The organism is Gaetbulibacter sp. M235 (assembly GCF_043876835.1).
Lineage (GTDB): Bacteria > Bacteroidota > Bacteroidia > Flavobacteriales > Flavobacteriaceae > Yeosuana.
In genome coordinates this window covers 173,015-230,685 of the sequence record NZ_JBAWJZ010000003.1, presented here as the reverse complement: position 1 = coordinate 230,685, position 57,671 = coordinate 173,015, and the positions used below count along the sequence as shown (strand labels likewise).

The following is a 57,671-nucleotide window of genomic DNA, read 5'->3' as shown; positions in this document are numbered from 1 at the left end:
ATTTTGATATTGTAGATACAGAATATGATGTTCCAAACACCTTTATACTTGCCGAATCACCAGATGTAATTGTAAATAAAGCTAAAGAAACCCGTTATAATATTAAAATCGCTGAAAATAATACCAAGATTGCAGATTACAATTTAAAAATTGCGAAGGGAGCTTTGCAACCTAGCTTATCGGGTTCTTATAGTTTTGGATCTAATTATTTTACATCTGAGTTATATCCTTCAGAAGATTTTGAAACTCAAATATCTGATAATAAAAGTCATAACTTTTCAATACGCCTTAATATTCCTATCTTTAATGGGTTTTCCGGAAGAAATAATGTAAAAAGAAGTCAAGTGGCTTTAGATCGCTCAAAATATCAGTTAGAACAAGCAAATTTAGATTTGGAAACTAATGTGTATCAAGCTTATAATGATACAAGAGGTGCTTTAAAAGCGTATGAAGCAGCCCAAAAAACCCTTTCAGCAAGAGAAGAAGCTTTTAACTATTCTAAAGAGCGTTATAATGTTGGGTTATTAAATGCTTTTGATTACAACCAATCTCAAAGCAGATTTGAACAAGCGCAAAGTGATGTAGTGCGTACCAAATACGATTATATATTTAAACTTAAGGTTTTAGAATTCTATTTTGGAATTCCTATTCTAGACATAAATTAATTAAAATGAGTAAAAAATCACTTATTGTTGTTATATCAATTATCATAGTTCTACTGGCCGTTTTAATTGGTGGAAAAAAAGCTGGTTGGTTTGGTAAAAGTGGTAATTTTAAAGAAATTGAAACTAAAAAAATTGCAAGATTAGATATTGTTGAAACGGTTTCTGCAACTGGGAAAATTCAACCGGAAGTAGAAGTTAAAATATCTAGTGAAGTTTCAGGGGAAATTATTGAGTTACCCATTATTGAAGGACAGCAAGTAAAAAAAGGTGATTTATTGGTACGTATTAATCCAGATATATATCAATCTAGTTTAAATCGTTCACAGGCAACATTACAAAATGTCAAGGCTAATTTAAATCAGGCTGAAGCATCTTTAAAAGAAGCCAAAGCTAGTTATGAAAGAAATAAGCAGCTTTTCGAAAAAGGTATTATTTCTAAATCAGATTGGGACAAAGCAGTTTCTAGTTACGAAATTGCATTAGCCAATAGAGAATCTGTTTATTATAGTGTAAAAAGTGCTGGTGCAACCGTTAATGAAGCCGTTGATAACTTAAATAGAACCACCATTTATGCACCAATGGATGGAACTATTTCTAAATTAGATGTTGAATTAGGTGAGCGTGTTGTTGGAACACAACAAATGGCCGGAACAGAAATTATGCGTGTTGCCAATTTAGGTAACATGGAAGTTGAAGTTGATGTTAATGAAAATGACATTGTAAAAGTTAATATTGGTGATTCAACCATTGTTGAGGTAGATGCCTATTTAAAAAAACAATTCAAAGGAGTTGTAACCGAGATATCAAATTCTGCTGATGGTGTTTTAACTGCAGATCAGGTAACAAATTTTAAAGTTAAAGTTAAAATTCTTGAAGATTCTTATAAAGATTTGGTTGAAGGAAAGCCTGCTTACTTCTCACCATTTAGACCAGGCATGACAGCTACGGTTGATATCATAACAGATAAAAGAGACAATGCCATTAATGTGCCAATAAGCGCTATTACAATTAAAACGGATACTACTTTAGCTAAAAAACCTAAAAATGAAACTGAAGAAGTGATAGATAAAGATCAAAAATTTGAATGCGTCTTTATTAAAAAAGGTGATACTGCAGAATTACGTGTTGTGAAAACTGGTATACAAGACGATTCTAATATTGAAATTGTTTCTGGACTAGAAGAAGGAGAAGAAGTTATTGTTGGGCCTTATAATGTTGTGACAAAAACTCTTAAAGACGGAGATAAAGTTGTAATAAAGTCAAATCCTGAAGGTGACAATCCAAATAAAGACTAATTGAATTTATTTTGAGCATAATACTTAATATTGAAACGGCAACAACCAATTGCTCAGTATCAATTTCCAAAGATGGAAACACCATAGTTTTAAAAGAAGATTACGATAAAAATTACTCTCACGCAGAAAGACTTCATGTGTATATTGATGAGGTTTTAAAAGAAGCCAATATTGAATCTAATCAGTTAGATGCAATTGCTGTGAGTAAAGGACCAGGTTCATACACAGGATTACGTATTGGAGTATCAGCCGCAAAAGGACTATGTTTTGCTTTAAATAAACCATTGATTTCAATTCCTACTTTAGAAGCTTTGGCACATCAGGTTGTTAGCAATGATGGTATTATTGTGGCAATGTTAGATGCTAGACGTATGGAAGTTTATGCCGCTATTTTTGATTCAAATTATAATCAAATCAAAGAAACTCAAGCAGAAATTTTAGATGAATCTTCATTTAAAGAATACTTAAATAAAGGGAAAGTGTACTTTATAGGAAACGGTGTTGAAAAAACTAAAGCTTTAATTTCGCACCCTAATGCCATTTTCATTGAAAACAAATTGCCTTCAGCAAATGAAATGGGTTCTTTGGCCACTTTTAAGTACAAAAAAATCGACTTTGAAGATGTCGCTTATTTTGAACCTTATTATTTAAAAGATTTTGTGGTGTTAAAGCCGAAAGCTTAAGGCAATTTATTTCTTATAGTGCAGAGAGAATTAAAGCTAAAATTGCTGGAACAGCCTGTACATAAAACAAACGTATTTTTTTAGTTGAATAGGCTCCGTAAATACCTGCTACTATCACGCAAATAAGAAAGAAAATTGTAGTATTATTTTCTTTTACAATGATAGAATAAATCAACCCGGCTGACAAGAAACCATTATATAATCCTTGATTGGCAGCCAAAACCTTGGTGTCATTAGCAAACTCCTTTGACTTTAGACCAAATGTTTTGATGCCTTTAGGAGTGGTCCATAAAAACATTTCCAAGATCAGGAAATACAGATGTTCAAAAGCGACTAAGGCTACAAAAAAAGTTTTTAAGAATATCATGGTGTTATCAATTTAATGGCGTCATCAACTTTTGATACGGGAAGTTTACACGCGTTATCTATACATACATATATTAAAGTTTGGTCAGGTAAATACCTGTTAGCTAATAAAGGTAAGTTATTTTCTGATATGCTCCCTGCAATGATTTTGTTGGGAATATAGTTTTTGTTTAATTCTGAAATTTTTCCTGAAGCCTCATTTCCTACTATTGCCACTTCATAAAACGGATTGGTATAATTAAGCATAAGGTCTAACCAATTAGAATATCCCGAAGCATAATCTTGAATTTCGGGAATAACGTTATTAAGCATAGTCACGGCTGTTTTTCTGAAGTGATCATTATCGAAATAATGTGATAATTTGAATAGATTTTTTGCCATAATGGAATTACTTGCAGGAATCACATTATCGCGATATTCCATATTTCTTGACACTAAAGCATCATCTTGATTGGAAGTAAAGTAAAACATATGATGGGTTTCATCAAAAAAATGATCAAAGGTGTAATTGGCTAAATTTCTTGCGGTTACAAGCCACGTTTCATTTAAAGTGTTTTCATAAAGAGTTATGAATGCATCTATGACTGTTGCATAATCTTCAAGATATCCATTAATTGTGCTTTTACCATTTTTATAATTATGATTTAATCCACCATCTTCTCTTAACTGATTGTTTATTATAAAATTAGTATTCTTTTCAGCTGCATCTAAATAGTTTTTATTACCAAATACTCTATATGCATCTATATATCCTTTTAGCATGAGAGCATTCCATGAAGTTAGTGTTTTATCATCAAGTCTGGGTTTTTCTCTTTTATTGCGTTCCTTTAAAAGTAAGTTTTTCCAATCATTTAATTTTTGGTTTAATTGCTCTTTGCTTATCTCATATTTTTTAATAATTTCACTATCATCATCTTTTCTTATAAGCACATAATTATTGTGTTCCCAAAACCCGTAATCATTTATGTTATAGTATTCTGAAAATAGTTGATAATCTTCCTTTAAAATATTTTTAAGTGCTTCTTTTTGCCAAACATAATAGGAACCTTCTTCAAGTTTTCCTTCTATATTATTACTGTCGGCATCCAATGAAGAATAAAACGCACCATTTGGGATGGTCATGTCACGCTTAATATATTCTAAAGTTTGTGTTACAATATCTTTATAGATGTCATTTTTGGTAATGAGGTACGCATCGGAGTATAGGCTTACTAATTGACCGTTGTCGTAAAGCATTTTTTCAAAATGTGGCACATGCCATTTAGTATCAACAGAATATCTTGAAAAACCACCACCAATTTGATCAAACACACCACCATAAGCCATTTTTGTAAGCGTGAGGTTTACATAGTTTTGTAATTCTTTGTCGTTGTTTTGATAGGCATATCTTAGCAAAAAATGATAGTTATTAGGCATCATAAGTTTTGGGGCTCGGTTCATACCACCGTCTTTGTAATCAAATTGGGTGGTCCATTTTTTTACCGCTTCCTCAATAAATTTAGTTTCAAAAACAGGTTTATTTGTATTAAGAATTATCATATCCATGGACTTAATACCTTGTTCTAATTTATCGGTAAATTCATAAATTTTATTTGGGTTTTCTTCAAATAGTTTTGCAATCTGGTTTAAAGCATCCATCCATTGTTCTTTCCTAAAATAGGTGCCTCCCCAAAAAGGTCTGCCATCTGGTAATGCAATAACATTCATGGGCCAACCACCACTACCTGTCATGAGTTGAACCGCATTCATGTAAACTTGATCTATATCGGGTCTTTCTTCTCTATCAACTTTTACATTAATAAAGTGTTCATTCATAATTTTTGCTACTAATGTATCCTCAAAACTTTCATGTTCCATAACATGACACCAATGGCAGGCTGCATAACCAACACTTATCAATAATAATTTATTATTAGACTTAGCAAGCTCTAAAGTTTTAGAGTTCCAAGGATTCCAGTTTACAGGGTTATGGGCATGTTGTAATAAATAAGGACTGGTTTCATTGATAAGGTCGTTGGTGTATTGGTGTTCCATAGTTTTTGAGTTCTGACCTTTGCAGTTTATTAAAAGAAATGAAAATAGAAACACAAATAGCTTCATCTATCAAAGTTAGAAAAAAAATTAGGCATAAAAAAAGCGTTCTATGTTAGAACGCTTATATTTTAATAATGAGTACAATTATTCTACTTCAAAAGTGATTTTTACGTTTACTCTAAATTCAGTCACTTCGTTATTTGTAACACTAGCACTTTGGTCTTGAACATATACAGACCGAATATTCTTAATACTTTTGGCTGCGTGTTTTACAGCTTTTTTAGTTGCATCTTCCCAACTTTTGTCTGAGTTTGCTAAAACTTCAATTACTTTTAATACTGCCATGTTGTATAATTTTTAAGTTAATAAATATATTACTATCTTATAAAGATAGCCATTTTTTATATTCCTTTTATAAACACACAATGCAACTAAAAACTTAGAAATCGTGAGATGTGTCAATTAAATTAATGACTATTTTTTAGTTGAATTATCCATTGATGGCTTCAACCATAGCTACTTTTCCTGGAAGCATTTCTTTTAGCATATTTTCAATTCCACTTTTTAAAGTATAAGTTGAAGAAGGACATCCACTGCATGCTCCTTGTAACATCACACTCACCTTTTTACTTTCAGTATCATAAAAGATAAACTGAATGTTACCACCATCACTTGCTACTGCCGGTTTTACATATTCATCAAGTATATTTACAATCTCTTTGGATGTATCATCAAGAGACTCAAAGTGAGAGGCTTTTTGGGCTTCAGGATGTTTTGAAGTTTGTGTTGCTCCAGTTGTGACGATATCTTTTCCATTTTCAATGTAACCTCTAATGAACTCACGAAGTTCCATGGTAATTTCTTGCCAATCTGCAACATCATATTTTGTGATAGAAACATAGTTTTCATCAATAAAAACACTTTTTACAAATGGAAAATGAAACAGTTCAGTTGCCATTGGAGATATTTTTGCTTCATCAATAGATGTAAATTCAAATAAAGAAGTTACTAATTTCTTATTGGCAACAAATTTAATAACAGCAGGATTTGGTGTGCTTTCAGCATAAACCGTTACTGGTGTTTTCTTTGTTATTTCAGATTCTTCTACAACTAGTCCTCCATCATTCAGATAAGCTTCAATTTGTTCAGCTACTTCATCTTGAACATCTTTCCATTCAACAATATCATAACGTTCTAAAGCAATGAAATTCCATGAAATATATACCTTCTTAACAAAAGGTAAATAAAATAATTGCTGACCTAAAGGAGAAGCTTTTGCTTCATCAATATTATTAAATTCAAAACTTTGATGCTTGGTAATAATTTGATTAATTTCAAATTTAACAATGGCATTATTTGATGTTTCCTGTACAGAAACCTTAAAAACATTCATTTTAGCTAATTTTTTGTAAAAATACAAAAGATAATTTTACTTATCCATATATTTGAATTTTGTTCATGATTATTATATAAATAAGATATAGCGTATCTTTACTATTTTATGTAATTTTTTAATAATCAAGGCGTTTAAATGTTATCAAATCTACCTTGAAGTAAAATATATGAAGTTTAAAAATATCTTTTTATTATTATTTGGAGTTTTATTTTCTCAACTTACTATTTCACAAGAAGGGCTTCCAATATATACCGATTATCTTACTGATAATTATTATTTAATCCATCCATCAATGGCTGGTATTGCAAATTGCTCAAAAGTTAGACTTACAGCTCGTCAACAATGGTTTGGACATGAAGATGCTCCAAAGCTTATGACATTAAGTATTAATGGAAGAATAGGAGACACACCTTCAGCCTTAGGTGCAATATTATACACCGATAAAAATGGTTACCATTCACAAACTGGAGCTTATGTAACATACGCACATCATTTGATGTTTTCTAGGAGTGAAGTAGATTTAAATATGTTGTCATTTGGTTTAAGTGCTGGATTTATTCAATATAAATTAGATGAAACAACATTTTTGTTTGATGGCCCTGATAAAATAATAGGTGGTATTGTACAAAGTGAAACCAACTTTAATATTGATCTTGGCTTTTCGTACCATTATTTAGATTATTATGCCCATGCTACAGTTAAAAATGTACTGAAGAACTCTGGTATTAATAATGATATTGAAATCACCAGTAATTTAAGACGTTATTTGTTATCAGTTGGTGGTATTTTTGGAAGATTAGGAAGTGAATGGAGTTACGAGCCTTCTATTATGTTTCAATATAAAGATGGAACCCAAGAATCTTCAATTGATATAAATGGTAAAGTTTATAAAGAGGTGGATTTTGGTAAGATTTGGGGAGGAATTTCGTATAGAAACAGTTTTGATGGCGCTCAATATTTGGACGGTTCTGGAGTTAGTAGCCAAAAATTGAGACAAATAACACCAATTTTAGGTGTTGATTATAACCAGTTTATGTTTGCATATACCTATACCTATCAAATGAATTCGCTAGTTTTCACAAACGGCGGATTTCATCAATTAACACTAGGATACAATTTTAATTGTAGAAAAGAAAAGTATGATTGTAAGTGTCCTGCAGTAAATTAAAATCATGCCAATTATAAAAGCCCTTAATGGAATGGTTCCACAAATTCCAAACGATTGTTATATTGCTGAAAACGCTACCATTGTAGGTGATGTCTCTATGGGAAACCAATGCAGCATATGGTTTAATGCTGTTATCCGAGGTGATGTACATTATATAAAAATGGGCAATAAAGTAAATGTTCAGGATGGTGCCGTAATTCACGCAACTTATAAAACTTCACCAACAACTATTGGTAATAATGTATCTATTGGCCATAACGCAATTGTACACGGTTGTACTATTCATGACAATGTATTAATTGGTATGGGAAGTATTGTTATGGATGATTGCGTGGTAGAAAGCAACAGTATTATTGCAGCGGGTGCTGTTGTAACTAAAAACACCAAGGTAGAGTCTGGTAGTATTTATGCCGGAATTCCAGCTAAAAAAGTTAAAGATATAAGTCAAGAATTAATTTCTGGAGAAATAAACCGAATAGCAGACAACTATATAAAGTACTCTAGTTGGTATGAATAATTTCTTTTTCAGAATTTCCCTTATCTTAATTTTATTATCCATTTTTGGTTGCAAAAGTGCTGAAATAACCAGTAATGAAAATTTAAAGGTTACCTTTTTAAGTGAGTATATTTTGCCAGATGATATATTTGTTAACAACACTCAAGTTGGAGGATTATCTGGTATTGATTTTTATGACGGAACGTATTATTTAGTCTGTGATGATTCTAATAATCCAAGAATTTATGAGGCGTCAATTACTTTAGATAACAATCAAATTTCTAAAGTTAATGTTGACAAAGTTCTTCTTATAAATGATACTTCTGACTTTCTGGATTTAGAATCGATAAGATTTGATAGTCAGTCAAATAAAATACTATTAACTAGTGAAGGTCACATCAATAAAAAAAAGGATCCTTTGTTTTTTGATATCAATGAAACTGGAGATATAAAGGACAGATTTGAAATACCCGAATCATTTAAAGCAAACAGTTTACAAAAGCCAAGACATAATGGCACGTTAGAGGGCTTATGTATTGAATTCAAAAAAAAAGGGTATTGGTTGGGAATGGAATTACCTTTAGAGGTTGATGGACCGGAGCCTCAATTAGAAATAACAAAGTCACCTGTTAGAATTACCTTTATAAATTCTGAAACTAAAAAGCCTGAAAAACAATTCGGATATTACTTAGATCCGATTGCTAAAAAACCACTTTCAAATTTTTCAGTCAATGGACTTACTGATTTATTGGAATATGCCGAAAATAAATTTCTGGTTTTAGAACGTAGTTATTCAAGTGGGTTGGGAAACCAAGGAAACACAATTAAATTATTTAAAGTTGACGCTTCTAAAGCTACAAATACTTTAAAGATAAATAGTTTAGCTAACACAGATTTCACTTCAGCTAAAAAAGAATTGCTTTTAAATTTTGAAAGTATAAGAGATAAATTAAAAGATAGCTCTATTGATAATATAGAAGGGATTACTTTTGGGCCTAAATTGCCAAATGGACATAAGTCTTTAATAGTAATTTCTGATAATAATTTTAATACACAAGGAAAGCAATTAAATCAATTTATATTGCTGGAACTTACAGAGGATTAATTTTTAAAAATCTAAATAGTTTACCTCAAATCCGTTTTCTAAAATAGCTTTTAAAATTTCTGGATTCCCATTTGTAAAAAATTGATTTTTAGGATTAGAAATGGAACTATTTAACAGATCATTTTTTTCTAAAACAGCTTTTGTTTGTCTTGCCACTGCTTCACCAGAATCAATTATTTTAACATGTTTTGGTAGTAACTCTAATAATAAAGGCATGAGATAAGGGTAATGGGTACAGCCTAAAACCAGATAATCAATGTTAGCATCAAGCATTGGTTTTAAGTACATCTTTAAAAGAGTTTTCGTCTCTTCAGAATCTATTTTTCCCATTTCAATCAATTCCACCAATCCTTCTCCAACTTGCTCTACTACGGTTAAGCCATGAGCGTATAAGCTTGTAGTTGTATTGAATAATTCACTAGAAAGTGTTCCTTTAGTGGCTAAAATACCAACAGCTTTTGTTTTTGAATTTAATGCAGCTGGTTTAATAGCTGGTTCAATTCCAATAAAAGGAATTTGATAGTTTTTTCTTAATAAACTAATGGCATTGGTTGTGGCAGTGTTACAGGCAACCACAATGAGTTTGCAACCTTTATTAATTAAATATTCTGTATTTTTTATGCTTAAATTAATAATGGCCTCTTTACCTTTTGGACCATAGGGAGCATTGGCACTATCTGCCAAGTAAATGGTGTTTTCGTGGGGTAAAAGCATGTTAATTTCTTTCCATATGGAAGTGCCACCAATGCCAGAATCAAAAACACCTATAGGATTTGCATTCATATGTAACAAAAATAAAAAAGCTGCTTTGTAAAAAGCAGCTTTATATGAAATAATTTAACTGAAAAAATTAGATACCTAATTCTTTTTTAACGTCGTCAAGTAAATTTTTACCATCTGTTAATATAACTACACCTTGTGAAGCATCTAAAACATAATTAAAGCCTTGAGCTCTTGATACTTTTAAAATTGCAGCCTTTGCTTTTTCTGTAATTGGTTTTAAAAGATCCATTTCTTTAGTTTGCATGTCTTGTTGAGCTTGACTTTGATATTGTCTGATATTATCTTGCATTCCTTGAATTTCTTGACCTCTTTTTGCGTTCTCCTCATCTGTTTTTGTAGGAGCTTCAGCTTCATATTGTTTTACTTTATTTTGAAATTCAGTAGCCATATTTTGAATTTCAGCTTGATATGATTTTGTTAAAGTTTCAAGTTGTGTTTGTGCTGCTTTATATTCTGGCATTGCAGTTATTAAATCTTGGGTATTTATATGAGCAACTTTACTTTGTGCTTGTGTAAAACTTACAGTCCCTATACATAGTGCTGTTGCTAATAAAAGTGTTTTTAATTGTTTCATTTTTAAAAAGTGTTAACTGTTATGATTTATTAATTGTTATTGTTTATACTATCTTTTGCTTTTTGCCTGTCTTCTAAAATTTTCTTTTTTTTGTCTTCAAGTTCTTTTATTCTAGCTTCTCTTTCTGCTAATTTTTTAAGTCTGTTTTCTTCTATAAGTTGTTCTCTAGTTTTAGTTTCAGAAACTTTAGCTTCTGTTGATTTTTCTGAAGTTGTTGTCGAATCTTTTTTAGTTTCTGACTCTAAAGTTTCAGAGGTTTTATTTCTAGCATCCAATTTTTCTTGCTTAGCTTTTTCTCTATCTTCTAATATTTTTTGACGCCTTGCTTCTGCTTCTAATTTTTTAGCTTCGCGAGCTGCTAAAATTTCTTGTCTTCTTTTTTCAACTGCACTTTCTCTTTCTATCTTTTTTTCTTGTAAAGCCTTCTCACGCTCTTCAAGTTCTTCATTTATTTCTGGTATTAACTCTTCGTCTTGTGCGGCTTGTTTTTCTGCTTTTGTTTGCGCTTGTTCACGTTTTGATGATCTGGTAATACTTCTTAATATTTGCTCACTTAAATCAAATTGCTTTGCCGAGTAGAGCATGGTTGCATCAGAAGATTTATCAAAAACAAAATCATATTTTTTTTGTCCAGCTAAATCTTGTACTGCAGCAAAAATTTGATCTTGAATAGGCTGCATTAATTGTTGTTTTTGAATCATTAAATCACCGTTTGGGCCAAATCTTTTTTGTTGGTAATCTAATATTTCTTTTTCTTCAAATGCTATATCTTCTTCACGTTCTTCAATAAGTTCTTTGGTTAAAAGTGCTTTTTCGTTGCTTAAATCTTTTCTTTTTTGTTCAATTCCAGCTAATTTTTCGTCTATTTCATTTTTCCATTTAATAACTTTATCATTTAATTGAGCTGTTGCTTCTTGATATTCTGGAACCTTTTCTAAGATATATTCGGTGTCTATATATGCTATTCTAACTCCCCTTTGAGCATGAGTTGAAAAGTTAATAATAAACACAAATGTCAGTAAAAAAAGAACGTTAGTTTTCATGTGCCTGTTTTTATAATTTTTATAATTTTTTGGTTATAAATTCTAAAAACGACAGATAATCACTATTGAATTCTGTCACCTTTTGAATTGACTTTTCAAAATTAACGAAATTTAATCTTAAAAATTTCAATTCTTGCTCCAAATCCTCAAAGTATTATTAGAAAATATCGTGCCAAAATTAAAATTGTTGACCAATTATGAAATGAGTTTCCCAACCATGTTTGCCAGTTTCACCAGGAAGAGGATCGAATCCATGACCAAAATCGATACCTAATAAACCAAATGCAGGCATGAAAATTCGAATACCTAATCCAGCCGAACGATAAACATTAAATGGATTATAATCTTTAAAACTATTGTAAGATGACCCACCTTCTAAAAATCCTAGAGCATAAATTTTAGCTGAAGCCTTTAAAGTAATAGGATAACGAAGTTCTAAAGAAAATTTATTATAAATAGTACCACCGTCTTGATCTGATAACGATTGATTTGGATAGCCACGTAAAGCTATAGTTTCTCTACCATCTAAGCTATAACTTCCTAAGCCATCGCCTCCAACAAAAAATCTTTCGAAAGGTATAACGCCTCTATCATTATTATATGCACCTAAAAATCCAAACTCAACACTAGGTCTTAAAACCAAGTCTTTTGCTAATTGGGTGTACCAATCTACTTTAAAGTTAATTTTATAAAATTCTAACCACTTATAACGCTCTTGATCAATTTCACCAATTCTAGTAGATGCGTTTGTTCTATCATTAGTATTTTGAGAAGCATCGTCCCTAATAACAATTAAACCATCGCGTTCATCTTTCAATGATGTATAATCTACTCCGTCAAATAAAGAATAAGGTATTGACATCTTAGCTGTAACGTTGAAATTTGAACCACCTGTTGGATAGATAGGGTCATTGTAGGTGTTGTTTCTGTTTAAACCTATAGTGTACGATAAGTTGTTAGCATAACCATCACCAAAAGTAAATAGACCAGTATTGTAGTTATTTAAATCGTAACGTTGAAAACTAATAGCCTGAGATAAAGTGAAATAATCATCAGGTACTGTTAAACGTTTTGCTAAACCAAAGGTTATACCAGTAATGTTGAAACTTTTACTTTTATCAGCATTTCTTGTTTGATAATTGTATAAGAATTGCTTTGTATGAGATATTGATGTTGAAAATTGCATTGGTTTTTTGCCGCCTAACCAAGGTTCAGAAAAAGAGAAACTATAAGTTTGGTAAAAACGACTTGCTTGTAAACGCAACGCTAATTTTTGTCCATCACCCATTGGGATAGGTTTATAAGCATCTTTTTTAAAGATGTCTTTAATAGAAAAGTTATTAAAAGATAACCCAAGCGTACCAATAAAACCGCCACCACCATAACCTCCTTGGAGTTCTATTTGGCTTGACCCTGTTTCTTTAACAGAATATTCCATATCAATGGTGCCTTCTTGAGGGTTTGGATTGTTGAAATTTGGAGATATTTCCTGTGCATCAAAAAAGCCTAACTGGCCCAATTCCCTTACGGTTCTAACTACATTGGCTTTGCTGTATAATTGACCTGGACGAGTTCGTAATTCACGATAAATAACATGGTCATTAGTTTTGTCGTTTCCAACAACGCTTACATTATTGAAATAAGCAGGCTTGCCTTCAATAATTCTTATTTCCATATCAATAACATTGTTTTCGGCACCAACTTCAACAGGGTTTATTGAAGAAAACAAATAACCATAATTCTGATATTGGTTTGTGATGTCTAAAGCATCAGGTTTTGAATTGTCTGCAATTCGTTTTTGCAATTCAACACCATTATAGGTATCTCCTTTTTTTATGCGTAACATTCTACTTAATTGCTCGTTAGAATAAACGGTATTTCCTATAAATGAGATGTCGCCAAAGGTGTATTTTTCTCCTTCAACAACCTTAATAAGTAATGATATGGTTTTATCATTATTAGTAATTAAGCTATCAGATATAATACGTGCATCTCTATATCCATTCTCTTTGTATTTGTCAACAATACTTGATAAATCTTTTTGGTAAGCAGAATCAATAAATTTTGAACGTTTTAAGATTCGAAGGCGATTAATTTTTTTTGTGTTTTTCATGCTTTTTCTAAGTTTTTTATCACTTAGAATATCATTGCCTTCAAATACTATATCTTTTACTTTTACTTTTTCACCTTTATCTATATTCAAAACCATATTCACTCTGGCTTTTTGTATAGAATCTTTAACTTCAATAGTATTAATGTTAACTTTTGAGTTTAAATAACCTTCTTTTTTATATTTTGTGTTTAGGAAATTTTTAGTAGTTGTAATAAGGTTTTCAGTTACTTTAACACCTTTATTAAGTTTGTTGTCTTTTATGATGCCTTCTACTTTTCCTTTTTTAACGCCCTTAACTTTAATTTCATTAAGTTCTGGTAAATCAGAAAGTTTGATTTCTAAATAGGCAACATTACCCTCTATTTTAGTAATATATATTTCTATATCACTGAAAAGTTTAGAATTCCAAAGTTTTTTTATGGCATTACTAATGTCTTCACCAGGAATAGTCATTTCTTTTCCTTCGCTTAAACCAGAGTATGTAACAATGGTTTGCTCGCTAAAACTTGAATTGCCTGAAACAGAAACACCTCCTAGAACGTATTTTTTACCTGCATTATAAGTAATCTCTTGTGATTGAATATTAATACTGCATATAAAAATTAAAATTGTGATGCAGTGTTTGAAGTATGTTTTCAATAGTAATATATTAGCTAATTTGTTCACTTGTTTTCCCAAATCGTCGTTCTCTTTTTTGATATTCAATAATAGCTTTATACAAATCTTCCTTTGTAAAATCTGGCCAAAGTGTATCGGTAAAATACAATTCGGCATATGCAATTTGCCAAAGTAAAAAATTACTTATTCGTTGTTCCCCACTTGTTCTAATAAGTAAATCTACATCTGGTAAATTTCGCGTGTAAAGATGCTCATTAATAATTGATTCATCAATTTTTTCGGGCGAAATTATATTATTTTTAACTTTAATGCTTATTTCTTTAATGGTGTTTATTAATTCCTCTCTAGAACCGTAGCTTAAAGCCACTGTTAAAGTCATTCGAGTGTTTAGCTTTGTTTTTTCAATTACCTCAGTCAGTTCTTTATAAACTTTTGTTGGTAAAGAGTCTAAATTACCTATTGTACAAAGTTTAATATTGTTGTTATGAAGTGTTTTAATTTCTTTTTTTAAAGAAGAAATTAACAGTCTCATTAATGTTTGGACTTCTAATTTTGGTCTTTTCCAGTTTTCTGTTGAAAAAGCATAAAGTGTTAAGTTCTCAACGCCGAGCTCGGCACATCCTTCAACAACTTGTCTTACAGCTTTAGCTCCATTTTCGTGGCCAAAAGTACGAGCCATTCCTAATTTTTTTGCCCACCTACCATTACCATCCATTATGATGGCTATGTGTTTTGGTAATCTGTTTTCGTTTATGTTTTCTTTTAAACTCATTGATTAATTTGGACAATAGCAAGGATTCTCGCCAAAAGTATATGTTAGTGTAAAACCAGTAAAGGTATACCAATCATTATTATTTTGATTTCCAAACCTGTATGGTTGTAGTGTTTGGTCATCAGGATAGCTTCCGTCAATATTATCAGAAAAAGTAAAGCGCGTCCCAATTTCAAACCCTAGAATGAAATTTTCCAAAAAATTTGTTTTAAAACCTATTGCCATAGGAATTCCAAACGCCAAACTAGAACCACCACCTACAGCTGTTTGTAATCCATTTAAAAAATAATAATCACGATGCCTTGCTACACTTACACCTGAATACAGATATGGCGTTGCTACTTTTCTGCCGGCATGTAAATTAAAATCTAAAAACGTAAATTCCATTCCAGCTGCAATTTCTAATAAATTTGCGTCGAATGAATAATCTCTTTGAATACGTCTGGGATCGTCTGATTTATCATCGTAAGCTTTTAAATCTGAATATATTAAAGAAATTCTCCAAGAATGTCGAGCACTTTTATTCCATTTATATAAAATTCCAAGCGATGGAGCATTTGGTGAAATATAATTGGTAGCTCCAACATCTCCAATAAGGTTACTTCCTCCAACAAAAACCCCAAGTTCGTTGATTTGGGATTGACTGAAATTTACACTTAAAAGACTTAATATAATTACGGCTATGTACCTCATAAATATTCAAAAGTTTGCAAATATAATAAATAAGATTTGGTGAATACAATTAGTATCTAATTGAATTAGTTTTAAAACATTAAAACTTGAAAAATATTGCCTAATTGCGTCTGTCTTCTCCCCAAAGAAGCTTTTTTCGAAGTGTTGTTAAGAAACTTTCATTTAAAAGGTCAACCATTTTAATTTTAAATGGCGCTTTTTTAATTTTCATGATAGTTCCATTGTCTAAAGTGGCAATTCTGGAATCTAAAGAAACTAAATGACTTTCTTCTCTACCAGTAACTTTAAGTTGAATTTCGGTTGAGTCTGTAATTATTAAAGGTCTTGCGCTTAAGTTATGAGGTGCAATGGGTGTTATTACAAAACTGTTGGTGTCTGGTGTAATAACAGGGCCACCACAACTTAATGAGTATCCTGTTGAGCCTGTTGGGGTAGAAATTATAAGGCCATCACTCCAATAGGATGTTAAATACTCTCCATTTAAATAGGTTTCAACCGTAATCATTGAGGTTGTGTTTTTTCTGCTTACCGCAATTTCGTTTAAAGCAAAATTCATAGAACTAATATCTTCATTATGTGAAGATGTTTCTATTGATAGTAAACTACGTTCAGAAATTCTATATTTGCCATCAATGATGTTTTGAATAGCTAATTCAATATCATTTACAGGAATAGTTGCCAAAAATCCTAATCTACCTGTGTTGATTCCTATTATTGGAATTCCCAAATCTTTAACAAAAGTTATAGCTCTTAGTATGGTGCCGTCGCCGCCAATACTAATAAATAAATCAAATGACGTATCTAAAGTGTCAAATTGCTTTTTTGATAAATACTTTATTTTGTCTGGATCGTTATCATTAATCAGGTTGTAAAACTCACTTTCAATGTAGGCATCAATATCTTTTTTTTTAAGATATTTAAAAAGTGTATCTACAGAAAAAGTAGTTGTTAAATTGTAAAACCTTCCAAAAACTGCAACTTTCATATTCTAAATGTTTAGATATTTATTCAAATAATCAGAACGTTCTTTAAGACTTTCAATATAACTGTCTTCTTCATGACCAGAAATTATATTATAACTATAGCGTCTAAAGGTTTGTATAATATTGTTTAATCCAGAATTCCCAATTTTAAGGGTTAACTGAATAATTTCTTCATTCATTTTTGAAACAAAAGCTCCAAGAAGCTTACCATCATTAGATTCTACTATCTGACTTATTTGACTGAAAGAATAATCATTGATACCTTTTTCTATAACTAAAACACCTCCAGGTTCATAAAAGAAAGGGGTGTCGTTAAATAAACCAATGATGTCTTTAAGTTCATAATAACCCAAATAATCATTTTTATCGTTTAAAACAGGCATCATGTTTGTTGAGTTTTTTGCAAAAGCTTCTAAAACATCTAACCACATACTACTTTCTCTAACAAAAAAATCCTCAATGGCATATTTATAATTACTTAAAGAAGTATCGCTATCAAAACAGTGTACGTCAGTTTCTGAAAAAGAACCTAAAAAAACATGATCATCATTTTCTATGGGAATGTAAGAAAATGTTAATTCATTAAATAATAACTTCAAATCGCTAATCTTGCTGTTAATATTTAAAGGTTTTATATCATTAAGAATATATGACGTAAGTTCCATTGTTGAGTTTTATAGGTAAACAAAATTAATCAAAAAAAAAAAGACATAAGCCTGTTCTACTTTGTATTTTTGTCAATTAAAAAGTGAAAAATGACAAAGCTTAGTGTAAATATAAACAAGATTGCCACCTTAAGAAATTCAAGAGGAGGAAATGTTCCTAATGTAGTACAGTTTGCTAAAGATGTTCAGCGATTTGGTGCAGAAGGCGTTACCATTCACCCGAGACCAGATGAACGTCATATACGCTATCAGGATGCATACGATTTAAAATCAGAAGTTTATACTGAATATAACATTGAAGGAAACCCTATTGAGTCTTTTATGGAATTAGTTCTAAAAATTAAACCAACCCAAGTAACATTGGTTCCCGATGCTGAAGATGCTATTACAAGTAATGCTGGTTGGGATACTATAAAACACAAAGATTTTTTGATTGATATCATTAAAGAATTTAAGCAAAACAACATTCGAACTTCTATTTTTGTTGACCCAGTTTTAAAACAAATTGAAGGAGCTAAAGAAACAGGAACAGATAGAATTGAATTATACACCGAAGCTTTTGCTCATCAATATGGGTTAGGTAATTTTGAAGCAATAAAACCATATACTTCTTGTGCCGAATTGGCTTATAAACTAGGTATAGGCATTAATGCAGGTCATGATTTGTCATTGGATAATATTAATTTTTTCAAAGAAAACATTCCAAATTTGTTAGAGGTTTCAATTGGGCATGCATTAATTGCAGAAAGTTTGTATTTAGGTGTTGATAATGTGATTAACATGTATTTGAATAAATTAAAATAATGCTGTTAAATTCAAATATATTAGGAAAAGGACAAGGTCAGGCATTTGTGATTCTTCATGGGTTTTTAGGTATGAGTGATAACTGGAAAACCCATGGGAAAAAGTTAAGTGATTTAGGTTTTGAAGTCCATTTAATAGATCAACGCAACCACGGAAGCAGTTTTTGGGATGATACGTTTAACTATGATGTGTTGGTTGAAGATTTAAAACATTATTGTGAAACATATAGTCTTGAAAACATTATCTTATTAGGGCATTCTATGGGTGGGAAAACTGCTATGTTATTCGCAACAGAATATCCAGAACTGATTTCCAAATTGATAGTAGCCGATATTTCACCTAGGTTTTATCCAATTCATCATGAAACTATTCTTGCAGGATTGAATGCTTTAGATTTTAATATTATTAAAAGTAGAGGTGAAGCAGATGAAGTTTTATCTAAATACATTACAGACTTTGGTACTCGCCAATTTTTACTTAAAAATTTATATTGGAAAGAGAAGGGACAACTTGCATTGCGTATAAATTTGGAAGCTCTAACTAAAAATATAGCTGAAGTTGGAGAAGCTTTACCTTATGAAGCTAAATTTGGAAAGGACACCTTGTTTTTACGTGGTGAAAAATCAAATTATATAATTTCTCAGGATGAATCCTTAATATTTAAACATTTCCCAAAAGCTAAAATAGTAACAATAGAAAAAGCAGGACATTGGTTACATGCCGAAAATCCAAATGCTTTTTTTGATGCTTTGATAAATTTTGTTGCTTAATATATTTTGTATATTTAAATAAAATATAAACTTATGAAACTTATTATAAAGCTTTTGGTTAATGCCATTGCCGTTTTTGCAATAGCATATCTTTTAAAAGATAATGGTGTGTTTTTAGATTCTTATGTTACAGCAATTTATGTTGCTGTTGTATTGTCTATTTTAAATCTAATAGTTAAGCCAATCTTAATTATTTTCACCTTACCAATAACTATAGTTACATTAGGATTGTTTTTATTGGTGATTAATGCATTAATCATTCTTCTTGCAAGTAAGTTAATTGATGGTTTTTCTGTAAGCAGTATTTGGATAGCCATAATTTTCAGTATATTATTATCAATACTACAATCAATATTACATTCGTTTTTAAATGAAGAAAAAAAATAGCCTTAACACAAGGCGTTAAAAACTTTGTTGGGTTGTAAAAAAATTATATTTTTGCAACCCAATTTTAGTTATATAAATTGCTGGTTTTTAAACAACTTATATGTTAAATGCCCGTTTTTGGGCTTCATACGAAAAAAAATGAATATTACAAGAGAAAACCTTGATGCGTTAAACGCTGTAGTGAAAGTTGATATTGCTAAAGAAGATTATAGCGATAAAGTAGAAAAAATCTTAACAGATTACCGTAAAACAGCCAATATACCAGGTTTTAGAAAAGGACATGTTCCAATGGGAATGGTTAAAAAACAATATGGTAAAGCAGTGCTTGTTGATGAGGTTAATAAATTATTGCAAGATGCTTTAAATAAATATTTAACCGAAGAAAAATTAGATGTGTTGGGGCAACCATTACCAAAAACCCAAGACATGATTGATTGGGAAGCCGATGGTTTTTCTTTTGAATTTGAATTAGGTCTGGCTCCTGAGTTTGAAGTAGAATTAAAAGGTAAAAAAGCTATCACTCAATACAACATTATTGCTGATGACAAAATGATTGATGAACAAATTGAAAGTATACAAAAACAATACGGTAAATTAGTATCACAAGAAGTTGTTGAAAAAGACAGTGAAATAGCTGGTACTTATAAAAACGAAGAGCACGAAATTCAAAATACAATCACTCTAACTTTAGATAAATTTAAAGAAAAATCAACTTCTAAAAAGTTTATTGGTGCAAAAGTAGGAGATACAATTTCTTTGCAAACTAAAGGGCTTTATGAAGATGAGCATGATTTAATGCATGCTATAAAAGTAGGTCATGATAAAGTACATGGTTTAGATATTCCTGTAACTTTTACAATTACCGAAATAAACAAACGTGAAGTTGCTGATTTAGATCAGGATTTATTTGACAAACTTTTTGGTAAAGATGTTGTAAAATCTGTTACCGAATTAAAATCAAAAATCAAAGAAGACGCTGAAAAGCAATTCGTTCAACAAGCAGATCAAAAGTTATTAAATGATGTAACCGAATATTTAGTTGACAATACAAAATTTGATTTACCAGCAGAATTTTTACAAAAATGGTTACAAACTTCTGGAGAAAACCCTCTTGATATTGACCAAGCTAAAGAAGAATACGAAAAATCTGAAAAAAGTTTACGTTACCAATTAATTGAAGGTAAGTTGATCACAGAAAATAATATCCAAATAACCATTGAAGATATTAAAGGCCATACCAAGCAAATGATTAAAGTTCAAATGGCTCAATTTGGTCAATTAAATCCTTCAGAAAAAGAATTGGATGATATCGCAGCTCGAGTATTATCTAATCAAGATGAAGCTCGTAGAATTTCAGAGCAACTTATTAGCCAAAAGTTACTTAATCTTTACAAGGAAAAAGCTAATTTGAAAGTTAAAGAGGTAACATACGAAAATTTTGTTAAAGAAGCTTATAGTAAGAAATAAGCAGTACATTAATAAAATATTATTCCTTATATTTAGGCGCTCAATTTTTATAAATTAAGCGCCTAATTTTTAAATAAAATCTTAATTATGAAAAAGGTTTTTTAATTTTCATAATTAAGATTTTACTATCCTGAATGAAATCAGGATTTCAACTCAAGTATAATATTAAAATACAACAATGGATTACGCAAAGGAATTTGAAAAATTCGCCATAAAAGATCAAGGGATTAGTAGTACTTATTACAATAAAATTGTGAGTAGCATGTACCCATCAAACATGACGCCTTATATTATTGAAGAGCGCCAGTTAAATATATCTCAATTAGATGTTTTTTCACGTTTAATGATGGATCGTATTCTTTTTTTAGGAACAGGAATTAACGACAATATTGCCAATATAGTTCAGGCCCAATTATTGTTTTTAGAAAGTGTTGATGCATCAAAAGATATTCAAATGTACATTAACTCTCCAGGTGGAAGTGTGTATGCAGGTTTAGGTATTTATGATACCATGCAGTTTATAAAACCTGATGTGGCAACAATCTGTACAGGAATGGCAGCATCAATGGGAGCAGTGCTGTTATGTGCAGGAGCTCATGGAAAGCGAAGTGGATTAACACACTCAAGAGTGATGATTCACCAACCACTTGGAGGAGCTCAAGGTCAAGCAAGTGATATTGAAATTACAGCAAGGGAAATACTTATTTTAAAAGAAGAACTTTATAAAATAATTAGTAAGCATACTGGTCAAGACTACGACAAAGTGTACGAAGATAGTGATAGAGATTATTGGATGAAAGCCGATAAAGCCAAGGAATATGGCATGATTGACGAGATTTTAGCTCGTAATTAAATAAAAAATTGTAATTTTAACGAATTGTTATAGAGGGATTTATAATTTTTTGTTCCAAAAATAGATTAAATATTAATGGCAAAAGAAGAATTAGAATGTTCATTTTGTGGTAGAAAAAAACCCGAAACGAATTTATTAATAGCAGGATTAGATGCGCATATATGTGATAGATGTATTGAGCAGGCGCATGGTATTGTTATTGAAGAATCGAAGCAAACAGACAGCAGTGATTTATTTGCAGAATTAAAATTACGTAAACCACAGCAAATCAAAGATTTTCTTGACGGCTATATTATTGGTCAAGACATGACCAAAAAAGTTATGTCTGTGGCTGTTTACAATCACTACAAACGTTTATTGCAACCTAAAACCAATGATGATATTGAAATTCAAAAAAGTAATATCGTTATGGTTGGTCAAACTGGTACAGGTAAAACTTTAATTGCAAAAACAATTGCAAAAATGCTTAATGTTCCATTGGCTATTGTTGATGCTACAGTTTTAACAGAAGCTGGTTATGTTGGTGAAGATGTAGAAAGTATTTTAACAAGATTATTACAGGCTGCCGATTATAATTTAGAAAAAGCAGAAAAAGGCATTGTTTTTATTGATGAAATTGATAAAATTGCTCGCAAAAGTGATAATCCATCTATCACCAGAGATGTTTCTGGAGAAGGTGTGCAACAAGCTTTATTAAAACTTCTTGAAGGTACAGTGGTTAATGTTCCACCAAAAGGTGGGCGTAAACATCCAGACCAAAAATTTATAGAAGTAAATACTGAGAATATTTTATTTATTGCAGGTGGTGCTTTTGATGGTATTGAACGCCATATTTCAAGAAGATTAAATATGCAAGCTGTTGGTTATAGTGCTTCAATATCTGAAGATGTTGTAGATAAAGATAATTTACTTCAATATATTATTCCAAAAGATTTAAAGGATTTTGGTTTAATTCCAGAAATTATTGGACGTTTACCAGTGCTCACATATATGGATCCGTTAGATTCTAAAACACTTCGTGCTATTCTTACTGAGCCTAAAAATGCTATTATTAAACAATATAAAAAATTGTTTTTAATGGATGATATTGATTTCAGTATTACCGATGGAGCCTTGGATTATATAGTTAACAAAGCCGTTGAATACAAACTTGGAGCCAGAGGATTACGTTCATTATGCGAAGAAATTTTAACTGATGCTATGTTTGAATTACCAAGCAGTAATGAAAAGAAATTGAATATAACCAAAATGTATGCTGAAGATAAAATATCAAAAACAACTATTAAAAAGTTAAAAGCGGTTTCTTAAATACATTTTAGAATATAATACATAAAAAAACCACTCTAATTTAGAGTGGTTTTTTATTTATGGATGTTAATTAATAATGGATATGCTAGTTTTTAATATGTATGCTTGTATTATTTTTTAAAAGTATTTCTAATTAATTACTGCACAAAATATTTTTAATAATTTTAGATTAATGCTATATAAAAAGCGTTGAAAAACTTAAAAAAACATAATTGTTCGATTAACGGAAATTAGCTAATATTCAACCTTAGCAGTTCATCGATATAATCCCTGGTGTTTGAAAGTCTTGGTACTTTATGTTGTCCACCAAGTTTATTGTTTTGCTTTAACCAATCATAAAAAAGATTTTTTCTTCCAATATGAATTGCTGGTTTATTTAGCGTAATGTTGTTGTATCGTTTCGCTTCATAGTCAGAGTTTAAAGACTTAAGTGCATTGTCAAATAATTCATTAAAGTAATCAATATCTTTTGGTGGTGTTTTAAATTCAATAATCCATTCATGCGCGCCTTTTTCTTTACCTTTCATAAAAATAGGAGCAGCTGTATAATCTACAATTTCGGCATTCGTTTTTTTGCATACTTTTTTTAATGCTTCTTCTGCATTTTCAATAATAAGTTCTTCACCAAATACATTTATATGATGTTTTGTGCGCCCAGAAACTTTAATTCTATAGGGATTTATGGAAGTAAAACGAATAGTATCACCAATTTTATAACGCCATAAACCAGAATTAGTAGTTATAATGAGTGCATAGTTTTTATTTAATTTCACATCACTTAAAGGAATCACTTTTTGATCTTTAGTTCCATAAGTATCCATAGGAATAAACTCGTAAAATATACCGTAATCCAGCATGAGTAATAACTCACTTGAATTGTTTTGGTCTTGAATTGCAAAAAATCCTTCAGATGCATTATAAATTTCGTAATACTTAAAATCTGAATTTGGGAGTATTTTTTTATACTGATCTTTATAAGGCGTAAAGCTAACACCGCCATGAAAATATACTTCTAAATTTGGCCAAATATCAAATAAATTGTTTTTACCTGTTGTTTCTAAAACATTATGAAGCAAAACAAGCATCCACGAAGGAACGCCTGTTAAACTAGTTACATTTTCATTTCTGGTTTCATCAACAATAGCTTGCATTTTATATTCCCAATCACTCATTAGAGAGACTTTGCTGCTGGGAGTACTACTAAATTCTGCCCAAAGAGGCATATTGTCAATTAAAATAGCCGATAAATCTCCAAATACAGTGCCGTTTTCTCTGTACAATTCTTTGCTTCCACCAAGTCTCAAACTTTTTCCTGTAAACATTTGTGAGTTCTCGTTATTGTTGAGATACATGCATAATAAGTCTTTTCCGGCAGCATAATGGCAATCTTCTAATGATTCCATACTCACAGGGATAAACTTGCTTTTAGCGTTTGTAGTCCCGCTAGATTTGGCAAACCATTTTATGGGTGTAGGCCAAAAAATATTGGTTTCTCCGTTACGTGATCTTTCAATGAGATATTGATATTCTTCGTATGTTGTAACAGGGATGCGTTCTGCAAATGTTTCATAATTTTCTATAGAAGCAAAATCATATTTCTTGCCAATTTGAGTATCTTTTGCAGTCTCTATGAGGTTTAGAAGTAATTCATTTTGTACTTCATTGGGATATTTTAAAAACAATTCAATTTGATGAAAGCGTTTTTTTAAAAACCAAGAAGCAATAGAATTTACTAAATCAATTGGCATATTTATGTTATATTTAAGATCTTAAAAATAACACTTTTTTTCATGACTTTTGAAGGCGTTTTAACAAAAATGGAATCTGAACTTTCTCAACCTATTCAATACTATTTGGTGTTTGAAAATGATTTTATAAGTATGAATCAGTTGTTAGATAAAACCATTACCATTCAATTTGTTAAATACCAATGTTTAAACTGTGGTCTGGATAAACCTATATACAGACAAGGGTTTTGTAAAAGTTGTTTTTATGAAATTCCACAAGCGGCAGATTGGATAATGCGTCCAGAATTAAGTACAGCTCATTTAGATAAGGAAGACCGTGATTTAGAATATGAAAAAAAGGTTCAGTTACAACCTCATATTGTGTATTTGGCTAATTCAAGTAATGTAAAAGTTGGAGTAACCAGAAAAAGCCAGGTGCCAACACGATGGATAGACCAAGGTGCTCATGAAGCTATTGAGATTGTTGAAGTGCCAAACAGATACCTAGCAGGAATTACCGAAGTTGCTTTGAAAGACTATGTGTCTGATAAAACCAATTGGAGAGCCATGTTGAAAAATGATATTAAGGATGAAGATTTGGTAGAATGGCGCGAACGCTTGAAACAATATATTCCTGATGAAGCTAAAGACTATTTTATAGAAACCAATACTGAAACTAATTTAGATTTTCCTGTAAATAAATATCCTGTAAAACCTAATAGTTTAAATTTGGAGAAAGAAAAAGAATATACCGGAAAATTGGTCGGTATTAAAGGACAATACCTCATTTTTGATGACAATACCGTTTTTAATATTCGCGGAAATGAAGGGTTATATGTAAAAATTAGTTTTCCTAGTTAACCGTATCTTTTTTCTTTTTCTTGCCACTTAACAACCCTCCAAGTGCGTTTTTAATTTCACTTTGAACAGTGCTGCCTGTTGTTGTTTTGGTAGAATCTGTTTGAGCTGTTTTTGTCTCTGTGCTTTGGGTTTCGGTTGTTTTTGTATTTCCCCCAATCAATCCGCTAAGTAAATCGTTTACTTTGCTTTTACCTTGATTTAAAAGTTTTTGTTTTTCAATTTCAACCAATTGACTGGTAAGGTTTGAAACACCGCTTGTTAAATCTGTTTTAACTGATGGGTTTGTGTATGTTCCGGTAATATTAGCTGTTACAGGAATAGAAATGCTATTAGTTGAGGCCTCATCAATTTTTCCAATTAAACGATTGACTTCACTGCCTAAATACTTAGCAGGCACATTAAAAACTGCATTGTATGATAGGGTTTTATCAAAATTATGATTTCCTGAAACCTCTATGTCAATGTCTTGATATTTAATATGAAAAGGTTTTACACTCACTTTACCATCACTAAATTCAAATTTGGTTTTCAAATCATTCAGGTCTAATTTTTTAAAATCAACAAAATTTAAAGCACTTCCCAGCTTATTTAAAACTTCAGCGTTTAATGGGTTAATGGTCGATGATAAAACTTCTGCCAAAGCACCGCCTGATAATGAGTTTAAGTTAGGAGTGAAATCGTCACCTAAATTACCTTTTAAATTAATTTCAGTATTTAATTTTCCTTGAATGGCTTTAGCAATTGGCGCTATATTTTGTAATAATTCAAAACCTTGAAAGGATTGCGCAATATCAAAACTCTTAATACCTAAATCCATATTGAAAGTAGGAGTATCTGTTTTTGTTGACACTAAACCAGTAACTGCCAATTGGCCATCAAAAAGATTAGAGGTTAAATTTTGTAAAATCACCTGCTCGTCTTTAACAATTAAAGTACCTTTTACATTTTTAAGTTGTAAATTATCATACTTAACGGTATTAGCTTGGGCGTTAATTGTGCAATCTAAAAAGGCTGGAATTTTAAGTGATTCAGTTGTAGAAGGTTTGGTTTCTGTAGTTTTTGGTTGTTCATCAGTCATAAAATCACTTATAGCAAATGTGTTTGAATTTAAATTGAAATTACCTTGTAGCGGTTTATCACTTAATATAAATCCTAATAATCCTTTAATACTTCCAGTAGCATTTAAATCGCTAGTTCCAGTTTTTGCATTGAACTGATTTAATGTTACATTTTCAGGATTAAAGGTTATTTTTGCTTCAGAAATTTGAATTGGATTTGCTAACGATTCCGAAGAGAAATTAAAACCACTTAAGCTCATAGAGCCACTATTTTTAATACGTGCATACGCATTGGTTTCAATCGCATCCATATCAAAAGCAGTATTGATTTTTGCCTTTAAAATGCCACTTAACCCATTTTCTAATTCAATAGGATAAGCTTTTGAAATATTTGCAAGGTTTAACGTGCCATCTATATTAGCGTTAACTAGCATGTTGCCAGTTAGGTTTTTAATAGTTGCAGACGATTTAAAAACATCTTGGTCAATCTTAAAATCTAGAGCATTAATATTTACATAAGTGTCATCAACGTTACCAGTAGTGTTTTTTATAGATGTGTTGATGTTTATGTTTTCAACACGTTTTGGTAAATCTGGATACTTAAAAGATGCATTATTTGATGCAATATTAATATTTAAGGTTGGAATGGTTTCTTCTGAAACGATTCCTTTTATGACACCTTTAATTTTAAAGTTACCAGTGGTTTCAACATTTTCAATATTTTTTGAATATGCTTCAGGAATTACAGCTAAAAAGTCTTTAAAAGTAGAACCGGGATTTTCAAACGTGATGTCAACTTCTTGAGAGTTCTCTAGCATTTTAACAAAACCATTAAACTCTATTGGTAATTGATTAATATAACCTTTGTTTTCTTTAAACGCATAAACACTGTTTGTTAAATCAAGTCCAATTAAGGCATCTAATTTTATGGAGTTATTGTTTAAATAGTTAGTGCTATCCATAGAAAAACTTATGTGAGCATCACTTTTTGTATCTAATTCTGATTTATCTGCAGAGAAAATTCCTTTACCTTCATGATTTAATTCAGACAGATAAATTTTCATTTTTGAAGCCTCATCAATATAAGTAAGAGCACTATTTTTTATACTGTAATCTTTAATATCTAATGAAAAATTACTGCTTTTAGTGGCCGATTCATTAGTAGTTTCATCAGTTTTTGCAATATCGTAATTGGTGTTTCCTAAGGCATCTGTTTTTAAGGTTAACATGGCCTCATCAACTGAAATAGAGTTTATAATGATAGGTTCTTCATCTGCATTTTTAAACAATTCTTTTATTGACATAGTAAAAGAAATATCTTTAACAGAAACTAAGGTTTCGTCTTTAAAAGGTTCAAAATTGGTGATTTTTAAATCGCTTACCGTTACGCTTGCTTTAGGGAAGTTTCTCAAAAAACTTAAGCTAACATCAGCAAATTCAACATGAGCATTAACATTATCATTGATAAGTTCTTTAATCATATTCTTGATTTGCGATTGGAATAAAAACGGAGCAATAATCAACAAAATGATAATACTTAGTAAAGAAATTCCGGTGATTTTTAATATTTTCTTCATAAGAAAAGGTTATTAAATATATACGCAAAGATGAGGCTAAAAGATGTAGAACATATTAAGATAAACATAAGTTTTGCAAAAATTTAACACGTTTTTACAGCAACTCAATTTCTTCATTCATTTTTAAATTAAAACGACGTTTAAACAAGTAAACGCCTAAATATAAAAATGGTGTGTCGCAAGCTGCTATAAAAGCCTTAAATATAAACCCTGCTAGTAATAAGCCTTGAAATTTACTCCATTCAATAATGCCAAAAGAGCATAGTAAAATCAAAATGGTTAAGGTATCTACAAATTGTGAAGAAAACGTAGAAAAATTGTTGCGAATCCAAAGATACTTGCCTTTTGTAACACGTTTCCAAAAATGATAAATCTGAATATCAATAAACTGAGCAAATAAATAAGCCAGCATACTTGCAAAAACGGCTAAAGCTGTGTTTCCAAATACGGTTGAAAACATACTATCAGTTACCGGCGACCAACTGGTTGCAGGTGCAGCGTTTGATACCAATACAATTGATAACGAAAAAAGTGAAGTAAAAATTCCAATGACTACAATATCATTAGCGCGCTTTTTGCCGTAAACTTCACTGATTAAATCGGTTATTAAAAAAGTAATCGGATATGGAAGAATTCCAACAGAAATTTCAAAAAGGCTTGTTCCAAAAATCTCAATACGAAATGGGTACCAATAAAAAAACTTTTGAAAAATTAAGTTTGAAACCACTAAAGACGTTATAAAAAGCGCTCCTAAAAGCATATAAATTCTTTGTGCAGCAAGCTTATCTTTTAATGTCATAGAAACTTATTAACAGTTTTAACAAATATAGAATAAAGTGATTTTCTTTTAGTTATTTTGTCAAATATTATGACACAATCTCACATTGCATACATATCATTAGGAAGTAATAAAGGCGACCGATTTAAAAATCTTCAAGACGCTATAGACTTCATCCATCTTAAAATTGGTAGAGTTGACATTATTTCAAAAGTTTATAACAGTCCTGCTTTTGGTTTTGAAAGCGCCGATTTTTTAAACACATGCATCCGTTTAGAAACTCAACTTCAAGCTAAAGATGTTTTAAAAGAATTGCTTGCCATTGAAAAAAAATTAGGTAGAATAAGGACTAAAAAGAAAGGTTATGAAGCCAGAATAATTGATTTGGATATTATTTTTTATGATGAAGAAATTATAAAAACAAAAACGCTTCAAGTACCACATCCAGAGATGCATAAACGTAAGTTTGTATTGCAACCATTGTATGATATTGCTCCAAAAGGGATGCACCCGGAATTGAAACAGAATATTACAAAATTATTACAAAACTGTGATGATACAAGTAATATTGACCCCATTAACATCTGGTTAAAAAACCCTAGTAAAAAACACAATTTTTCGAAGTATAATTATATAGCAATTGAAGGTAATATTGGTGCAGGAAAAACAAGTTTGGCAAATAAAATAGCTCACGATTTTAATGCAAAACTTATTTTAGAGCGCTTTGCAGATAACCCATTTTTGCCTAAGTTTTATGAAGACGCTCAACGTTATGCGTTTACTTTAGAAATGTCTTTTTTAGCAGATCGTTACCAACAAATTTCGGATGATTTATCACAGTTGGATTTGTTTAAGGATTTTATTGTAAGTGATTATGATGTGTTTAAATCGCTTATTTTTTCTAAAATCACTTTGCATGAAGATGAGTTTAAACTATACAGGAAATTGTTTTATTTAATGTATAAAGACATTGCGAAGCCAGATTTGTATGTTTATTTATATCAAAATACTGAACGTCTTCAAGAAAATATTAAAAAACGCGGACGTGATTATGAGCAGAATATCGCTAACGAGTATCTTGAAAAAATAAATGCAGGATATTTAGATTTTTTAAAAAACCAATCAGATTTTAATGTAAAAATTATTGATATTTCTGATAAGGATTTTTTAGCCAACCGTGAAGACTACCTGAGTATTTTGGATGTTATTTGTGAAGCATAATTTTGAATTTCAAATCGAGCTTTTTACATAAGAAAAGTCTCTAATAATTTTGTGTTTTCTTCTCTTTGGTACCAGTCGTTAAATACCAATTCGAATTCTTTTACTTGAAAAGATCCAAAATCATGGTTTTTAAATTGATCAACAGTCTTTAAAAATTCATTGGTATTTTCAAGTTTTTTTCTAAACCTAACAATGGTTGAGTGTGCTGTTTGAATGGCATATCTTTTGTCAAGACTTTGTTCTAAATCAGAGTTTTTAAATGCTGTTCTTAACTTTTCTCTTATATCATTTATAGTAGTATCATTCATGAATCCCTGTAACATAATACATGAATTTGATGCTGTTAATCCTTTGAATTGAATCGTAATATTTTTGTTTTTAATCAAACAGTTTTTTATTAATTCGGTGTATTTTGATAAATCAATTTTAGAAATATCGAATCCATCGTAACATGATATTATAGACATAATTGTAATATGAATATCAGAACTTGGATAATAATATTGATGTGGTTCAACCTTTTTTAGCTGATTGATAAATTTTTGAATTTCATTTTTAACCTCAATCGAAGGTCTCAATAAAAGTGTTATTCCGAATCTTTTGTCTAAACTTGAATCTATTAAATCGTCAATTTCATAATTGCCAGATGAAATATTATTAATGGATTCGTTATATAGTTTGGAATAATGTGCTTCTAAATTCATACGCAAACCTAATGTTGAGATACAATGATTTTAACTTCATTTGTAGATAAACGAAGTTAGAACTTTAAAATTTCAGAATCAGACTAAAAACTTTAACTAATATTAATGATTACAAACATGCCCGTTTCCATGATGGTTTTCATGGTGCTGACAAGATAAACCACCATCTTTTATTAAGCCTAAATTGAATTGATTTATAATGGTTTCAGGATTTCCGGAACATCCACGAATAACTTCAATGCCTGCATGATTAAAACATTGATCGCGTCACCACCAATGCCACCAGCCAACATAATAGTTACACCTTGTTCTTTTAAAATACTTGCAATATTCGATTTGCAACCACAACCTTGTTCAGATTCTAATCTTATTATATCAGTTATCTTGTTGTCTAGAACGGTATAGACATTGTAAAATTCACTATGACCAAAATGATCTTCAATTTGGTTGTTATTTGTAATTGGAATTGCAATTTTCATGGATTTATTTTTAGTGTTTTAAAATTCTTTTATGCTGTTCATTCATTCTGCCAATAGCACAATTAACATAAGATTTTGCTTTTTAATCACAGTATTGTCTCCTTTTTCAGAGTAACCAAGTTTATTAAGTTTTTAATAAAGCGGTTTTAATATTTTTAACACAACCACCAAATTTTATGTTTTCTACTTCAAAGAGTTGTTTCATTATTTAACTGTATTTTGCGCCTCGTTTTGAGATATTTTATTTCCGTTGTTAGAGAAACCGCCAAACCCGTTTCCTTTCATGTGGTCTTGAAACCAATCTGGTTCTTCAATTTTATTATCGTAAATGTATTCTGCAATTTTTTCTACAACACCTTCAGGAAATTGTTGCTTGGGCATAACGCCAAATCGTCTAACGGCACCAAATAGGATTGCTTTGTCTTTAGTAGGATTGCTGGCAAACGTTACCACTTGATTCATAAAATCTTCTTTGGACATTTCATTTCTTAGATAACGAGTTTTTATCGCAATCATGGGGGGAGCAATTCTTCCATTGTTTTCTGGTATTGTTGGGTTATGACATGCATAACAATGTGTTTCTAAAAGTTTTTTTCCGGGATGCTCTTTTTTTAAACCATAAGAAACCTCAGGATATGATTGTTTCCCTTGATTATTACAACTAAATATTAGGAGTGAGATTGCGAGTAATTGTATTAATTTCATAAGTAATAATTATTACTACAAATATCATATTAAACAATGACTCAGTGAGTAACATTAGTCACCTTTGGAATGAAGTTTATTTGAGTTTTAAAGTGTTTTTAAATCAAAAATTAAAATAAGAAAATTTTTACTTTAAAGTCGTTATTTTTGAAAATATATCCCAAACCACCACACCACAGCTCACAGAAATATTTAAAGAATGTTTGGTACCATATTGCGGAATTTCAATTACAAAATCACTGGCTGAAACAACTTTTTGTGATACGCCTTTTACTTCATTACCAAAAACCAAAGCGTATGTTGTGTTTTGTTCGGGTGTAAAATCGTTGAGCATAGTTGCATTCTCAGCTTGTTCAACTGAGCAGATTTTTATACCATCGGCTTTCAGTTTGTCAACTAAATCTAAAGTGTTTTCAAAATATTCCCAATCAACGGTTTCTGTACTTCCTAAAGCTGTTTTATGAATATCTTTGTTTGGTGGAGTTGCAGTTATGCCACATAAATATATCTTTTCAATTAAAAAAGCATCACTGGTTCTGAATACTGAACCAATATTATTTAGACTTCTAATGTTATCTAACACAATAATAAGCGGTGTTTTTTTTACAGATTTAAAGTCTTCTACACTTAACCGGTCTAACTCGCTATTTTTTAATTTTCGCATTTATGAATTTGTGAATAATTATCAATAAGTAATTAAATTTCAATTTCTAAAAACATGAAATAATAATTACATTAGCACTTCTGTTTAGGTTACAAAAATAACATATAAATAACATTCCATTGGCAAAAAAAGAAACCCCTTTAATGAAACAATATAATACGATTAAAACCAAGTATCCTGATGCTTTGTTATTGTTTCGTGTGGGCGATTTTTATGAAACTTTTGGTGAAGATGCTATAAAAACAGCAGGTATTTTAGGGATTATTTTAACCAAACGTGGCGCTGGAAGTGAAAGTGAAATTGAACTTGCAGGATTTCCACATCACTCATTGAACACTTATTTGCCTAAATTGGTAAAAGCTGGTGAGAGAGTTGCGATTTGTGACCAACTAGAGGATCCAAAACTTACTAAAGATATTGTAAAAAGAGGCGTTACTGAATTGGTGACACCTGGAGTAGCTTTTAATGATGAGGTTTTAATATCTAAATCCAACAATTTTTTGTGTTCGGTGTATTTTGATAAAACCAATATTGGAGTATCATTTTTAGATATTTCTACAGGTGAATTTTTAACTTCTCAGGGAAATGCAGAATACATTGATAAGTTATTGCAAAATTTCAATCCAAGTGAAGTTTTGGTGTCAAAGCAAAAGCGGAATACGTTTGCTGAAACTTTTGGAAAAGACTTTCATACATTTTATATGGAAGATTGGATTTATCAAGCTGATTACGCCTATGAAACTTTAACGAAACATTTTAATACAAAGTCTTTAAAAGGATTTGGTATTGAAGATTTATATGAAGGCATTATTGCTTCAGGGTCGATTTTGCATTATTTATCAGAAACACAACATAATAAAATTCAGCATGTTAGCTCTATTTCAAGAATAGCCGAAGACGATTATGTTTGGATGGATAAGTTTACCATAAGAAATTTAGAACTTTACAATTCTACAAATAACAACGCCGTAACACTTTTAAATGTTATTGATAAAACCATTTCGCCAATGGGTGGTCGTTTATTAAAGCGTTGGTTGGCATTGCCATTAAAAAATGTTGAAAAAATTAAACAGCGTCATGAAGTGGTTGACTTTTTATCAAAGGATAAAACCACACTTCAAAAAATTCAAAACCACATCAAGCATATAGGCGATTTAGAACGTCTAATTTCTAAGGTTGCCACAGGAAAAGTTAATCCGAGAGAAGTTATTCAACTTAAAAATTCGTTAGAAGCTATTGTTCCTATAAAATCAATTACAACTAACTGTAATAATCAATCCTTAAAAGTTATTGGTGATACACTTCAAAGTTGTGAAATACTTCGAGAAAAAATTAAAGAGACCTTGAATGAAGATGCACCTGTTAATGTTTTAAAAGGTAGCACGATTGCACAAGGATTTTCATCTGAATTAGATGAATTAAGAGGGCTATCAAAATCAGGAAAAAATTATTTAGAAAAAATACTTGAACGCGAAAGTGAGCGAACTGGCATTACTTCTTTAAAAATTGACTCAAATAATGTGTTTGGATATTATATTGAAGTTAGAAATACCCATAAAGACAAGGTCCCTTCTGAATGGATAAGAAAACAAACACTTGTTAGCGCGGAGCGCTATATAACCGAAGAGCTAAAAGAATACGAAGCTAAAATTTTAGGAGCTGAAGATAGAATTCTGGCTATTGAGCAGCAATTGTTTTCAGAATTGGTCGGTTGGCTTAATCAATACATAAAAGCTGTCCAGCAAAATGCTTTTTTAATAGGTCAGTTAGATTGTTTATGTGGTTTTGCACAATTGGCAAAAGATAATCATTATATATATCCAACTATTGATGATTCCTTTGATTTGGATATTGTAGATGGAAGGCATCCGGTTATTGAAAAGCAATTGACTATAGGTGAACACTATATTGCTAACAATGTGTATTTAGACAGAAGCACACAGCAAATCATTATGATTACGGGTCCGAACATGTCTGGTAAATCGGCTATTTTACGTCAAACGGCACTTATTGTGCTTTTGACGCAAATAGGAAGTTTTGTGCCTGCAAAATCAGCTCGAATTGGTTTGGTTGACAAAATCTTCACTAGAGTAGGTGCTAGTGATAATATTTCTATGGGAGAGTCGACCTTTATGGTAGAAATGAATGAAACAGCTTCCATTTTAAATAATATTTCTGATAGAAGTTTAGTGCTGCTTGATGAAATTGGACGTGGAACCAGTACTTATGATGGCATTTCAATAGCTTGGGCAATAAGTGAATATTTACATGAACATCCTGCTAAACCTAAAACATTGTTTGCAACTCATTATCATGAACTTAATGAAATGACTGAAACCTTTGAGCGGATTAAAAATTTTAATGTATCCGTAAAAGAGTTGAAAGATAATGTTCTTTTTTTAAGAAAATTAGTTGAAGGAGGAAGTGCCCATAGTTTCGGAATTCATGTAGCAAAAATGGCTGGTATGCCACAGCAGGTATTACATAAAGCAAATAAAATTTTGCAGAAATTAGAAAAGTCACATTCTAGTGAAGAGCTAACTGATAAAGTGAAATCATTAAAAGATGATATGCAATTGAGTTTTTTTAAATTAGATGATCCTCTACTGGAAAATATTAAAGAAGAAATATTACATATTGATATTGATACACTTACACCAGTTGAAGCTCTTATGAAACTTAATGAAATTAAGCGTATGCTTATAAAAGAAAAACGCGCTTAGAAATAAAAAAATTATTTTAGTAAAAAGCCTTTGGTTTTATAATAAAAATTATAAATTTGCATCCGCAATAACAATATTGCACGTTCATTAAAACTGCGAAAGTAGCTCAGGGGTAGAGCATCACCTTGCCAAGGTGAGGGTCGCGGGTTCAAATCCCGTCTTTCGCTCTGAAACTTTCTTTAAAATATACCAAGACGCTGAGGTGGTGGAATTGGTAGACACGTTGGACTTAAAATCCAATGGCCATTAGGCTGTACGGGTTCAAGTCCCGTCCTCAGTACTAAAGCCTTATCAAATTGATAAGGCTTTTTATTCTCATTTAACTTATTAATATTAAAAATCTTTGACAACATTTAATCAACAAAAACAAGGTGTTCCAAGTTCAGTTGAATAAGTTAGCTTATTTTTAAGTATTTCATAATTACACTAACAGCACCTTTATTTTGCTTTATATATTCCGAATTTTTACTTCCACTTTCCATTCTTTTTTCTTGGTTTAGAATTAAGTCATTCAAAATAGTATCAAATTCTTGCTGATTTGAAACATCAAACATGCCATAGTTCTCAATCATTGTATTGGCTTCTGGAAATTTGGAATGGTTTTTACCAATAATAATAGGGACTCCAAAAACAGCGGGTTCTAAAGTGTTATGCAATCCAGTATTTCCATAAGCACCACCAACATAAGCGATATCTGCATAACTATAAATTTTTGAAAGCAACCCTATGGTATCTGCAATAAACACTTGGGTTTTTGATAAATCTTTTGCTTCTTTTTCTGAAAACAAAACAGTTTCGGTCTTTAATTTTTCTTTCAGATTTGCTATCTGATTTGTTTTTATGTTGTGAGGAGCAATAATAAATTTAATGTCTTTTGAGCTTTCAGAATTTATATAATTAATAAAAAGGTTTTCATCTTCTGGCCAAGTACTACCAGCAACTACGCATAATTTATTATCCTTAAAAGATTCAATAAAATCTAAGGAATTATTTTGTAGTAATTGGTCCGATACTCTGTCAAATCTGGTATCACCAGATAAAGTGACATGGTTGTAATTTATTGATTGAAGTAGTTTTATTGAACTTTTGTTTTGTGTAAATATATGTTCAAAGGAAAAAAGAGCTTTTCGTAATTCTGAACCATAAAATTTAAAATACGGTTGATTTTTTCTGAAAGAAGCAGAAATTAAAATGGCGCGTAAGTTTCTTCTTTTTACTTCATTCAAAAAATTTGGCCAAATGTCATACTTTACAAATACGATTAATTCTGGGTTTACAGTATTTAAAAATCGCCTTGCATTTCTTTTTGTGTCTGCTGGCAGGTAAGTTACAACATCTGCAATTGGAGAATTCTTTCGTATGTCATATCCTGAAGGAGAAAAAAAAGTCAGTACAATTTTATGTGATTGATAATGATTTCTTAAGGCTTTAAATACTGGAAGACCTTGTTCATATTCGCCCAAAGAAGCACAATGAAACCATAAGGTTTTATCTGTAGAATTAAGTTTGCTTTCCAGCAAGGAAAAAGTCACGGATCTACCAGCCACTCCCTTTTTAATTTTTTCATTAAAAAGAGATACGCATTTTAAAATAAAATGCATGATATAGGTTGCTATGTTGTATAAAAAATTCAAATCAAAACTTTCAAACAAAAATACATTTCTTTAAAAGAAAATCGTTGTTAAGCAACATGAATTTTGTAATTTCGTATCTCATTAATTCTACCCATGTGAGTGTCAAAAAAGATTTAATGTTTTCTGAAAATCTGTGGAGGAATTTTAATTTTTTTTAAATGAAGAAAATTCAAATGGTTGACCTAAAAGGTCAATTTGAAAAAATCAAAGATGAAGTTAATTCATCAATTCAAGAAGTTTTAGAAACTACCGCATTTATAAATGGACCTAGAGTTCATCAATTTCAAAAAAATTTAGAAGAATATTTAGGTGTTAAACATGTAATTCCTTGCGCCAATGGAACCGATGCGTTGCAAATAGCAATGATGGGATTGGGTTTAAAGCCAGGGGATGAGGTTATTACGGCCGACTTTACTTTTGCTGCAACCGTTGAGGTTATTGCACTTCTTAATTTAACACCGGTATTAGTAGATGTAAACCCAGATGATTTCAATATTAGTATTGAAGCCATAAAAAAATCTATCACACCAAAAACAAAAGCGATTGTTCCAGTTCATTTGTTTGGAAAGTGTGCTGATATGGAAGCCATAATGGAAATTGCCAAAGAGCATAATCTATACGTTATTGAAGATAATGCTCAAGGTATAGGTGCAACTTACACTTTTAAAGATGGCAGAAAAGCAAAAACAGGAACTATTGGTCATGTGGCGTCTACATCATTTTTTCCATCTAAAAATTTAGGATGTTATGGTGATGGTGGAGCAATTTTTACCAATGATGATGCATTAGCTCATACCATAAGAGGAATTGTGAATCATGGTATGTATGTACGTTATCATCATGATGTTGTAGGTGTTAATTCTCGTTTGGATAGTATTCAAGCCGTTGTTTTAGATGCTAAATTACCACATCTTGATGCTTATAATAAAGCCAGACAGTTAGCCGCTAAAAAGTATAATGCAGCTTTTGTTGGAGAACAAAATATTATTACGCCAATAGGGAATCCTGCTTGCCAAGGAATTTGCGATACGTGCGATTGCCATGTATTTCATCAATATACTTTAAGAGTTAAAGGTGTTGATAGAGATGCATTAGCAAATTATTTAAATGAAAACGGAATTCCATGTGGGGTTTATTATCCAATTCCGTTACATAAGCAAAAAGCATATTTGGATTCTAGATATAACGAAGCAGATTTTGAAGTTACCAATCAGTTAGTAAAAGATGTGATTTCTTTACCGATGCATACTGAACTTGATGATGAACAAATTGAATTTATAACTTCAAAAGTTAAAGCATTTATAAATGGATAAAATATTAGTTACAGGTGGATTAGGTTTTATAGGATCTCATACCGTTGTTGAATTGCAAAATGAAGGCTATGAGGTTGTAATTATTGATGATTTATCAAATTCTTCAATAAAGGTTTTGGATGGAATTACTTCAATAACTGGAAAAAAGCCAATATTTGAAAAATTAGATTTAAAAGAAAAATCAAAAGTTGAAGATTTCTTTAAAAAGCATTCTGATATAAAAGGTGTTATCCATTTTGCTGCCAGTAAAGCTGTTGGTGAAAGTGTTAAAGAACCTCTTTTATATTATGAAAACAATATAAGTACTCTGGTTTATATTTTAAAAGAATTAAAAAAATTACCGGAAGCCAGTTTTATTTTCAGTTCATCTTGTACTGTTTATGGACAAGCAGATGAATTACCAATTACTGAAAACGCCCCTATAAAACAAGCAGAATCTCCATATGGGAATACTAAGCAAATGGGGGAAGAAATTATAAGAGATACTTGTAAAGTAACACAAAATTTAAAAGCCATTGCCTTGCGTTATTTTAACCCAGTTGGAGCCCATGAATCAGCTAAAATTGGAGAATTGCCAATAGGGGTGCCGCAAAATCTTGTGCCATTTATCACTCAAACAGCTATTGGTTTAAGAGAACAACTTTCTATTTTTGGAGATGATTATCCAACACCAGATGGCACATGTATTCGTGATTATATTCACGTAGTAGATTTAGCCAAAGCACATGTTGTTGCTTTTAAACGTTTGTTAGAAAACAACAATAAGTCGAATTTTGAAACCTTTAATTTAGGAACAGGAAAAGGAAGTTCGGTATTAGAAGTTGTTCATTCTTTCGAACGTGTTTCTGGTGAAAAATTAAATTATGAAATTGTTGGCAGACGTGAAGGTGATATTATTTCGGCCTACGCAGATACTACAAAAGCTAATAATGAATTAGGTTGGAAGTCTCAACTTTCATTAGATGATGCCATGCGTTCTGCTTGGAAGTGGGAGCAGGTTGTTAGAGGTTAAAAATAACTAATAATTGTGTGTGATTTCAGAAATTGATAGCTGAATAGGGAAGCTTAATTTCGTAACTACTTTATCGGATCTGTTATAAATTTTTAATATGTAATTGTTTGCATAGAGTGTATTTAGGCGTTCTTTAATATTGGTGAGACCGGTTCCTTTTTTGAATAAAGTAGTTACATCTTTATTTAATTTTTCCCCATTGTTTTTAATTATAATTATGAGTTTATCATGTTTCCTGTGGATACGTATAAAAATTTTCAGTGAAATAATGTCTTTATCAAAACCATGTTTAATTGAATTTTCAACAATGGGTTGAATAATCATATTGGGAATCAAAACATTTTCCAATCCTTCTTCAATATCAATGTTAAAACTTAATTGGTCTGAAAATCTCATTTTATTAATATCTATATACTTTTTAAGTATGAGTAACTCTTCTTGTAATTCAATTAAATTTTCATCTTTCTTATCTAAAACATGTCTTAAAATATCACTTAAATCAACGACTATTTTTTTAGACTTTTCAATATTTATATCCATTAAAGAATAGATGCTATTTAAAGTGTTGAAAAGAAAATGTGGGTGTATTTGAGCTTGTAAAAATTTTAATTTTGAATCAGATAATTGTTCTCGTAGTTTAGCCGCTTGTATTTGGATTTCTTGATTTTTCAGAAAATAATAATACATATAGATGATGGTAACTAAAGAAAAATATATTAAAAAATTTAAATCTATAAGACTAATAAATGCTGTAAGATAATCATTGAATGAAAAATTAGCTGCCATTTGAGAGTCTGTTAGGTTCTCTATGACCCAAGTAATTCCAAGCGTAAATACACCAAGGAAAAACGAAAAAAAGAGATGTATTAATCCAATGTAAATCAATTTGGTTTTTTTGTTTATCAGAAATTTTGTAGTTGATACCATAAAAACTATAAAGATTGTAACAACTACCCAATCTATAAAATGGTTTAAAAAAAATTTACTCCAGCTTGTTTCTTCAATCCGTTTCGGGTATTTTAATCTTAAAAATGATAGTTTTGAGGCGTAAATAATCACAAAAAAAGCGTATAAACCAGATAATATGCTTATAAGTTTAAAATCTATTTGTTTTTTTAGTTTTTCAATCATAAAGTAAAGTTCTCTAATAATTAAATTCCCATTTTTTTCTGAAATTCTTTTTTATGCGTTTTGCTGATTCTAAATAATTTTTCGTCTTGCATTTTTACATCAATCTCTCCATAATTTGAATAAATTACTTCATTAATAAAGGAAATATTTATAATAGTTGATCTATGAATTCTAATGAATTTAGATGAATTGAATTGATCTTCTAACGAATTTAATGATTCACGCATGAGGTATTTTTTCTGATCAGAATAGATTTCTGCATAGTAACCTGACGCAACAATATATTTTATTTGTTTTTTTTCTATAAATGAAATTTTACCATTTGCTTTTATGGCAAGTTTGGTTTTTCTTATTTCTGAAAAATCCTCGTTCGGATTTTCTATATATTTCATTAAGTCATTTATTTTTTCACTCAATTCCTTGGACTCATTAGAAAAAAAAGACTCAATTACTTTATTTGTAGATTGAAAAAAACGTTCATCTTTAAAGGGCTTTAATAAATAATCAAAAGCAAAAAACTCAAATGCTTTAAGGGCAAATTCATCAAAAGCCGTTATAAATATAACCAAAGGTCTAATAGAGGACTCAATTTGTTTTAATACATCAAAACCTGTCATGTCTGTTAATTGAATATCGAGAAAGATTAAATCTGGTTTCTGATCAATAATAATCTCAATAGCTTCTTTCCCAGAACCACATTCTTTAATTAATTCTATCTCTTTAATATCAGTTAATAAATTAGAAACCCGTTTTCTGGCTAAAAGTTCATCGTCAACAATGATGGTTTTTATTTTAGTCATAATCTTTTACGTTACATTTTTTTCTAAAACTAATATATTTTAATTTGCTGAACATGATATTTTATAACCACTTATAACAATAAATAAGATGTTCACATCAAAAAAAAAAAAATTGATAGCTCATTTTTGGTTGTTCAAATCAATTTATAAATTTAGAAAAGCTTTAACAGTTTAAATAAATATTATTTTAAATACTTGATTAATAATGTTTTAAATATTTATGATAGATAAAAGATATTTTTTAACATATCTGTAAAAAACGATTAGAAAACAACAAAATGTATTTTAACCTAAAAAGTAAATATATCAAATCAATTTAAATGTACTTCAAATCATTAGCCCTAATATAAAATAATTTATTGTCTTCTTTTACTATGCAATTGTGTAAGGTTAGGTGGCTTAAGAACTTTACTTACTACTTTAAGTTCCACTAAACTTTAGTTTATTCGTGAAGCGATTTTTTTGAATTAGTCCTTTAAAAAACGTCTTAGCTACCTTCCTTATCGCAATCTGCTTAGACTAACTCATAAAATTTTTATTCATGAAAGTAAAAAACTACTATTTTATGTTAGTGCTGTTACTCTTTGGCTCAACCATAGTGATAGCACAAGAAAGAACAATTTCTGGTAAGGTATCAGATAATTCAGGATTACCACTTCCTGGTGCGACTATCTTAATTAAAGGAACTACAACAGGAACGTCCTCAGATTTTGATGGTAATTATTCAATTAAAGCAGACCAAGGGTCGACTCTTGTGTTTAGTTTTGTTGGATATATAACCCAAGAGATTAAGGCAGGAACTTCAAATTCAATAAATGTAGTATTATCTGATGATACGCAAGCATTAGAAGAAGTTGTTGTAACGGCTTTAGGTATTAAGAGAAATGAACGATCCTTAGGGTATTCTGTAAACTCAGTCAAATCTGACCAGATTACAGAAAACTCTGAGCCAGATTTATTGCGTTCGTTAAATGGTAAAGTTCCTGGAGTAAGCATCAACGTTTCAACAGGAGTTGCTGGGGCAGCTAATAAGATTAATATTAGAGGTACAACTTCTTTTCAAGGGGGAAATCAACCTTTATTTGTAGTAGATGGAACACCGTATAGCAATGATGAAATAGAAACTTCCGACCAAGTGGTTGGATCTGGAGGCAGCTATGAATCGGGGATTTCATCATTGGACCCAAACGATATTGCTGATGTACAGGTTTTAAAAGGAGCGGTAGCCGCTGCACTCTATGGCTCAAGAGCTGTTAATGGTGTGGTTTTGATTACTACCAAATCTGGTAAATCGGGAGGTTTTACAAACAAAAAGTTTGAAGTATCCCTTAATTCAGGCCTTTATTTTGAAAATATAGCTAATCTTCCTGATTATCAAAACACCTATGGAAATGGAACCAATTTTAATTATAATAACGCTAATGGTTCTTGGGGAGCAAGATTTGATTCTTTAGAAACTATTCCCACATGGCCTAATTTGTTAAATGCATTTCCAGATCAATTTGGACCTACAGTACCTTATGTTGCTCAACCGGACAATGTTAAAAATTTATTTAGAACAGGTGTTGTTTCAGACAATTCCATAAATATTAATGTAGCAAAAGAAGATTCAAACTTTAACATAACAATATCCAACCTTGATCAAGAAGGTTATATACCCTACAATACTTATAGAAGAACCAATTTTTCAACAGGAGGTAATTATAAATTAGAAAATGGCTTAAAAGTGGGTGCTAATTTAAGCTATTCAGATAGTCAACAAGTAGGCGGTTTCTTTGGAGAAAACCAATTTGCAGGTCAAGCATCTTCTTTTGCAAGAGCATTAGTACTTGGTAGAACTTGGGATTTAACTTTGCCTTATGAAGATGCCAATGGAGCATCGGTTATACCAAATGGTGGTTGGGATCACCCACTTTGGTCTTGGAAGCACAATCAAATTATTACAGATGTTAATAGAACTGTTGCCAACGTAAATTTTGCTTATGATTTTAATAGCCATATCAACATGAAGTATCAATTAGGTGTTAATAAATATGATTTAGCAAGAAAGGAAATCACCGACAAAGGTTCAAGAGCAGCAGCAGGTCTTGGTAGAGTTAAAACAGAGGACTATAGCTCAGAAGAAATTGAATCTACATTGGTTTTAAACTTTAATTATGATTTAAACAAAGATTTGAATTTAAATTTCTTAATTGGGAATAACGTAAACCAACAGTCATTTCACGATGTTGGATATACTGGAACCAACCTTATAGCCGATGGTATTTTTACAGTAAATAATACGGCAAACGTTGTATCAGATTTTGATCTTATTTCAAGAAAAAGAATTGTGGGTGTTTTTGGAGATCTTGGGTTGAACTATAAGGATTATTTGTTTTTAAATGTTACAGCTAGAAACGATTGGTCTTCAACATTACCAAAAGAAGATAACAGTTTTTTATATCCATCTGTTAATACCTCATTTATTTTTACTGATGCCTTAGGCATAGGAGGTGATGTTTTATCGTATGGTAAAATAAGAGGTGGATGGGCAAATGTGGGTCGTGATGCTAGTGCTTACCAAATTAATAAAGTGTTTGGACTAGGAGCCGTATTTGCGGGACAACCAACGGTATTTTTACCGGCGACATTGGGAAATCCTAATTTAAAACCAGAAAACACAGAAGAAATTGAACTTGGTACAGACCTTGAATTCTTTAATAAACGCATTGTTCTTGACTTTACTTGGTACAAAAAGACAACCACAGACTTAATCTCTCGTGTAAACGTACCCAACAGTACAGGATACTCTTCATTTTTAACCAACATTGGAGAAATGGAAAACAAAGGGATTGAAATAGGATTGACATTAGTTCCTATAAGTACAGAAAACTTTAGTTGGACATCTTATACTACTTTTACAAAAAATGAAAATGTTGTTAAGGAGTTGATTGAAGGACTTGATAGGTTTCCAATTGATGTTAATCAAGTTGGCTATGTGCAAAAGGGGCAACCTTTCGGCATATTTTACGGCACTGCTTTTGCCAGAGATGACGAAGGTAACTATTTGATTGAAGAAGGCGGAGGAGGAGTTTTGCAAGCCTTGGAAAGCCAAGTTATAGGTGACCCTACCCCCGATTTTAAAGTTGGGTTTACAAACACCTTTAAGTATAAAAACATTAGCTTAAGGGCTCAAATCGACTGGAAAGAAGGAGGAGATATACACTCATCAACCATTCAAGGATTATTAGGAAGAGGTGTTACTAAAGACACCGAGGACAGAGAGCATACATTTATTATACCGGGGTTCTATGGAGACCCAACAACAGGTCAGCCAATCTTGGATGGTTCAGGAAATAAAATCCCTAACGTCACTCAGGTTACCATGAATAATTTATATTTCTCTCCTACTACAAACAGTAACACGTTTGCAATCAACAGTGTTGATGAGGCTGATGTATATGATGGTACTGTTTATAGATTAAGGGAAGTTGCATTAACATACGATGTGCCTAAAAAATTTCTGGATAAAACATTTATTGGATCCATGTCAATTTCAGCAATTGGAAACAATCTATGGTATTTTGCTCCTAATGTTCCTAAGTACACCAATTTTGACCCAGACGTAACATCATACGGTTCTAGTAATTTACAAGGCATAGAAACACAATCGGCCCCTAGTTCTAAAAGATATGGTCTTAAGGTTAATATAACATTTTAATTAAAAAAATCATGGAAAATAAATTTAAAATAAAATTAAAAGGCTATAAAAAACTTATCACCATTTTTATGTCTTTATTGCTGGTTTTTAATTGTAGTGATTATTTAGATATCAATAAAGATCCAAATAACCCTACGGTGGCACCATTGGATCAATTGTTGACTAATGTTGAAATAAACTTCAAAAATATTACAGATTTTCAGAACTTATCTGGAGAAGTATTCTCTTGCTATGTACACCAATTTGTTTTTAGAGAAGAACAAGATCAGTATGGCACTAAGCAAGATAACACTTTAGTTGTTAACTCATGGAATATTGCTTATTCTGTTTTGACAGAATGCGATATTGTCATTAACCAAGGTACAGAAGAAGAAGAGATGATTATGGTTGGTATGGCTCAGGTTATTAAAGGGTATACCGCTACTATGATAGTTAATATTTGGGGAGATGCCCCTTTTACAGAAGCAGGTTTATTGGGCGAAGGTATAGTGAGTCCTAACTTTGACAATCAAGAAGCCATATATCAGTCTGCCCTTGATTTAATTGATGAAGGATTAGTAAATATAAATAGTGGAAAAGGACAAAACCCCGGTACTCAAGATTTATATTACAAAGGAAGCGTTTCAAAATGGAATAAGTTTGTAAACACTTTGAAGTTAAAACTGTATAATGAAATTAGACTATCCTCATTGTTTGATGCAAGTAAATTAAACGCATTGGTTAATGCCAATAATTTTATGACTGGTATAAGTGATGATTTCCAATTTACTTACTCTACAGCACAATCTCCATCAGATGAAAGGAATCAAATGTATTTGGATTCATATTTAACAGGGCAAACATCTTATTATGCAAGCCCTTGGTTTTATGAAATTCTAAAAGGTTGGAATCCAAATATTCACAATGGAATTACTGATCCAAGATTGCCTTATTATTTCTACAACCAATTGAAGCCGGGTCAATTGCCTCCAGATGTTGGTGATCCTACAACCGGAGACCCAAAAGCTGACTATTGGGACAGGAATACTGGTTTTCATACCATTAGGTTTGGTAGTGTAAGTGCCAATAGAGACTTTGCGTCAAGGGATTCTTCTACCTATCCTGGTATTTATCCTGCAGGAGGAAAATATGATGATGGATCGGGAGGAAAAGCTAATGCAAACGTAGGGACAGGAGCTGCCCCCCATAGATTATTAACCTTTCATGAATATCTGTTCATTAAAGCAGAACTTATGCAAGCAGGTTTATTAAGTGGAGATGTTCGTGCTACATTGGAGCAGGCAATTACAACAGCTTTTGCTAAAGTAGATAATGTTGTTGCTAATTCTAAAACTACCCAAACGGTTCCAGTACTTTCTGGGTCTTCAGAAGTGACCTCATTTATTGATGATGTTATGTCTGAATTTGATGCAGCATCAGCCACTAAAAAGATGGAAATCATTATGACCCAAAAATGGGTGTCAACCTTTGGAGATCCTTATGATCAATATAATGATTATAGAAGAACGGGGTATCCAGTGTTGGCTGATCCAAACAGTTCATCAAAAGAATACCAATTAGATAATGAGGATGCATGGCCTTTAATTGATAGTGAAACAACACTTACAAGACCCTATCAAGTATCTATATTCTGGCCTTTGGCTGAATTAGATGTAAATAAGAATGCTCCAAGTCAAAAGGATGCAACTGCTTACAAAATATTTTGGGATAATTAATCTAATAAAAATTACAATGAAAAATATAAAAATTATAACATTCATTTTAGCAATATTTATGCTGAATACTTCTTGTGAAAATGACGGAGGCACCTCTGTTATTCCACTGGATAATGGAGCTTTGCCTGACTTTAATTTGGTTGCTGGCAGTGATGATTTTATTAAAATTGGGGGATTTAACAATTTAAGCTTAAAGTTTACTGTAGGTATTGGCGAAGGAGAACCCACCTCATTTGACTTGAAGGCTTTTTGGTTGACAGCTGCTGGTGATTTATATGGACCGGGAACTTTTGACACTAATGTGACTTCTTTCCCTAAAGAATATGCCATAACGAGCACAGATATTTTTAATGCTTTTTCTGAGCTGAATAGTGTGGCTGATGTTTCTGTTGGTGACAGAATAATGTTTTTTACTTCATTTAAGTTAGCCGATGGAACAGTATTAGATGTTCTTAATAGTAATGGAGAACCAAACTATTATGCAGCCGATTTTTCTCAAATAACAGACTATACAATCAAATTTGAATACTTTGTAATTTGCCCTCCGCAACCTGGTAATTATAGAGTTGTTATGCATGATTCATTCGGAGATGGTTGGCAAACGGATGATCCTAATGGAGGCAGTGGAATTATTGTTACAGTTGATGGTGTAGATCAAGAAGTAGGAATGTGTAGCCCATATATACCAAGCACCTTTGAATGTACTCCTAGTGCCGATGGTTTTGAAGCTGATGAAGACGCTATTATTACCATACCTGAAGGAGCTTTAAAAGCAACTTGGAATTTCCCTGGGGATGCTTATGGAGAAATCGGATTTGAAATATATGGCCCTGGAGATGAATTACTTTTAGAAAGTGGTTTTGGTGAAGCTGGTGCAGGAGTTTTACCTGTCACACTTTGTGCTCAATAAATAATAATTCAATTGATGAATAAAAAGCCGCCTAAATTTAGGTGGCTTTTATTTTTTGAAACAATTTATATTTTAATTGTACAAATGTAATATTCTTGATAGATGTGATATTTATAAAAAAATAATTAAGATTAATCAATTGCTTTTTTTTTCTTCCTAAGACTGAGTGCAAATAACATAATCATTCCAGTTGTTACAGAAAGATCAGCCATGTTAAAAATACCAGTCCTAAAAACACCACCTAAATCAATGTGAAAAAAATCTGTAACAGAACCATAAGCTACTCTATCAAAAACATTGGCGATTCCACCTCCAATAATACTAGCGAAAGCAAAGACTGAAAGTTTGTCTAAACTTTTATCCTTAAAAATATGTACGGTTACAAATCCTAAAACAGCAATAGGCAGTATAAGCAACAGAATAAGTTTCATAACTGGGCTCAAATCACTTCCCATTCCTAGAAAAGCACCTACATTTTCAACATTATGAAGTGTAAAATACTCGCCAATAATATTTGATCTTTCAGATGGAACCACATAGGTTCTTACTAAAATCTTTGAAATTTGGTCAACAGCAATTGTAATGATTATTGTTAGAATTATGAATAGGGAACGACGAGATAGTTTCATAAATTATTTTTATAAAGTAGCAGATGCAGTTTGAGCTTCTCTGTTAATTTTTTTAACCAAACCTTGCAATACATTTCCTGGGCCAACTTCAGTGAATAAAGTGGCACCATCTGCGATCATTTGTTGTACAGATTGTGTCCAGCGTACAGGAGCTGTTAATTGTGAAATTAAATTTAATTTGATTGCAGTTTCATCAATAACAGCGTTTGCAGTTACATTTTGATATATTGGACAATTAGGTTTGCTAAAGTGAGTACTTTCAATAGCAGCAGCTAATTCTTCTCTTGCTGGTTCCATTAATGGAGAATGAAATGCACCACCAACTGGCAGTACTAAAGCACGTTTAGCTCCGGCAGCTTTTAAAGCTTCACAAGCATTATTAACAGCTTCAACTTCACCAGAAATCACCAACTGACCCGGACAATTATAATTAGCAGCAACCACAATACCTTTTGTGTCGGCACATATTTTTTCAACAATTTCATCTTCTAAACCTAAAACGGCAGCCATTGTGCTTGGTTGTATTTCACACGCTTTTTGCATGGCTAATGCACGTTTAGAAACTAATTTCAATCCGTCTTCAAAATTTAAAGACCCATTGGCTACTAATGCAGAAAACTCTCCTAATGAATGACCAGCTACCATATCTGGTTTAAAGTTAGCTCCTAAAGTTTTAGCAAGAATTACAGAATGTAAAAAAATAGCAGGTTGTGTTACTTTAGTTTCTTTCAACTCTTCAGCTGAACCTTCAAACATGATATCAGTAATTTTAAACCCTAAAATATTATTGGCTTGTTCGAATAATTCTTGGGCTAAAGGTGAAGTTTCATAAAGGTTTAAACCCATTCCTGTAAATTGGGCTCCTTGACCAGGGAAAATATATGCGTTCATATTAGTTTAATTTTTGTGGTGCAAAAATAGGAATAAATCTTGAAAAGAAACCAGCCTACCTTTCTTTTAGAAACTGATTGGAAGATATCTTTTAGATGATTGAATTTCTGCTTATAAGCCAACCGTAGCAGCTTCAGCACAACGTTCGCCATCCATAGCGGCCGAAACAATACCACCAGCATAACCACCGCCTTCGCCACAAGGAAATAACCCTGAAATTTCTGGATGTTCCAGATTTTCGTTTCTGGGGATGCATACAGGTGATGAGGTTCTTGATTCAACTCCAACAACGTTGGCTTCAGAAGTATAATAACCTTTCATTTTTTGACCGAATGCTTCAAAGCCTTGTCTTAATCTGCTTCCAATAAACTTGGGTAATAAAGAATGTAATGGTGCAGATTTTAATCCTGGTTGATATGAACAAGGATTTAAGTCGTTTGATAATTTTCCTTCAACAAAATCGGTTAAACGTTGAGCGGGTGCAGTTTGAGTTCTTCCTCCAGCTGTAAATGCCAGTTTTTCTAAATCCTTTTGATATTCTAATCCTTTTAAAGGACCAAATTGTTCGTATTTGTATAAATCTTTTTCAGCATTTATTTCTACAACAATACCAGAATTGGCAAATAAATTATTCCTTTTTGAAGGTGACATTCCGTTAACAACAACTTCTCCGTTTGCTGTTGCCGCTGGTACTATAAAACCTCCTGGGCACATGCAAAAAGAATAGACTCCTCTGTCATTAACTTGTTGAACTAATGCATAGGATGCTGCGGGTAAGAGTTCATTGCGTTCTCCGCTACAATGATATTGTATAGAATCTATGATATGTTGAGGATGTTCAACGCGAACGCCCATTGCAAAAGATTTAGCTTCCAAAGCTATTTTCTTTTTGTAAAGTAAATAAAAGATATCACGTGCCGAATGACCAGTTGCTAAAATGACCCTGTTAACTGGTATGTCTTCACCATTTTGCAATTGAATGGATTGGATTTTATAATTCTTAACTGTGAAGTCAATAACTCGTGTTTCAAAATAAATTTCGCCACCAAATTTTAAAATCGTTTCTCTTATATTTTGAACTACTTTAGGTAACTTATTAGTTCCAATATGTGGATGAGCATCAACCAAAATTTGATCAGTGGCACCATGATAAACCAGATTTTCAAAAATGCGCCTTACATCACCACGTTTTAAACTGCGAGTGTAGAGTTTCCCATCACTATAAGTTCCAGCACCACCTTCACCAAAACAGTAGTTAGAATCTTCATTTACTATGTGATCTTGGTTAATTGCCTTTAAATCGCGTCTTCTATCCTGAACATTTTTACCGCGTTCTAAAACAATGGGTTTAAAACCTAATTCTATACATCGTAAAGCAGCATACATTCCAGCAGGACCAAAACCAATTATATGAATAGCTTTTGCTTTTGAAACGTCCTGATAATTAAAGGTGTATTCAGATGTTTTTGGTAATGATTCTTTAATGTAAGCAGCTATTTTATAGTTAAAAATAATTTGCGGTTTACGGGCATCAATAGACTTACGTAATACCTTAATTCCAGTAATATCATCCTGCTTTATTTTTAAAAATTGAGCTGATTTTTTTACAAGAATGTTTGGTTGAGCCTCTTCTTGAAGAGTTATACGTAACTGAATCTCTTTTACCATGCTGCGAAATTACAGAAAAAAGTTATAGATATTTCATTTCCTTTTGTAGGTAATAAACGAATAATCAAACTCATTTTTATTCTCTTTCTTATGATACACATTGTTGGTTTCTACCCAAATTGATGTGTCTATTTCAGGAAAGAATGTATCAGCTTCAAAGCTTTGATGTACTCTTGTGAGTTCAATTTTATCTGCTATTTTTAAGGCTTGATTATAAATTTCACCGCCACCAATAATAAAAGGTTGGCTATCTTGTTTTGAAATCTCAATAGCATCTTCAAGGGTATTAACTACTACAACTCCATTTGGAACTTGATAATTTGGCTGCCTTGTAATAACTATATGAGTTCTGTTAGGTAAAGGTTTTGGGAAACTTTCAAAAGTTTTTCGTCCCATAATAATATGATGCTCATTAGTAAGCGTTTTAAACCTTTTTAAATCATCACTTAAATGCCAAATGAGTTGGTTATTTTTTCCAATGGCATCATTTTCAGCCGCTGCAACAATAATAGTTAAGCAAGAAGTTATGTTAGTTTTTTTTTTATCGTCTGTTTTAGAACGCATATTAGATTGGTTGGTAACAGGAATTGTTTTTTTAAGCTCTTCAATACGCTGTTTTTGTTTTGCTACTAGCTTTTCTAATTGTGATTGTTCCCAATCTTTACCCATAAAATGATGTGTTATAAATACATTAAATGAATGATAAGCTAATAAAAATAGCCAAATTAAAATAGCAAAAACAAACCAGTTAGTATTAAAAGGTCTAAAACCCTTACCAAAGCCAAGAGCTAAATTCAATAATATAAAAAAGAGGGAACCAATTAAAAAATACACAAAATGAAAGTATAAACGTTTTTTCTGTTTAATACGTTTTTGAGCATTTTTAATAAGTTCTAATTGTTCTTTATCTATTTGAGGGTTATTTTTTTTTGTTCCAAACATACCTTTAAATCATTCTTGTAAAGTTAAAGATTTTTAACGATAAAATTAAATGCAAACCATGAATTAAAAAAACCATAAATACGCAAACGATTCCGTTTAAAAACCTTTGAAAATCAGTGAGAAAGAAATGAGTTTATAGTGATAATACTATAATTTAAAAGTTAATTTTATTGGGTTCTTTAAATTTTGTATTATTAATATTATCAAATTAATAATTCTAACATTTAAAAAATTTATAATATTAATGCCTTGAAAATTGTTTCTTAAATTTGCATAGTTAATTAATAATATTGAATTATGGCTATTACAAAACAATACTTAAAAAGCAAACCTGTTTGTAAAGTAACTTTTTCTGTTCCTGCAGAAAATGCAAGCGAGGTAAAAGTTGTTGGTACCTTTAATAATTGGGATACTAAAACAGAAGGACTTAAAAAATTAAAAAATGGTACCTTTAAAGGGACTGTTGATTTAGAAACTGGTAATTCTTATGAATTTAAATACATCATTGATGGTGTATATGTGAATGACTCAGAAGCCGATGGTTATTTATGGAATGATTTTGCTTCAGCAGAAAATGGGGTAATAAACCTTTAAAAATTAAAAAAAGGGCTTTCAAATTTTTGAAAACCCTTTTTTTATACAGCAACCTTTCCTTTAATATGTGGATGCGGATTGTAATCTACTAGCGTGAAATCTTCAAAAGTGAAATCAAAAATATCTTTCACTTCAGGGTTTAAAATCATTTTTGGTAAAGGTCTTAGCTCTCTTGAAAGTTGTAATTCCAATTGCTCAAAATGATTATTGTATATGTGAGCATCACCAAAAGTGTGAATAAACTCACCTGCTTCGTAACCACAAACTTGAGCCATCATCATGGTAAATAAAGCATAAGATGCAATGTTAAAAGGCACTCCTAAAAAGATGTCTGCACTGCGTTGATAAAGCTGACAAGACAACTTACCATCAGCTACATAAAATTGAAAAAAGGCATGACAAGGTGGTAAGGCTGCTTTTCCATTGGCTACGTTTTCACTGAATGATTTTGAAGTATCCGGCAATACAGATGGGTTCCATGCAGAAACCAGCATGCGTCTGCTATTTGGATTGTTTTTTAAGGTTTCAACAATTTCTTTAATTTGGTCTATGTCATCATTATTCCAATTTCTCCATTGATGTCCGTAAACTGGTCCTAAATCCCCATTTTCATCAGCCCATTCATTCCAGATTCTAACACCATTTTCAACTAAATAATTAATATTTGTATCGCCCTTTAAAAACCAAAGAAGTTCATAAACAATAGATTTTAAGTGGAGTTTTTTTGTTGTAACCATAGGAAATCCTTCGCTTAAATCAAATCGCATTTGATATCCAAAAACGCTTTTTGTTCCTGTTCCAGTACGGTCTCCTTTTTGATTTCCGTTAGTTAAAACGTGTCTTACAAGATCATGATATTGCTTCATAGTCATTTTTCCACAGCTGTGGAATTCTCTTTAAATTTTAATGAAATTCTAAAAAATAAAAATAGAAAAAAGGGTCGAACAGAAATTGTTTGACCCATAAATTATATTAAAAGTTATTAACTAAATTTTCTTAATGTGAAATTGTTTCCTTTATTTCATTTGGATCATGTTTATGTTTAAACATGATTGCAAAAGCTATGGCAATTACCAATGAATAAATGGCAAAAGTTAACCAGATGCCATGCCAGTCTTTACCTTCTGAAGTTGTAAAAAAGAGATCAATTAAATAACCGCTTATCACACTTCCAAAAATAGCTCCAAAGCCATTAGTCATCATCATAAATAAGCCTTGAGCTGAAGAACGAATTTTAGAATCGGTTGAAGTTTCCACAAATAATGAGCCTGAAATATTGAAGAAATCAAAAGCCATTCCGTAAACGATACATGATAAAATAATCATCCACAATCCATCTTCAGGATTGCCAAAAGCAAATAATCCAAAGCGTAATACCCAGGCAATCATACTAAAAAGCATTACCATTTTAATGCCGAATTTTTTTAAGAAAAATGGAATAGCCAATATAAATACAGTTTCCGAGATTTGAGAAATTGACATGATAATTGTGGAGTATTTAACCACAAAAGAATCTGCATACATCGGATTTAGTTTAAAATCGTCTAAATAAACATCTCCATATGCATTGGTTAATTGTAAGGCAGCTCCTAAAAACATACTAAAAATAAAAAACAAGGCTAGTTTATAGTTGGCAAATAATTTAAAGGAACTTAAGCCTAATAATTCAACTATTGATTTACTATCGGATGTTTCACGTTGTGGTTCACATTTAGGTAATGTAAAAGAATATATTCCTAAAAAAATAGCAGCTGCAGCTGCAATATAAAATTGATTTTCTGACGCTTTGTTTCCAGTTAAATTGGTTATCCACATAGCTGCTATAAAACCAATAGTACCCCAAACTCGAATAGGAGGGAAATCTTTTACAACATCCAATCCACTTTTCTTTAATGCGTTGTAAGCTACAGAATTTGATAGAGCAATGGTAGGCATATAAAAAATCATTGCTACCAATATACCCCAAAAAAACGAAACAGGATTAGCAGCCATTGGAATATATAAAAGGGTTAAACCCCCAAGAATATGTAAAATACCATATAATTTTTCTGCATTAACCCATCTATCGGCGATAATGCCACAAATGGTGGGCATAAAAATTGAGGCTATTCCCATGGTTGAAAAAATGGCGCCAAATTGTGCTCCATCCCAACCTTTTGTTCCAAACCAATAATTAGCAACTGTAATCAACCAAGCTCCCCAAACAAAAAATTGAAAAAAACTCATTAGGGTTAATCGGAATTTTATACTCATATTGTTGTATGTGTTAATTGTAGCTAGCGTTTAGAAATTTCGTCTCGAATATGGGCTGCTTTCTCATAATCTTCATTAGCAACGGCTTCATCTAACATATTGTGAAGCTCTTCAAGAGTTTTGGATTTGTAATTTTCTTTAGGTTTACTTAGCTCAAGTTCATCAGCTAATAAGTCGTCTACTAAAATGCTATCTTGTTCGCTTTCTTCTTCTTTTTTAGGATTTACTTTCAAGTAAATCCCAGCTTTATCCAAAATATTTTTATAAGTAAAAATTGGTGCCTGAAAACGTAGAGCCAAAGCTATGGCATCACTAGTTCTTGCGTCAATGATTTCTTCAATTTTATCACGTTCACAAATCAAACTAGAGTAAAAAACGCCATCAACTAACTTATGAATGATTACTTGTTTTACAATAATATCAAATCTATCGGCAAAATTTTTAAATAAATCGTGAGTTAATGGTCTAGGAGGGCGAATCTCTTTTTCGAGAGCAATGGCAATAGATTGTGCTTCAAAAGCTCCAATAACAATAGGTAATTTGCGATCACCATCAACTTCATTTAAAATTAAAGCATATGCCCCGTTTTGGGTTTGACTATAGGATATTCCTTTTATGTTAAGTCTTACTAAACTCATAATTATATAAAACGCAAATAACTGCTTAAATTTGGACTTTAGCAACTACCTTTTGCAGATAAACTTTAAAACACCAAATTAAACAGTTTGTTTGACAATACAATGTAGAAAAAAATATTTATTGTTGCGCTTTAAATGCTTTTAATTTTTCTATAAGTTGAGGTACAACAACAAAAGCATCTCCTACAACACCATAATCGGCAGCCTTGAAAAATGGCGCTTCTGGATCTGTATTTATTACAACTTTTACTTTTGATGCGTTTATTCCTGCCAGGTGTTGAATAGCACCAGAAATTCCGATAGCTATATACAAATTAGCTGCAACAGGTTTTCCTGTTTGCCCAACGTGTTCTCCATGTGGTCTCCAACCTAAATCTGAAACAGGTTTTGAGCAGGCAGTTGCAGCTCCTAAAACATCGGCTAATTCTTCAATCATTCCCCAGTTTTCAGGGCCTTTTAAACCACGACCTGCAGAAACAACTATTTCAGCATCAGCAATGGTAACTTTATTTGAAGCTTTGTCAACTGATTCAACTTTAATTCCTGAATCTGGAATTGAAGGAGAAAAATCTTCAGTAGTAGCAGACGTTTTATTTTCTTTTAAACCAAAACTATTTTTTGAAACGCCTAATAGTTTTACATCGGTATTGATTTGAAACATTTCGTAGGCTTTATTTGTGAAAGCTGAACGTTTTACAACAAATGGAGCAGTACTTAAAGGTGTTTCTAATACATTGGTAGCATAACCTGCATTTAAATTTATAGATAAAAGTGGTGCTAAATATTTACTGTTTACACTTGAACTTACAACTACAACTTTGGCACCTTCTTTATCGGCAGCTTGTTTAATTATAGCTGCATATATTTTTGCATTAAAGGCATCTAATGATGGATTTGAAACTTTTAAAACTTTGCTAACTCCATAGGTTTCTAGCTCAGAAGTGTCACCTGCATTTATGGTAATTGCTGTTACTGTGGTTCCTAATTGATCAGCAACTGCTTTGGCATATGAAGCCACTTCAAAAGCTATTTTTTTGAAACGTCCTTGATCTGATTCTGTATATACTAAAACTGACATAATTTTTTAATTTGAAATAGTTTGTTTGTTAAATAACTTTTGCTTCGTTGTGTAATAGATTGATTAGTTCGTCTAAATTATCAGGCGATACTAGTTTTACAGCGCCTTTTGGTGCTGGCTTTTCAAACTTAACCGAAGCTGTTTCAGGTTCAATGTCAATAGGTTCAACAACAGTTAATGGTTTTTGTCGAGCCATCATAATACCTCTCATATTTGGTATACGAAGATCAGCTTCTTGTACAATTCCTTTTTGGCCACCAACAATTAGAGGTAAGGTTGTAGATACAGTTTCTTTTCCTCCATCAATTTCTCTAACTACTTTAGCTGAAGTTCCTTCAACTTCAAGTCCTATACAATTATTCACAAAATTAGAATTTGTTAAACCTGCAATCATTCCTGGTACCATTCCACCATTATAATCAATAGATTCTCTACCAGCAATAATTAAATCATAACCACCATCTTGAACTACTTTTGCTAGTTGTTTAGCCACCATAAAACCATCGGTTGCTGCAATATTCACTCTTATGGCAGCATCTGCACCAATAGCTAATGCTTTGCGTAACGTTGGCTCGGTTTCTGCACCTCCAACATTAACAACTGTAACTTGTGCGCCTTGCTTTTCTTTAAACCACATGGCACGAGTTAAACCAAATTCGTCATTTGGGTTGATTACATATTGTACACCGTTAGTATCAAACTTTGTGTTGTCATCAGTAAAATTAATTTTTGATGTAGTGTCTGGAACATGACTTATACATACTAATATTTTCATTTTTAGTAATTTAATTTGTTTGTAATTAATTAAAAAATAGAATCAGATAACCTATATGATATGAAAAAATATAACTGAAACTATGATTTAGAAGTCACGAAGTTAATTATTTTATTCTGAATATTTACTATGCACGCATAATAAATTTTAAATAATTCTTTTGAGCATCTTAAATCATTTATTGTTATTTTTGCAATTCGATTTAAAAAATAGTTTGATGAAGACAATTCAATTTAGAGAAGCTGTATGCGAAGCAATGAGTGAAGAAATGCGTCGAGACGAAAGCATATATTTAATGGGTGAAGAAGTGGCGGAATACAATGGTGCCTATAAAGCATCAAAAGGAATGTTAGATGAATTTGGTCCAAAGCGTGTTATCGATACTCCAATTGCAGAGTTAGGTTTTGCTGGTATAGCAGTAGGTTCAACCATGACTGGAAACAGACCGAT

General features: G+C 31.4%; 53 protein-coding genes and 2 tRNA genes (2 of these 55 running past the window's edge). 24 read left to right on the top strand and 31 right to left on the bottom strand.

The genetic code is table 11. The features are described from left to right. The 3 genes in view from V8G69_RS06300 to tsaB are tightly spaced (at most 11 nt apart) and all read left to right on the top strand, a layout consistent with a single transcriptional unit that may run on beyond the window. Window positions 1-665, top strand: partial view of a TolC family protein gene (locus tag V8G69_RS06300; protein ID WP_394880978.1) — the 3' portion only. 664 nt of this gene lie to the left of the window's left edge; the window shows 665 of its 1,329 coding nt (coding positions 665-1,329); its start codon lies off the left edge, out of view; it ends in the stop codon at window positions 663-665. A 5-nt stretch (window positions 666-670) separates the two neighbouring features. Further along, window positions 671-1,960: an efflux RND transporter periplasmic adaptor subunit gene (locus V8G69_RS06295; protein ID WP_394880977.1), complete on the top strand. Its 1,290-nt coding sequence runs from the start codon at window positions 671-673 to the stop codon at window positions 1,958-1,960. A gap of 11 nt (window positions 1,961-1,971) precedes the next feature. Further along, window positions 1,972-2,643: a tRNA (adenosine(37)-N6)-threonylcarbamoyltransferase complex dimerization subunit type 1 TsaB gene (tsaB, locus tag V8G69_RS06290; protein WP_394880976.1), complete on the top strand. Its 672-nt coding sequence runs from the start codon at window positions 1,972-1,974 to the stop codon at window positions 2,641-2,643. Window positions 2,644-2,656: 13 nt separating this feature from the next. Here the strand turns inward: tsaB and V8G69_RS06285 are convergent, their stop codons facing one another. The 4 genes from V8G69_RS06285 to V8G69_RS06270 form a co-directional block, all read right to left on the bottom strand. Beyond that, on the bottom strand, window positions 2,657-3,010 hold the full coding sequence (locus V8G69_RS06285) for a DUF1304 domain-containing protein (RefSeq protein ID WP_394880975.1): 354 nt from the start codon (window positions 3,008-3,010) through the stop codon (window positions 2,657-2,659). Beyond that, a complete protein-coding gene (locus tag V8G69_RS06280) occupies window positions 3,007-5,043 on the bottom strand; it encodes a thioredoxin domain-containing protein (protein ID WP_394880974.1) in 2,037 nt (678 codons plus the stop codon). Before V8G69_RS06280 ends, V8G69_RS06285 begins: the two co-directional genes overlap by 4 nt. A 144-nt stretch (window positions 5,044-5,187) precedes the next feature. After that, window positions 5,188-5,388 carry a dodecin family protein gene (locus tag V8G69_RS06275; RefSeq protein WP_394880973.1) on the bottom strand — a complete coding sequence of 67 codons (201 nt, stop codon included), beginning with the start codon at window positions 5,386-5,388 and terminating at the stop codon, window positions 5,188-5,190. Between the two features lie 145 nt (window positions 5,389-5,533). Continuing rightward, window positions 5,534-6,436: a NifU family protein gene (locus V8G69_RS06270; protein ID WP_394880971.1), complete on the bottom strand. Its 903-nt coding sequence runs from the start codon at window positions 6,434-6,436 to the stop codon at window positions 5,534-5,536. A 169-nt stretch (window positions 6,437-6,605) separates the two neighbouring features. On the opposite strand from V8G69_RS06270, the gene V8G69_RS06265 reads away from it, so the two are divergent. Genes V8G69_RS06265 through V8G69_RS06255 form a run of 3 tightly spaced genes read left to right on the top strand, consistent with a single transcriptional unit; the run spans window position 6,606 to window position 9,208 of the window. Further along, window positions 6,606-7,607 carry a type IX secretion system membrane protein PorP/SprF gene (locus V8G69_RS06265; RefSeq protein ID WP_394880970.1) on the top strand — a complete coding sequence of 334 codons (1,002 nt, stop codon included), beginning with the start codon at window positions 6,606-6,608 and terminating at the stop codon, window positions 7,605-7,607. 4 nt (window positions 7,608-7,611) lie between these two features. Next, window positions 7,612-8,124 (top strand): gamma carbonic anhydrase family protein, encoded by a 513-nt coding sequence (locus V8G69_RS06260; protein WP_394880969.1) that lies wholly within the window; start codon window positions 7,612-7,614, stop codon window positions 8,122-8,124. Further along, window positions 8,117-9,208: an esterase-like activity of phytase family protein gene (locus V8G69_RS06255; protein ID WP_394880968.1), complete on the top strand. Its 1,092-nt coding sequence runs from the start codon at window positions 8,117-8,119 to the stop codon at window positions 9,206-9,208. The genes V8G69_RS06260 and V8G69_RS06255 overlap by 8 nt, the downstream gene beginning before the upstream one ends. 3 nt (window positions 9,209-9,211) lie before the next feature. Here V8G69_RS06255 and murI read toward each other — a convergent pair whose 3' ends face one another. The 8 genes from murI to V8G69_RS06215 form a co-directional block, all read right to left on the bottom strand. Then, window positions 9,212-9,991 carry a glutamate racemase gene (gene murI, locus V8G69_RS06250; RefSeq protein WP_394880967.1) on the bottom strand — a complete coding sequence of 260 codons (780 nt, stop codon included), beginning with the start codon at window positions 9,989-9,991 and terminating at the stop codon, window positions 9,212-9,214. Between the two features lie 67 nt (window positions 9,992-10,058). Beyond that, window positions 10,059-10,565, bottom strand: a complete 507-nt coding sequence (locus tag V8G69_RS06245; protein ID WP_394880966.1) for an OmpH family outer membrane protein — start codon at window positions 10,563-10,565, stop codon at window positions 10,059-10,061. A 29-nt stretch (window positions 10,566-10,594) separates the two neighbouring features. After that, the gene (locus V8G69_RS06240) at window positions 10,595-11,608 is read right to left on the bottom strand and encodes an OmpH family outer membrane protein (protein WP_394880965.1); all 1,014 of its coding nucleotides are present in this window, start codon (window positions 11,606-11,608) and stop codon (window positions 10,595-10,597) included. Window positions 11,609-11,786: 178 nt separating this feature from the next. After that, complete coding sequence (locus tag V8G69_RS06235) at window positions 11,787-14,438, bottom strand: outer membrane protein assembly factor (RefSeq protein ID WP_394881194.1); 2,652 nt, start codon at window positions 14,436-14,438, stop codon at window positions 11,787-11,789. Continuing rightward, window positions 14,371-15,111 carry an isoprenyl transferase gene (locus V8G69_RS06230; protein WP_394880964.1) on the bottom strand — a complete coding sequence of 247 codons (741 nt, stop codon included), beginning with the start codon at window positions 15,109-15,111 and terminating at the stop codon, window positions 14,371-14,373. The genes V8G69_RS06235 and V8G69_RS06230 overlap by 68 nt, the downstream gene beginning before the upstream one ends. 3 nt (window positions 15,112-15,114) lie before the next feature. Then, window positions 15,115-15,804, bottom strand: coding sequence for a DUF6089 family protein (locus V8G69_RS06225; RefSeq protein ID WP_394880963.1), 690 nt, complete (start codon window positions 15,802-15,804; stop codon window positions 15,115-15,117). A 100-nt stretch (window positions 15,805-15,904) separates the two neighbouring features. Further along, a complete protein-coding gene (locus V8G69_RS06220) occupies window positions 15,905-16,789 on the bottom strand; it encodes an NAD kinase (protein WP_394880962.1) in 885 nt (294 codons plus the stop codon). Window positions 16,790-16,792: 3 nt separating this feature from the next. After that, a complete protein-coding gene (locus tag V8G69_RS06215; protein ID WP_394880961.1) occupies window positions 16,793-17,452 on the bottom strand; it encodes a CBS domain-containing protein in 660 nt (219 codons plus the stop codon). A gap of 90 nt (window positions 17,453-17,542) precedes the next feature. On the opposite strand from V8G69_RS06215, the gene V8G69_RS06210 reads away from it, so the two are divergent. The 6 genes from V8G69_RS06210 to clpX all read left to right on the top strand — a co-directional run bounded on the left by V8G69_RS06210 (window position 17,543) and on the right by clpX (window position 23,041). After that, entirely contained in the window at window positions 17,543-18,256 is a 714-nt protein-coding gene (locus V8G69_RS06210) for a pyridoxine 5'-phosphate synthase (RefSeq protein WP_394880960.1), read from the top strand. Further along, window positions 18,256-19,026: an alpha/beta fold hydrolase gene (locus tag V8G69_RS06205; RefSeq protein WP_394880959.1), complete on the top strand. Its 771-nt coding sequence runs from the start codon at window positions 18,256-18,258 to the stop codon at window positions 19,024-19,026. The genes V8G69_RS06210 and V8G69_RS06205 overlap by 1 nt, the downstream gene beginning before the upstream one ends. A gap of 33 nt (window positions 19,027-19,059) precedes the next feature. Then, on the top strand, window positions 19,060-19,413 hold the full coding sequence (locus V8G69_RS06200) for a phage holin family protein (protein WP_394880958.1): 354 nt from the start codon (window positions 19,060-19,062) through the stop codon (window positions 19,411-19,413). A gap of 138 nt (window positions 19,414-19,551) precedes the next feature. After that, window positions 19,552-20,880: a trigger factor gene (gene tig, locus V8G69_RS06195; RefSeq protein ID WP_394880957.1), complete on the top strand. Its 1,329-nt coding sequence runs from the start codon at window positions 19,552-19,554 to the stop codon at window positions 20,878-20,880. Between the two features lie 178 nt (window positions 20,881-21,058). Continuing rightward, window positions 21,059-21,733, top strand: coding sequence for an ATP-dependent Clp endopeptidase proteolytic subunit ClpP (clpP, locus tag V8G69_RS06190; RefSeq protein WP_394880956.1), 675 nt, complete (start codon window positions 21,059-21,061; stop codon window positions 21,731-21,733). A gap of 75 nt (window positions 21,734-21,808) precedes the next feature. Continuing rightward, complete coding sequence (gene clpX / locus V8G69_RS06185; RefSeq protein ID WP_394880955.1) at window positions 21,809-23,041, top strand: ATP-dependent Clp protease ATP-binding subunit ClpX; 1,233 nt, start codon at window positions 21,809-21,811, stop codon at window positions 23,039-23,041. Window positions 23,042-23,271: 230 nt separating this feature from the next. On the opposite strand, the gene V8G69_RS06180 is transcribed toward clpX, so the two are convergent. After that, the gene (locus tag V8G69_RS06180; protein WP_394880954.1) at window positions 23,272-24,789 is read right to left on the bottom strand and encodes a GH3 auxin-responsive promoter family protein; all 1,518 of its coding nucleotides are present in this window, start codon (window positions 24,787-24,789) and stop codon (window positions 23,272-23,274) included. Window positions 24,790-24,831: 42 nt separating this feature from the next. On the opposite strand from V8G69_RS06180, the gene V8G69_RS06175 reads away from it, so the two are divergent. Further along, window positions 24,832-25,629, top strand: a complete 798-nt coding sequence (locus tag V8G69_RS06175) for a DUF2797 domain-containing protein (RefSeq protein ID WP_394880953.1) — start codon at window positions 24,832-24,834, stop codon at window positions 25,627-25,629. On the opposite strand, the gene V8G69_RS06170 is transcribed toward V8G69_RS06175, so the two are convergent. Beyond that, complete coding sequence (locus V8G69_RS06170) at window positions 25,622-28,264, bottom strand: AsmA-like C-terminal region-containing protein (protein WP_394880952.1); 2,643 nt, start codon at window positions 28,262-28,264, stop codon at window positions 25,622-25,624. The two genes, V8G69_RS06175 and V8G69_RS06170, sit on opposite strands and share 8 nt — an antisense overlap. Window positions 28,265-28,358: 94 nt before the next feature. Further along, complete coding sequence (locus tag V8G69_RS06165; RefSeq protein ID WP_394880951.1) at window positions 28,359-29,063, bottom strand: queuosine precursor transporter; 705 nt, start codon at window positions 29,061-29,063, stop codon at window positions 28,359-28,361. 69 nt (window positions 29,064-29,132) lie between these two features. On the opposite strand from V8G69_RS06165, the gene folK reads away from it, so the two are divergent. After that, on the top strand, window positions 29,133-30,263 hold the full coding sequence (gene folK / locus V8G69_RS06160) for a 2-amino-4-hydroxy-6-hydroxymethyldihydropteridine diphosphokinase (protein ID WP_394880950.1): 1,131 nt from the start codon (window positions 29,133-29,135) through the stop codon (window positions 30,261-30,263). A 23-nt stretch (window positions 30,264-30,286) separates the two neighbouring features. On the opposite strand, the gene V8G69_RS06155 is transcribed toward folK, so the two are convergent. From V8G69_RS06155 to V8G69_RS06140, 4 genes are all read right to left on the bottom strand, one after another. Then, the gene (locus V8G69_RS06155) at window positions 30,287-30,967 is read right to left on the bottom strand and encodes a 2'-5' RNA ligase family protein (RefSeq protein WP_394880948.1); all 681 of its coding nucleotides are present in this window, start codon (window positions 30,965-30,967) and stop codon (window positions 30,287-30,289) included. A gap of 194 nt (window positions 30,968-31,161) precedes the next feature. Continuing rightward, the gene (locus V8G69_RS06150) at window positions 31,162-31,446 is read right to left on the bottom strand and encodes a NifB/NifX family molybdenum-iron cluster-binding protein (protein WP_394880947.1); all 285 of its coding nucleotides are present in this window, start codon (window positions 31,444-31,446) and stop codon (window positions 31,162-31,164) included. 204 nt (window positions 31,447-31,650) lie between these two features. Further along, window positions 31,651-32,151, bottom strand: coding sequence for a hypothetical protein (locus V8G69_RS06145; protein WP_394880946.1), 501 nt, complete (start codon window positions 32,149-32,151; stop codon window positions 31,651-31,653). A 127-nt stretch (window positions 32,152-32,278) separates the two neighbouring features. Next, on the bottom strand, window positions 32,279-32,815 hold the full coding sequence (locus tag V8G69_RS06140) for an RNA methyltransferase (protein WP_394880945.1): 537 nt from the start codon (window positions 32,813-32,815) through the stop codon (window positions 32,279-32,281). Between the two features lie 143 nt (window positions 32,816-32,958). On the opposite strand from V8G69_RS06140, the gene mutS reads away from it, so the two are divergent. From mutS to V8G69_RS06125, 3 genes are all read left to right on the top strand, one after another. Further along, window positions 32,959-35,538: a DNA mismatch repair protein MutS gene (gene mutS / locus V8G69_RS06135; RefSeq protein ID WP_394880944.1), complete on the top strand. Its 2,580-nt coding sequence runs from the start codon at window positions 32,959-32,961 to the stop codon at window positions 35,536-35,538. Between the two features lie 95 nt (window positions 35,539-35,633). After that, window positions 35,634-35,705, top strand: a tRNA-Gly gene (locus V8G69_RS06130). Window positions 35,706-35,734: 29 nt separating this feature from the next. Beyond that, window positions 35,735-35,818, top strand: a tRNA-Leu gene (locus tag V8G69_RS06125). A gap of 115 nt (window positions 35,819-35,933) precedes the next feature. Here the strand turns inward: V8G69_RS06125 and V8G69_RS06120 are convergent. After that, window positions 35,934-37,139 carry a 3-deoxy-D-manno-octulosonic acid transferase gene (locus V8G69_RS06120; protein ID WP_394880943.1) on the bottom strand — a complete coding sequence of 402 codons (1,206 nt, stop codon included), beginning with the start codon at window positions 37,137-37,139 and terminating at the stop codon, window positions 35,934-35,936. A gap of 191 nt (window positions 37,140-37,330) precedes the next feature. Here V8G69_RS06120 and V8G69_RS06115 point away from each other — a divergent pair, with 191 nt between their 5' ends. Together V8G69_RS06115 and galE are read left to right on the top strand one after the other, a co-directional pair. After that, window positions 37,331-38,485 (top strand): DegT/DnrJ/EryC1/StrS family aminotransferase, encoded by a 1,155-nt coding sequence (locus tag V8G69_RS06115; protein WP_394880942.1) that lies wholly within the window; start codon window positions 37,331-37,333, stop codon window positions 38,483-38,485. Then, window positions 38,478-39,497: a UDP-glucose 4-epimerase GalE gene (gene galE / locus V8G69_RS06110; RefSeq protein WP_394880941.1), complete on the top strand. Its 1,020-nt coding sequence runs from the start codon at window positions 38,478-38,480 to the stop codon at window positions 39,495-39,497. The genes V8G69_RS06115 and galE overlap by 8 nt, the downstream gene beginning before the upstream one ends. Window positions 39,498-39,503: 6 nt before the next feature. On the opposite strand, the gene V8G69_RS06105 is transcribed toward galE, so the two are convergent. Further along, on the bottom strand, window positions 39,504-40,628 hold the full coding sequence (locus tag V8G69_RS06105) for a sensor histidine kinase (protein ID WP_394880940.1): 1,125 nt from the start codon (window positions 40,626-40,628) through the stop codon (window positions 39,504-39,506). Window positions 40,629-40,648: 20 nt separating this feature from the next. Next, window positions 40,649-41,428 (bottom strand): LytR/AlgR family response regulator transcription factor, encoded by a 780-nt coding sequence (locus V8G69_RS06100; protein WP_394880939.1) that lies wholly within the window; start codon window positions 41,426-41,428, stop codon window positions 40,649-40,651. 541 nt (window positions 41,429-41,969) lie between these two features. On the opposite strand from V8G69_RS06100, the gene V8G69_RS06095 reads away from it, so the two are divergent. Genes V8G69_RS06095 through V8G69_RS06085 form a run of 3 tightly spaced genes read left to right on the top strand, consistent with a single transcriptional unit; the run spans window position 41,970 to window position 47,753 of the window. Then, complete coding sequence (locus tag V8G69_RS06095) at window positions 41,970-45,128, top strand: SusC/RagA family TonB-linked outer membrane protein (RefSeq protein WP_394880938.1); 3,159 nt, start codon at window positions 41,970-41,972, stop codon at window positions 45,126-45,128. A gap of 11 nt (window positions 45,129-45,139) precedes the next feature. Beyond that, the gene (locus V8G69_RS06090) at window positions 45,140-46,843 is read left to right on the top strand and encodes a SusD/RagB family nutrient-binding outer membrane lipoprotein (RefSeq protein ID WP_394880937.1); all 1,704 of its coding nucleotides are present in this window, start codon (window positions 45,140-45,142) and stop codon (window positions 46,841-46,843) included. Between the two features lie 16 nt (window positions 46,844-46,859). Continuing rightward, window positions 46,860-47,753, top strand: a complete 894-nt coding sequence (locus tag V8G69_RS06085) for a hypothetical protein (protein WP_394880936.1) — start codon at window positions 46,860-46,862, stop codon at window positions 47,751-47,753. Between the two features lie 131 nt (window positions 47,754-47,884). Here the strand turns inward: V8G69_RS06085 and lspA are convergent, their stop codons facing one another. The 4 genes from lspA to V8G69_RS06065 all read right to left on the bottom strand — a co-directional run bounded on the left by lspA (window position 47,885) and on the right by V8G69_RS06065 (window position 51,883). Then, complete coding sequence (lspA, locus tag V8G69_RS06080) at window positions 47,885-48,382, bottom strand: signal peptidase II (protein WP_394880935.1); 498 nt, start codon at window positions 48,380-48,382, stop codon at window positions 47,885-47,887. Window positions 48,383-48,391: 9 nt separating this feature from the next. Next, window positions 48,392-49,273, bottom strand: a complete 882-nt coding sequence (fabD, locus tag V8G69_RS06075) for an ACP S-malonyltransferase (protein WP_394880934.1) — start codon at window positions 49,271-49,273, stop codon at window positions 48,392-48,394. Window positions 49,274-49,384: 111 nt separating this feature from the next. Then, window positions 49,385-50,941, bottom strand: coding sequence for an NAD(P)/FAD-dependent oxidoreductase (locus V8G69_RS06070; RefSeq protein ID WP_394880933.1), 1,557 nt, complete (start codon window positions 50,939-50,941; stop codon window positions 49,385-49,387). A gap of 33 nt (window positions 50,942-50,974) precedes the next feature. Continuing rightward, window positions 50,975-51,883 carry a dihydrofolate reductase gene (locus V8G69_RS06065; protein WP_394880932.1) on the bottom strand — a complete coding sequence of 303 codons (909 nt, stop codon included), beginning with the start codon at window positions 51,881-51,883 and terminating at the stop codon, window positions 50,975-50,977. Between the two features lie 297 nt (window positions 51,884-52,180). Between V8G69_RS06065 and V8G69_RS06060 the strand changes: the two genes are divergently transcribed. After that, window positions 52,181-52,477: an isoamylase early set domain-containing protein gene (locus V8G69_RS06060; protein WP_394880931.1), complete on the top strand. Its 297-nt coding sequence runs from the start codon at window positions 52,181-52,183 to the stop codon at window positions 52,475-52,477. 41 nt (window positions 52,478-52,518) lie between these two features. Here V8G69_RS06060 and V8G69_RS06055 read toward each other — a convergent pair whose 3' ends face one another. The 5 genes from V8G69_RS06055 to V8G69_RS06035 form a co-directional block, all read right to left on the bottom strand. Further along, the gene (locus tag V8G69_RS06055) at window positions 52,519-53,343 is read right to left on the bottom strand and encodes a thymidylate synthase (RefSeq protein ID WP_394880930.1); all 825 of its coding nucleotides are present in this window, start codon (window positions 53,341-53,343) and stop codon (window positions 52,519-52,521) included. Between the two features lie 130 nt (window positions 53,344-53,473). Then, window positions 53,474-54,730 carry a nucleoside permease gene (locus V8G69_RS06050; protein ID WP_394880929.1) on the bottom strand — a complete coding sequence of 419 codons (1,257 nt, stop codon included), beginning with the start codon at window positions 54,728-54,730 and terminating at the stop codon, window positions 53,474-53,476. Window positions 54,731-54,753: 23 nt separating this feature from the next. Continuing rightward, on the bottom strand, window positions 54,754-55,368 hold the full coding sequence (locus tag V8G69_RS06045; RefSeq protein WP_394880928.1) for a bifunctional nuclease domain-containing protein: 615 nt from the start codon (window positions 55,366-55,368) through the stop codon (window positions 54,754-54,756). 118 nt (window positions 55,369-55,486) lie between these two features. Continuing rightward, complete coding sequence (locus V8G69_RS06040) at window positions 55,487-56,446, bottom strand: electron transfer flavoprotein subunit alpha/FixB family protein (protein WP_394880927.1); 960 nt, start codon at window positions 56,444-56,446, stop codon at window positions 55,487-55,489. Window positions 56,447-56,474: 28 nt separating this feature from the next. Beyond that, a complete protein-coding gene (locus tag V8G69_RS06035) occupies window positions 56,475-57,221 on the bottom strand; it encodes an electron transfer flavoprotein subunit beta/FixA family protein (RefSeq protein WP_394880926.1) in 747 nt (248 codons plus the stop codon). 217 nt (window positions 57,222-57,438) lie between these two features. Between V8G69_RS06035 and V8G69_RS06030 the strand changes: the two genes are divergently transcribed. Next, window positions 57,439-57,671, top strand: the start of a protein-coding gene (locus V8G69_RS06030; protein ID WP_394880925.1) for a pyruvate dehydrogenase complex E1 component subunit beta. The gene runs 745 nt beyond the window's last position; only the first 233 of its 978 coding nucleotides appear in the window; it begins with the start codon at window positions 57,439-57,441; its stop codon lies beyond the right edge, outside the window.

Excerpts from the sequence above, each read along its gene's own strand:
- V8G69_RS06285 (WP_394880975.1), bottom strand. The coding sequence starts at position 3,010 with ATGATATTCTTAAAAACTTTTTTTGTAGCCTTAGTCGCTTTTGAACAT.
- V8G69_RS06120 (WP_394880943.1), bottom strand. The coding sequence starts at position 37,139 with ATGCATTTTATTTTAAAATGCGTATCTCTTTTTAATGAAAAAATTAAA.
- V8G69_RS06100 (WP_394880939.1), bottom strand. The coding sequence starts at position 41,428 with ATGACTAAAATAAAAACCATCATTGTTGACGATGAACTTTTAGCCAGA.
- V8G69_RS06145 (WP_394880946.1), bottom strand. The coding sequence starts at position 32,151 with ATGAAATTAATACAATTACTCGCAATCTCACTCCTAATATTTAGTTGT.
- V8G69_RS06170 (WP_394880952.1), bottom strand. The coding sequence starts at position 28,264 with ATGAAGAAAATATTAAAAATCACCGGAATTTCTTTACTAAGTATTATC.
- V8G69_RS06155 (WP_394880948.1), bottom strand. The coding sequence starts at position 30,967 with ATGAATTTAGAAGCACATTATTCCAAACTATATAACGAATCCATTAAT.
- galE (WP_394880941.1), top strand. The coding sequence starts at position 38,478 with ATGGATAAAATATTAGTTACAGGTGGATTAGGTTTTATAGGATCTCAT.
- V8G69_RS06175 (WP_394880953.1), top strand. The coding sequence starts at position 24,832 with ATGACTTTTGAAGGCGTTTTAACAAAAATGGAATCTGAACTTTCTCAA.
- V8G69_RS06215 (WP_394880961.1), bottom strand. The coding sequence starts at position 17,452 with ATGGAACTTACGTCATATATTCTTAATGATATAAAACCTTTAAATATT.
- V8G69_RS06055 (WP_394880930.1), bottom strand. The coding sequence starts at position 53,343 with ATGAAGCAATATCATGATCTTGTAAGACACGTTTTAACTAACGGAAAT.
- lspA (WP_394880935.1), bottom strand. The coding sequence starts at position 48,382 with ATGAAACTATCTCGTCGTTCCCTATTCATAATTCTAACAATAATCATT.
- clpP (WP_394880956.1), top strand. The coding sequence starts at position 21,059 with ATGGATTACGCAAAGGAATTTGAAAAATTCGCCATAAAAGATCAAGGG.
- V8G69_RS06115 (WP_394880942.1), top strand. The coding sequence starts at position 37,331 with ATGAAGAAAATTCAAATGGTTGACCTAAAAGGTCAATTTGAAAAAATC.
- V8G69_RS06040 (WP_394880927.1), bottom strand. The coding sequence starts at position 56,446 with ATGTCAGTTTTAGTATATACAGAATCAGATCAAGGACGTTTCAAAAAA.
- V8G69_RS06165 (WP_394880951.1), bottom strand. The coding sequence starts at position 29,063 with ATGACATTAAAAGATAAGCTTGCTGCACAAAGAATTTATATGCTTTTA.
- V8G69_RS06205 (WP_394880959.1), top strand. The coding sequence starts at position 18,256 with ATGCTGTTAAATTCAAATATATTAGGAAAAGGACAAGGTCAGGCATTT.
- V8G69_RS06095 (WP_394880938.1), top strand. The coding sequence starts at position 41,970 with ATGAAAGTAAAAAACTACTATTTTATGTTAGTGCTGTTACTCTTTGGC.
- V8G69_RS06060 (WP_394880931.1), top strand. The coding sequence starts at position 52,181 with ATGGCTATTACAAAACAATACTTAAAAAGCAAACCTGTTTGTAAAGTA.
- fabD (WP_394880934.1), bottom strand. The coding sequence starts at position 49,273 with ATGAACGCATATATTTTCCCTGGTCAAGGAGCCCAATTTACAGGAATG.
- V8G69_RS06240 (WP_394880965.1), bottom strand. The coding sequence starts at position 11,608 with ATGAAAACTAACGTTCTTTTTTTACTGACATTTGTGTTTATTATTAAC.
- V8G69_RS06275 (WP_394880973.1), bottom strand. The coding sequence starts at position 5,388 with ATGGCAGTATTAAAAGTAATTGAAGTTTTAGCAAACTCAGACAAAAGT.
- V8G69_RS06270 (WP_394880971.1), bottom strand. The coding sequence starts at position 6,436 with ATGAATGTTTTTAAGGTTTCTGTACAGGAAACATCAAATAATGCCATT.
- V8G69_RS06255 (WP_394880968.1), top strand. The coding sequence starts at position 8,117 with ATGAATAATTTCTTTTTCAGAATTTCCCTTATCTTAATTTTATTATCC.
- V8G69_RS06210 (WP_394880960.1), top strand. The coding sequence starts at position 17,543 with ATGACAAAGCTTAGTGTAAATATAAACAAGATTGCCACCTTAAGAAAT.
- V8G69_RS06050 (WP_394880929.1), bottom strand. The coding sequence starts at position 54,730 with ATGAGTATAAAATTCCGATTAACCCTAATGAGTTTTTTTCAATTTTTT.
- mutS (WP_394880944.1), top strand. The coding sequence starts at position 32,959 with ATGAAACAATATAATACGATTAAAACCAAGTATCCTGATGCTTTGTTA.
- clpX (WP_394880955.1), top strand. The coding sequence starts at position 21,809 with ATGGCAAAAGAAGAATTAGAATGTTCATTTTGTGGTAGAAAAAAACCC.
- V8G69_RS06230 (WP_394880964.1), bottom strand. The coding sequence starts at position 15,111 with ATGAGTTTAAAAGAAAACATAAACGAAAACAGATTACCAAAACACATA.
- V8G69_RS06090 (WP_394880937.1), top strand. The coding sequence starts at position 45,140 with ATGGAAAATAAATTTAAAATAAAATTAAAAGGCTATAAAAAACTTATC.
- V8G69_RS06180 (WP_394880954.1), bottom strand. The coding sequence starts at position 24,789 with ATGCCAATTGATTTAGTAAATTCTATTGCTTCTTGGTTTTTAAAAAAA.
- V8G69_RS06265 (WP_394880970.1), top strand. The coding sequence starts at position 6,606 with ATGAAGTTTAAAAATATCTTTTTATTATTATTTGGAGTTTTATTTTCT.
- folK (WP_394880950.1), top strand. The coding sequence starts at position 29,133 with ATGACACAATCTCACATTGCATACATATCATTAGGAAGTAATAAAGGC.
- V8G69_RS06105 (WP_394880940.1), bottom strand. The coding sequence starts at position 40,628 with ATGATTGAAAAACTAAAAAAACAAATAGATTTTAAACTTATAAGCATA.
- V8G69_RS06225 (WP_394880963.1), bottom strand. The coding sequence starts at position 15,804 with ATGAGGTACATAGCCGTAATTATATTAAGTCTTTTAAGTGTAAATTTC.
- V8G69_RS06260 (WP_394880969.1), top strand. The coding sequence starts at position 7,612 with ATGCCAATTATAAAAGCCCTTAATGGAATGGTTCCACAAATTCCAAAC.
- V8G69_RS06070 (WP_394880933.1), bottom strand. The coding sequence starts at position 50,941 with ATGGTAAAAGAGATTCAGTTACGTATAACTCTTCAAGAAGAGGCTCAA.
- tig (WP_394880957.1), top strand. The coding sequence starts at position 19,552 with ATGAATATTACAAGAGAAAACCTTGATGCGTTAAACGCTGTAGTGAAA.
- V8G69_RS06295 (WP_394880977.1), top strand. The coding sequence starts at position 671 with ATGAGTAAAAAATCACTTATTGTTGTTATATCAATTATCATAGTTCTA.
- V8G69_RS06200 (WP_394880958.1), top strand. The coding sequence starts at position 19,060 with ATGAAACTTATTATAAAGCTTTTGGTTAATGCCATTGCCGTTTTTGCA.
- V8G69_RS06140 (WP_394880945.1), bottom strand. The coding sequence starts at position 32,815 with ATGCGAAAATTAAAAAATAGCGAGTTAGACCGGTTAAGTGTAGAAGAC.
- V8G69_RS06035 (WP_394880926.1), bottom strand. The coding sequence starts at position 57,221 with ATGAAAATATTAGTATGTATAAGTCATGTTCCAGACACTACATCAAAA.
- murI (WP_394880967.1), bottom strand. The coding sequence starts at position 9,991 with ATGAATGCAAATCCTATAGGTGTTTTTGATTCTGGCATTGGTGGCACT.
- V8G69_RS06150 (WP_394880947.1), bottom strand. The coding sequence starts at position 31,446 with ATGAAAATTGCAATTCCAATTACAAATAACAACCAAATTGAAGATCAT.
- V8G69_RS06065 (WP_394880932.1), bottom strand. The coding sequence starts at position 51,883 with ATGTTTGGAACAAAAAAAAATAACCCTCAAATAGATAAAGAACAATTA.
- V8G69_RS06085 (WP_394880936.1), top strand. The coding sequence starts at position 46,860 with ATGAAAAATATAAAAATTATAACATTCATTTTAGCAATATTTATGCTG.
- V8G69_RS06280 (WP_394880974.1), bottom strand. The coding sequence starts at position 5,043 with ATGGAACACCAATACACCAACGACCTTATCAATGAAACCAGTCCTTAT.
- V8G69_RS06045 (WP_394880928.1), bottom strand. The coding sequence starts at position 55,368 with ATGAGTTTAGTAAGACTTAACATAAAAGGAATATCCTATAGTCAAACC.
- V8G69_RS06220 (WP_394880962.1), bottom strand. The coding sequence starts at position 16,789 with ATGAAAGTTGCAGTTTTTGGAAGGTTTTACAATTTAACAACTACTTTT.
- V8G69_RS06245 (WP_394880966.1), bottom strand. The coding sequence starts at position 10,565 with ATGAAACAATTAAAAACACTTTTATTAGCAACAGCACTATGTATAGGG.